This is a genomic window from Phenylobacterium sp. FG114, assembly GCF_057809855.1.
On sequence record NZ_JBMDKU010000013.1, the window covers coordinates 109890 to 167251 of the forward strand.

The window sequence follows — 57362 nt, forward strand, 5'->3', positions numbered from 1 at the left end:
GGTACATGGTCAGCGACCAGAAGGCGTCGACGGGCGGCAGCTGGCCCGCCGCGAAGTGCATCCGGTACGGCCCCGGCCCGTTGAAGGTCCGCCCCTGGTCAGCGACCGGCTGCATGTACATCGCCTCGGCAGGCGGCAAGGCCGCCAGGCCGATCAGCGCCACGGCGGCGCGGAACAGATAGTCCTGATGGAAATAGCCAAGGGTGTGGCGCGGATAGGTCCAGCCCTGGGCCGAGTCGCCAGGCTTCATGGTCCGGATCGCTTCCTTCGCGTCGCCGACCCCAGCCTCCAGTTCGGCGACCGCCGCCGCACCGAACCTCTTGGGATCGAAGGCGCCCTTGGCGGTCAGGCCCAGCGGGCTCACGCGGGCGAACACCGTCCCGTCCGTCGCGGGCGGCGGATCGGAGGCCAGCAGGTCGGCCAGCGAGGCGAAGTACTCCAGCGCGCTCGACCGCCGCGTCGCATAGGCCTTCACCGGGGGCAGGCCGGCTGGCCCTTCCAGCCTGAGCTGATCCTGGATCTTGTGGACCGCCCGCAGGTCCTCCGGGCCATCGACCAGAGTGCGCACCAGCAGCCAGCCGTGCGCGGTTTCGAGCCGCACCACGTTGGGGCCTGACCCCGCCTGTCCCGGCCCGACGATGGTGTAGTGCCCGCCGGCCCCGCCCGTCGTCCGCGTGCCCAGCACGAAGTCGTTGTCGGTCCACATGTTCATGCCCGCCAGCGAGATATAGCGGTCGCCGGTCGGCGGCACGGTCAGGGTGACCGGTCCCTTGGTCAGGTCCAGCCAGGCGCTGGAATAGAGCGTGTCGTTGTTGGGCGAGGTGATCGTGCGGCCCTCGGGCCCGATCAGGTTGCGTGAATGGCCGAAGCTGTTGCGGCCCGCTGGCTGGCCGCCCCGCCCGTTCAGCATCCGGTCGCGCGCAGCCGCCATCTCGATCCACGGCAGGCCGTAGAGCCACGCCTCGCGCGCGGCGCTCCGCAGGTCGCCCGCCGCCGCGAACGCCCGCGCCGCCGGGATCATGCCGAGCGCGGCCACCGCCGCCATGAGTTCACGCCTGTTCACCCGCTACGCCTCCCTGAAGTCGGCGCGACCCTAGCGGGCGGGCGCCGTCAGGCAATCTGGAGCGAAGGCATACGGTAATAGCCCTGAAGCAACTCCGGCTTGGGCAGGTAGGCGCGCATGAAGAGCGCAAACGGGGCGGCCGGCGCCGGCAGCCAGTTGCCCTCGCGCTCGGCGCCCGGGCTTTCATGGCCGATCCAGATGTCGAGTGATCCGTCCGGATTGGCTCGCAGCCCGGGCGTACGGTCGCCGATGGCGTATCGGTTCATGGGGTTGTCCCAGAAGAAGAACTGCCCGTCGTCCGTCGCCTCGTAGAGGCTGAGCGACCAGAACGAGTTCACCGGCAGCGGCTCGTCCGCCGGGAAGTGCAGCCGCCAGCTCTTCGTTCCGTCGAACAGCTTGCCCGGCAGCGAACCCTCGCCCTGCAGGTACATGGCCTCGGCTGGCGGCAGCGCGGCCAGCCCGCCCAGCGCCACCGCGCCGCGCAAGAGGTAGTCCTGCTCGAAGTCGCCCAGGCGCGAGCTTGGGTACGACCAGCCCTGGATGAATTCCGTCCCTGAGAGGCCGCCTCCGCCGCGGACCGCCTTGCGGCCGTCGGCCACCCCAGCCTCGATCTCGGCGGCCTGCGCGGCCGAGAAACGGCTCGGATCGAAGCCATCCAGCAGGCCGAGGGGCGTCAGCGTGCGCAGCAGGCCAAGGTCGGTCACCGGCGGGGGATTGGCGGCCATCAGGGCCGCCGCGCTGGCGAAGTACTCGCGCCAGTCCGCAGAACGCGTCGCGTAGGGCCCGGGCGCCTCGGAGGCCGGGCCCTGCAGCGATATCGCGGCCTGCACCTCGCGCGCGGCCTCCAGGTCCTCGGGGCTCTCGACCAGAACCCGCGCCAGGGCCCAGACGTGATCGGTGGGCGAGCGCACGACGTTCCAGCCCTCCACCGCATCGCGTGGCCCCACCAGGCGGAAGGTCCCGCCGTCCGGTCCGGTGGTGCGGGTGCCGAGGATCGCGAAGTTATTGGTGTAGGCGTCCATCAGGGCCAGCGAGAGATAGCGGTCGCCGGCCGGCGGCAGGGTGATGGTCACCGGCCCGGCCGACAGATCGATCTGGGCCGTGGAGTAAAGGGTGTCGGTGTTTGGCGTGGTCACCGCCCGGTGCTTGTGGTTGGCCAGATGGCGCACGTGGGCGAACACGCCCATCCGGTGCCCCAGGGTCTGGCCGCGGTGGCGTGTCGTCGCCAGTTCGATCAGCGGCAGGGTGTAGATGTAGGCGTCCCTGGCCGCCGTACGCAGATCGGTCACTCGGTCTCCTGTCCTCGCCGGGTCCGGGCGGCGAGGGCGTCGGCGACCTCCGCCGCTTCCGCCCACCACGCCCGGATCATGTCGCCCGCCCGCCCCGGCCGCGCGAGCCGCACCGCCTGGCCGGCCCAGAGCGAGAGCATCTCCGGATCGTCGGCCTTGGCGGCGGCGGCGCGCAGCGGCTGGGTCAGCCGGTTCTGGACAGGATAGGCCGGGACCTCGCCCTCGACCCCATGCATCAGACGCATGAACCTGTTCTCGATTCCGCGGGCGTGGCGGCCCGTGAAGGCCCGCGTCAGCCGCGTCGCGTCGTCGGGCGCCGTCTGGGCGGCCCGCCGCCAGGGCTTCGAGGTGGTCGCCTCTTCGGCCAGGAGGAAGGCGGTGCCCATCTGGACCGCGGCCGCGCCCAGCGCCAGGCCCGCCGCCACGCCTCGCCCGTTCATGATCCCGCCCGCCGCGATCACCGGCAGGTCGACGGCGGCGCGGATCGTGGAGACCAGGGCCATGGTCCCCACCAGGCTGCCGTCGACGTCGCCCAGGAAGTGGCCACGGTGGCCGCCCGCCTCCGAGCCCTGAGCCGCGATCCCGTCGGCCCCCGCCTCGGCCCAGGCGCGGGCCTCCGCAGCGGTGGTCGCAGTCCCGACCACATAGGTTCCGGCCGCCTGCAGGCGCTTCACCTGCGCCGGCTTCAGGATCGAGAAGGTGAAGGAGGCCACCGGCGGCGCGGCGGCGACCAGGGCGTCGAACTGGGCCTCGAAGTCGGGGGCGAACTGGTTCGGCGTCTCGGGCAGCGGCGCGCCCAACTCGGCGTACCAGGGTGCGAGGCGCGCCAGCGCGGCCTCCACCTCCCCGGGCGCCGGATCCGCCTTGGGCGCCATGAGCAAATTCACCCCAAAGGGTTTGGATGTCGCCGCCCTGATCGCTGCGATGGTCGCGCTGAGCTCGGCTGGCGGCAGCGCCCCTGCCCCCAACGTCCCCATGCCGCCCGCCTCGCTCGCCGCCACCGTCAGCGCGTCCAGCGAGGCGCCCACCATCGGGGCCTGGATGATCGGGATCGGCAGGCTGTCCAGCAGGGCGGCGAGGCTCATCCGTCGCTGTCCTTCTTGCGCGCGATCTTCTCCAGCACTTTACCGCGCCCGCGGCTGAGCGCGGTTATCACCCCGCGGAACGTGCGCACTTCCTGGTCCGTGAAGCGCGCCTTGCCCAGGGCGGAGCGAAGGTTCTGGATCATGTTCGGCGTCTTTTCGGGCGGATGGAAGAAGCCGGCGGTGTCCAGCTCCCGCTCCAGGTGCTCGTACAGGCCCAGCATCGCCTCCCCGGAGGCGGTCCCCGGCCCGGGCCGGAAGGCGGGCGGCGCCGCGTCGGCCACCGTCATCCGCCATTCGTAGGCGTTGATCGCGACGGCCTGACCCAGATTGAGCGAGCGGAAGCGCGGATCGATGGGGATCGTCACCACGGCCTGGCAGAGCGCGATGTCGCTGGTCTCCAGTCCGGCCCGCTCGCCGCCGAACAGCAGGCCGCAGCGTTCGCCGCGCGCGGTGGCTTCCGACAGCTCGGCCGCCCCGGTGCGCGGCGTCAGCACCGGCAGGGTGAGCTCACGCGGACGGGCCGTGGTCGCGAACACGACCTGCAGGTCCGCAATCGCTTCGGCGACGCTGTCGTAGACGCGGGCCGCGTTCAGCGGCCATTCGGCGCCGGAGGCCAGCGCCCAGGCGCGCTCCTGGGGCCATCCGTCACGCGGGTTCACGAGCCGAAGATCGGCGAGGCCGAAATTGGCCATGACACGTGCTACGGCGCCGATGTTCTCGGCGAGCTGTGGCGCGTTCAGGATAACGACAGGTGCAGGGAGAGAGGCTTCAGCCATGCCGCGTTTAGAGGATTCCATGCGCCGGAAGGCAACCCTCGACCGTCGTTCCGTGCTGGCGGCCGCGCCCGCGGCCCTGCTCGCCGCCTGCGAGCCGAAGATGCCTGTCACGGTTTCGACGACGCCGGCCATGGACCTCGAAGGCATGACCAAGGCTGTTCGAGGCATCGCGGGCGCGGCGCGTCCGGGCGTGCTGGGCGTGGGCCTGACGAATCTCGAGAGCGGCCAGGTCTTCGTCTTCAACGGCGACCGGCGCTTTCCCATGCAGAGCGTGTTCAAGCTGCCCCTGGCTGCCGCGGTGCTGGCCGAGGCGGACGCCGGCCGCCTCCTGATGACCGAATCGTTCTTCCTGCTGGAGAACCAGCTCTCCGGTGGCTTCTCGCCGATCGCCGAGTCCTGGCCCCAACGGCGTGAGTACTCGCTGAAGGAGCTGTTCGAGGCGATGGTGATCGACAGCGACAACACCGCCGCCGACGTCCTCATGAAGCGGATCGGCGGACCCGGCGCAGTCACCGCCTGGCTCACGGCCCGCCACGTTCCGGAGGTTCGTGTCGATCGCTACGAGCGCGAGCTGCAGCCCGACGTCTATGGCATGCCCTCGTTCCGCCCGGCGTGGCGGGACGGCGCGGCCTTCGATGTGGCGCGCGACGCCGTGCCTGCCGCCGAGCGAATGGCCGCCATGCGCCGCTATATGGCCGACCCGCGCGACACCGCCACCCCGCGCGGCATGCTGGAACTGCTGCAGATGCTCGACCGGCAGGAGCTGATCTCGCCGGCGTCCACCAAGCTGCTGGTACAGCTGATGGGCGGCACATCGCGGGGCAATGCGCGAATCAAGGCCGGCCTGCCCAAGGACGCGTTCCTGGCCCATCGGCCTGGCACTTCGGGCGTCGACCAGGGAATCAGCACGGCCCACAATGACGTGGGGCTGTTCACGCTCGCCGACCGGCGTTCGTACGCCCTCGCCATTTTCCTCGCCGGATCGACGCTCGACGATGCAGGACGCGACCGGATCATCGCCGAAGTGACCCGCGCGGCCGTCAGAGCGGTCGGCTGACCCTTAGGGAGCCTTTGCGTCGGCCTCTGCGGCGGCTATACGGCCCCAAACGAATTTACGCCCGGAGCGCCCGCCCCTCATGGCCAAGATCAAAGTCGCCAACCCCGTCGTCGACATCGATGGGGACGAGATGACCCGCATCATCTGGCAGTGGATCAAGGACAAGCTGATCTTCCCCTTCCTCGATCTGGAGATCGACTACTACGACCTGGGGATGGAGAACCGCGACGCCACCGATGACCAGGTGACGATCGACGCGGCTATGGCGATCAAGAAGCACGGCGTCGGGATCAAGTGCGCCACCATCACGCCGGACGAAGCCCGGGTGAAGGAATTCAACCTCAAGAAGATGTGGAAGTCGCCGAACGGCACGATCCGCAACATCCTGGACGGCGTCGTCTTCCGCGAGCCGATCATCTGCAAGAACGTGCCGCGCCTGATCCCCGGCTGGACCAAGCCGATCATCATCGGCCGCCACGCCTTCGGCGACCAGTATCGCGCCACGGACTTCAAGGTGCCCGGCCCGGGCAAGCTGACGGTCAAGTTCGAAGGCGCCGACGGCCAGGTGATCGAGCACGACGTCTACGACTTCAAGGGCAGCGGCGTGGCCATGGCCATGTACAACGTGGATGACTCGATCCGCGATTTCGCCCGCGCGTCGTTCTCTTACGGCCTGAGCCGGAAGTATCCGGTCTACCTCTCGACCAAGAACACGATCCTCAAGGCCTACGACGGCCGCTTCAAGGATCTGTTCCAGGAGATCTTCGACACCGAGTTCGCCGACCAGTTCAAGGCGGCGGGCCTGACCTACGAGCACCGCCTGATCGACGACATGGTCGCCTCGGCCCTGAAGTGGAACGGCGACTTCATCTGGGCCTGCAAGAACTACGACGGCGACGTCCAGTCCGACCAGGTCGCCCAGGGCTTCGGTTCGCTGGGCCTGATGACCTCGGTGCTGATCACGCCCGACGGCAAGATCATGGAAGCCGAGGCCGCTCACGGCACGGTGACGCGCCACTTCCGCCAGCATCAGAAGGGCGAGAGCACCTCGACCAACTCGATCGCCTCGATCTTCGCCTGGACCCAGGGTCTGAAGCATCGCGCCAAGCTCGACGGCAACGCCGAGCTGGAACGCTTCGCCACCACCCTCGAGCGCGTCTGCGTCGAGACCGTCGAAAGCGGCTCGATGACCAAGGACCTGGCGCTGCTGGTCGGCGACACCCAGGGGTGGCTCACCACCGAGGGCTTCCTCGACAAGGTGGCCGCCAACCTCCAGAAGGCGCTCGCCGCCTAGGCCAGCCGGCCAAAGCTGCGACGAGAATCAGCGCCGCGGGGCCTCCCGCGGCGCTTTTCGTTTCAGCGGCCTTCGACCCAGACGTTCAGCGGCTGCTTCTCCTCGTGTCGAACGAGGACCACGTAGCCCACGATGAACGTGACGATGGCGGCGACGGTGCTGCCGAGGAAACCCGCCGGCGTGGCGAACCACAGCGTGAACCAGAAGATCGAGTTGCCGATCACCAGCATCGACCACCGAACCAGGATGCTGAAGGCGTGATAGGTGCGTTCGTGTTCGACGACGGCCGGCGTCTGAGCGCCGAACTGACTGCGGTCTTCCATGTCGGATCCTCCGAGGAAACCTGTTGTCGACCCAAAGGGAACGCCTGAGCGGGCGAGATGTCAATGTTCTTGCTTTGTTCGCCTGCGAGGATAGGGTGGCCAGGCTGTCAGGAGGATCCGGCATGACCATCGGCTACATCACCATCGGCGCTCACGACGTGGAGGCCGCACTCCCCTTCTTCGACAAGGTGTTCGGCGCGTTCGGGTACGAACGCGGCGATCCCGAGGCCGGCTGGGCGTTCTATGGCCCGAAGGGCGGCGCGCCCTGCGTCGGAATCTGCAGGCCGCACGACGGCCAGCCACCGCAGGCGGGCAACGGGATCATGATCGCCTTCAAGGCCGCGAGTCAGGACGAGGTTCGGGCGGCTCACGCCGCAGCCCTCGCGGCGGGCGGCGCCGACGAAGGCGCGCCGGGCTACCGGCCGCCGGAAGGAACCAGCTTTTACGGCGCCTACTTCCGCGATCCCGTGGGCAACAAATACTGCGTCTACGCCACGAGTTAGGACGCAAACGAAAACGGCCGGGGTTTCCCCCGGCCGTTCGCGTTCTTGGTGTCGGTCGAGCCTAGGCGGCGGCGACCGCGCGGCGGCGACGCAGGGTCGCGCCGGCCAGGCCGAAGCCGCCGATCATCAGCGCCCACGAGGTGGGCTCCGGCACCGCGGCGAAGGTCGGATCGGCATCCCAGTCGAACTTGGCCGTGACGCCCAGGGCCTCGCCCTGCGGCTGGCAGTTCTTGCCCTTCCAGTTGCAGTTCTGGTCGGTCGACCAGAAGCCGCCCTCGTTGAAGCGCCCGCCGCTGACCGTCAGGGTCATCAGGCCGGGGGTCTGCACGCCCGGGGTCGTGTTGCCCCACTCGAGCTGCGCGACACCGCCGTTGTTCCAGACCAGTTGGCCGCCCTGGAAGAAGCCGGCCAGTTCCGCGTAACCGTTGGTGTTGCCGATCACGTCGATCGGGCCCGTGTTGTCGGTCGGGCTCGTGAAGTCGAAGCGGAGCGTGACCTGCGTGTTGTTAAGGTCGTCGGGGTTGACCGAAGCCTCGTTCGTCCAGATCTGGAACAGATCTTCGTACTGCGGATCGGTGACCGCCAGATCCTTGCTGAAGAGCCCGCCGGTCGTGTCGGTGAAGATCTTCAGGTGACCCGGATCGGAGTTGTCCCCGATGGTCAGCGTCCAGTTGCCCGCGAAGACCGTCGCGTTGGCCGCCGAGGCCGAGAGCGCCAGAACTGCCGTGGCCGCAGCCGCCGCGATGAATTTCATTGCCATGGGATAACTCCCCCCCGAAAGGCCAAATGCGATTAACAGGCTGTAAACTGGCACAACCTGGAGGATCCGCATCCCCTTTCACCTCTCCGGGGAATATCAATGTTAATCGGAACTTAATACGCGAGCCGCCGTAGCTGAGGCGTCGCATAGCCGACATTCGGGCGACCCGTCCCGCCCGCCGAATCCGAGGCGCGGATCAGCCCGCCAGGATGGCCTTGACGGCTGCCAGCCCCTCGCTTGCCTTCGTCGCATCCGGCGCCCCGCCCTGGGCGAAGTCGGGCCGACCGCCCGCGCCCTGGCCGCCCATGGCGAGAACCGCGGCCTTCGCGAGATCGGCCGCGTTGAACCTGCCCTGCGCCGCGCCGGTGACCGCCACCGTCGCCGCCGCCTTGCCGTCGGCCGTGCCGATCAGGACGATGACGCCGTCGGGCAGCTGCTTCTTGAACTCCTCGGCGATGGGCCGCAGGTCCTTGCCGCCCACGCCGTCCATGATGCGGGCGAGGACCTGGACGCCGCCGATCTCCTCGGGACCGGCCGCCGCGCCACCGCCGCCCCCGCCCATGGCGAGCTGGCGCTTGGCCTCGGCCAGTTCCTTCTCGAGCTTGCGGCTCTGCGTCTGCAGCGCCTCGATCCTGGCGGTGACCTCCGCCACGGGCACCTTGAACTGCTCGGCCAGGCCCTTGGCCACCGAGGCCTGCTCCAGCAGCCAGCGTCGGGCCGCCTCCCCGGTCAGGGCCTCGATCCGGCGCACGCCCGCGGCCACGCCCTGTTCGGACACCACCTTGAACAGCGCGATATCGCCCGTGCGCGCCACGTGGGTGCCGCCGCAGAGCTCGACGGAATAGGCGCCCTCTCCGCCCAGGGCATGGCCCAGGGTCAGCACGCGCACCGTGTCGCCGTACTTCTCGCCGAACAGCGCCATGGCGCCGGCTTCGATGGCTTCCTGCGGCCGCATGTTCTTCGTCTCGGCGGCCAGGTTCTGGCGCACGACGGCGTTCACCTCGGCCTCGATCCGATCGATTTCGTCCGGGGTCAGCGGCTGGCCATGGCTGAAGTCGAAGCGGATGCGTTCGCCATCGACCATCTGGCCCTTCTGGGTCACATGCGGCCCGAGCACGTTGCGGAGCGCGGCGTGCAGCAGGTGGGTCGCCGAGTGGTTCGAGCGCGTGGCGGCGCGGCGCTCGGGATCGACCGCGAGGCGCACGCGGGCGCCGGGCGCGAGGGCGCCCTCGAGGATCTCCAGGTCGTGGACGTAGAGGTCGCCGGCCTGCTTCTGGACGTCGGTGACGCGCGCGCGACCGCCGTCCCACTCGACCTCGCCCTGGTCGCCCGCCTGACCGCCGCTTTCGGCGTAGAAGGGCGTCCGGTCAAACAGCGCCTGCAGTTTGGCGCCGGCCTGGGCCGTGTCGACCTCCTGGCCGCCCTCGACCAGCGCCAGCAGCTCGGCCGTCGCCTCGGTGTCGTCGTAGCCGGAGAAGACCGTCGGCCCCAGGCGGTCGCGGATCGCGAACCATTCGGCGGCCGCAGCCACCTGTCCCGAGCCCGTCCAGGCCTCGCGCGCCATCTCGCGCTGCCGCTTCATGGCCGCGTCGAACTCGTCGAGGTTCACGGTCAGGCCCTTGGCGCGAACCGCGTCCTGCGTCAGGTCGAGCGGGAAGCCATAGGTATCGTAGAGGCGGAAGGCGGTCTCGCCCGAGAGCACGGCGCCCTCGGCCAGGCCGGCCGTGGCTTCGTCGAGCAGCGTCATGCCGCGGCCCAGGGTGCGGCGGAACCGCTCCTCCTCCTGGCGCAGCGTCTCGACAATGGCGGGCTCGGCCCGGCGCAGTTCGGGATAGGCCTCGCCCATCTCCTTCACCAGGGTCGGCGCCAGGCGGTGCATCAACGGCTCTTCCGCGCCCAGCAGGTGGGCGTGGCGCATGGCGCGACGCATGATCCGCCGCAGGACATAGCCCCGGCCCTCATTCGACGGCAGCACGCCGTCGGCGATCAGGAAGCTGGACGAGCGCAGGTGGTCGGCGATCACCCGGTGCGACGGCTGGGCGTCGCCCTCGGCCTTCACGCCGGTCGCGGATTCACTGGCCGCGATCAGGGTGCGGAACAGGTCGACGTCATAGTTGTCGTGCACGCCTTGCAGCACGGCCGCGACCCGCTCGAGCCCCATGCCCGTGTCGATCGAGGGCTTGGGAAGCGGATTGCGCGCGCCGTCGGCGAACTGCTCGAACTGCATGAAGACCAGGTTCCAGATCTCCACGAACCGGTCGCCGTCCTCATCCGGGCTGCCAGGGGGGCCGCCGAAGATGTGGTCGCCGTGATCGTAGAAGATCTCGGAGCAGGGTCCGCAGGGCCCCGTGTCGCCCATGGACCAGAAGTTGTCGTTGGTCGCGATGCGGATGATCTTGTGGTCGGACAGTCCCGCGATCTTCTTCCACAGGCCGTGGGCCTCGTCGTCGGTGTGGTAGACCGTGACGGTGAGCTTCTCCGCCGGGATGCCGAACTCCTTGGTCAGCAGGTCCCAGGCGTGGGTGATCGCGCGTTCCTTGAAGTAGTCGCCGAACGAGAAATTGCCCAGCATCTCGAAGAACGTGTGGTGGCGCGCGGTGTAGCCGACGTTGTCGAGGTCGTTGTGCTTGCCGCCAGCGCGGACGCACTTCTGCGAGCTGGCGGCTCGGGGCCACGGCGAGGCCTCAGCCCCCGTGAAGTAGTTCTTGAACGGCACCATCCCGGCGTTGACGAACAGGAGCGTCGGATCATTCTGCGGCACCAGCGGAGCCGACGGAACGGCGGCGTGCTCGTTCCGCTGGAAGAAGTCCAGGAAGTGGGTCCGGATCTCGTTCAGGCTCGGCATCGGATCAATTCATCACGCAGTTGGACAGGTTCCCCACCCCCCAGGTGGGAACCGTCGACCCTTTACGAAACCTCGGCCCGGCTTCCAAACGGAAAGGACGCCCGGGGGGCGGCCCCGGGCGTCCAGCCTCTAAAGGATCGCCGGCGGCCACGCTGTGGGTGGCTCGTCGGGACGGACCCGGTTCTGGCGGAGAAGGTCCGCCCCGGGCGTGAGCCGCTCAGGCGCCCCTAGAGGGAGCCGTCCTCCTCGTCGCCCTCGCCTTCGGCGGGACCCACCAGGAGCTGTTCCTCGACCGCGTCCTTGGCGCCGCGGACCTGCTTCTCGATCTGACCGGCGATGTCCGGGTTCTGCTTCAGGAATTCACGGACATTGTCGCGGCCCTGGCCAATGCGCTGGCTGTTCCAGGAGAACCAGGAGCCCGACTTGTCGATCACCCCCGCCTTCACGCCCAGGTCGATGATCTCGCCCAGCTTGGAGATGCCCTCGCCGTACATGATGTCGAACTCGACCTCGCGGAACGGCGGGGCCACCTTGTTCTTCACCACCTTCACGCGAACGTTGTTGCCGACGATCTCGTCGCGCTGCTTCACCGAGCCGGTGCGGCGGATGTCGAGACGCACCGAAGCGTAGAACTTCAGCGCATTGCCGCCCGTGGTCGTCTCGGGCGAGCCGTACATCACGCCGATCTTCATGCGGATCTGGTTGATGAAGATCACCAGGGTCTTGGCCTTGGAGATCGAGGCGGTCAGCTTGCGCAGCGCCTGGCTCATCAGGCGGGCCTGGAGGCCGGGCAGGCTGTCGCCCATCTCGCCCTCGATCTCGGCGCGCGGCGTCAGGGCGGCCACCGAGTCGATCACGATCACGTCCACCGCATTCGAGCGCACCAGGGTGTCGGTGATCTCCAGCGCCTGCTCGCCCGTGTCAGGCTGGGCGACCAGAAGGTCGTCCAGGTTCACGCCCAGCTTGTGGGCGTAGCCGGGATCGAGCGCATGCTCGGCGTCAACGAAGGCCGCGGTTCCGCCCGCCTTCTGAACCTCGGCGACCACGTGCAGGGCGAGCGTCGTCTTGCCCGACGATTCCGGCCCGTAGACCTCCACGATCCGCCCCTTGGGCAGACCGCCGATGCCCAGCGCCAGGTCGAGGCCGAGCGAGCCGGTCGAGTAGGACTCGATCTCGACCTTGCCCTTTTCGCCGAGGCGCATGACCGAGCCCTTGCCAAAGGCCCGGTCGATCTGTGTCAGCGCCGCTTCCAGAGCGCGCTGCTTTTCACCGTCTTCTTTTCCCACGAGCCTCAACGCCGATTGCGACATGAACGAGCCCTTCTATCCCACGATTCCGCCAGAGGACGGGTCCAACCACCGGACTCATCCGATGACTTAGGCGTACCGCTTTCGTTCCGGGTTCGCAATACGTTCTTTTTCGATGCGCGTCCGCATTTGACGTAGATCCACCGGCCGCGCCGCCTCAGAGTTCGCCGGCCACCTCCAGCATGAGGTTGCGGAACCAGGCGACGTGGGGTTCCTGCAGACGATCCCGGCGGAACAGCACGCCGATCTGCACGGGCGGCGACTCGTAGGGCGGCGGGATCAGCTTGAGCAGGCCCGCCGCCGCCCAGGCCGCGGCCAGGCGGCGGGGGACCAGCGCCGCCATTTCGGAGCGGCTGGCGACGGCGAGCGCGGTCGAGGTGTCGGGCACCGTGACGGCGACGCGGCGGTCCAGGCCCGCCTCGGCCAGCGCCCGCCCGAAGGCGCCCTCGTCTTCCCAGCTGGCGCGGGAAACCAGGCCCCGCGCGGCCGCCTCCTCCACCGCCGCCTGCCGCGCGATGGCGATGTGGGCGGTGGCGGCGAGGTCGGCCAGGGTCACGCGCTTCAGTTGGGCCAGCGGCGCGCGAGGGCTCACCGCCCAGGCCAGGTCCTCGACCACCAGCGGATCGAAGCCGAAGCGGTCCGGGGCGGAGATGACGCCGGCCACCGCGAAGTCGGCGCTGCGGGTGTCGAGGAGGTCGAGCAGCCCGCCGGCATAGCCGGTGACCACGAGTTCGGCGCGGGGCGCGAGCTCGGCCAACCGGCCCACCAGCAGCGGAGCCAGCACCGCTGCGCCATAAGCCCCGGCGACGAGGTTGAACCGTCGCTGGCTCACCGCGGGATCGAACCCCGTCGGCGTCAGCGCGGCCTGAAGCTGGGCCAGCGGGCCATGCACGGCCTCCGCCAGCTCGAGGGCGCGCGGCGTCGGGCGCATGCCGGATGGACCCCGGATGAACAGCTCGTCGTTGAGCATGTGCCGAAGCCGGTTCAGCGCGTGGCTGACGGCGGACTGCGACAGGTTCAGCCGCAGGCCGGCGCGTGTGACACTGCGTTCCTCGAGCAGGGCGTCGAAGATGCGCAGCAGGTTCAGATCAGGGGCCGACATGCATTTGATTCATATTGTGCGTGACAACATACCATTTTGCTCATTGCCAGGCGCTCACTATCTGAGCCGCAGACGACGGGAGCCCCCACGGCCGCGGGCCGCGCGCTTCCCGCCCAATCTGGACATCGACACCTAGGGGCCCGGGACGTGAGCGACCCAACGGCGAACGCCGCGCATGATTTGAAACCCGCCAGGCCGTCGGGCCTGCGCCGCTGGCGCTGGCCGCTGATCCTGGGCGGCCCGGCCATCATCCTGGCGATCGTGGCCTATTTCGTCCTGACAGGCGGGCGCACCGAGTCCACCGACAACGCCTATGTGCAGATCGCCAAGACCGCGGTGGCGCCGTCCATCGCCGGGCGGGTGGTCGAGATCTACGTCCACGAGAACCAGGCGGTGAAGAAGGGCCAGGTGCTCTTCCGCCTCGACCCGCGCGACGTCCAGGCGAACCTGTCGGCGGCCCAGGCCGAGGTGGCGGTGGCCGAGCTGAACGTCAGCCAGCAGCGCGCCGCCTATCAGCGCGAGAGCGCCAATGTGGCCGCCGCACAGGAGAGCGTGAGCTACACCGCCCGCGAGGCCCAGCGGCAGCGCGAGCTGGCCGCGGCCGGCGTCGCCTCTCGCCAGCAGGTGGACCAGGCCGTTCACGCCGCCAGCCAGGCGCGGGACCAGCTCAAGGCCGCCAGGGAACAGCAGGCCGTGGCCCTGGCCGCCCTGGGCGGCGACCCGAACATCGGCGCCCGCGCGCCGGCCGTGCAGCAGGCCCGCGCCCAGCTGGAGCGCGCCCGGCTGGACGTGTCCTACACCACCGTGGTCGCTCCGGCGGACGGCGTCGTGGCGCGGGTGGACCAGATGCCGGTCGGCGTCCGGCTCAACGCCTCGCAGACGGCGTTCTGGCTCTTGTCGGGCCAGCCGTGGGTCGAGGCGAACTTCAAGGAAGACCAGCTCGCGCACATGAGGGTTGGCCAGCCGGTGGAGATCGAGGTCGACGCTTATCCCGACGCCAAGCTGAAGGGCCACGTGGCCAGCTTCGCCCCCGGTGCGGGCTCGGCCTTCTCGGCCCTGCCCGCCCAGAACGCCACGGGCAACTGGGTGAAGGTGACCCAGCGCCTGCCGGTGCGCATCACCTTCGACAAGCCCCCGCCCGAGATGGCCGCCCGCGCCGGCCTGTCCGCCAATGTGACCGTCGACGTCCGCGCCGCCGGCCAGGCGCGGTAGGGCCGTCCGGCCGTGAGCGAGAACCCCCAGCACGACGCGGCCAACCGCTGGCCGATCACCATCGCCATCATGCTGGCGACGGTGATGAACTCGCTCGACACGACGATCGCCAACGTGGCCCTGCCGCATATCCAGGGCAGCGTCTCGGCGGGGCCGGAACAGATCGGCTGGGTGCTGACCTCCTACATCGTCTCGGCGGCGATCATGACGCCGCTGACCGGCTGGCTGGCCACTCGGTTCGGCCGCAAGACCCTGTTCCTGATCTCCATCGCCGGCTTCGTCGTGGCCTCGATGCTGTGCGGCATCGCCACGAGCCTCCCCGAGCTGGTGCTGTTCCGACTGCTGCAGGGCGTGTTCGGCGCCTCGCTGATCCCGCTGAGCCAGGCGGTGCTGCTCGACATCAACCCGCCCGAGAAGCACGGCCAGGCCATGGCCATCTGGGGGGCCGGCGCGATCCTCGGGCCGATCCTGGGCCCGGCGCTGGGCGGCTACCTGACGGAGAACTTCTCCTGGCGGTGGTGCTTTTACATCAACCTGCCGATCGGGATCCTGGCCTTCCTGGGCGTGTTCCTCTTCATCTCGAAGGACCGGCTGGAGGCCGCGCGGCGGTTCGACTTCCTGGGCTTCGCGATGCTGACCCTCTTCGTCGGCGCCTTCCAGCTGGTGCTGGACCGGGGCCCGGGCGAGGATTGGTTCTCGTCGCCGGAGATCTGGACCGAGACGGTCCTGGCGATCATCGGCCTGTGGGTGTTCATCGCCCACACCGTCACGGCCGAGCATCCCTTCTTCGACCGCCGACTGCTGGCCGACCGCAACTTCGTCACCGCCAGCGTCTTCGGCTTCTTCATCGGCATCCTGCTGTTCTCGACCATGGCGCTGCTGCCGCCGATGATGCAGGTGCTGCTGGGCTATCCGGTGCTGCTGTCGGGCCTGGTCAGCATGCCGCGCGGCATCGGCTCGTTCGTGGCGATGTTCGCCGTGGGCCAGCTCGTCGGCCGGGTGGACACCCGCCTGATCCTGTTCACCGGCCTGACCATCAGCTGCGTCGCGCTGTGGCAGATGATGCACTTCGACCTGTCGATGTCTCCGACGCCGTTCATCGTGTCCGGGGTCATCCAGGGCCTGGGCATCGGGCTCCTGTTCGTGCCGCTGTCCACCCTCGCCTTCGCCACCGTCCCGGCCGAGCTGCGGGCCGAGGGGTCGGCGGTCTACACCCTGATCCGGAACCTGGGCTCCAGTGTCGGCATCTCGATCATGCAGGCGCTGGTGGTCTCCAACACCCAGACCATGCACGCCTCGCTCGCCGGCAAGGTCATCCCGACCGATCCTGTGGTCCGCGACGGCCTGCCGCCCATGTTCAACCCCGCGACCGAGGCCGGCCTGACCGCCCTCAACGCCGAGATCACCCGCCAGGCGACGATGGTCGCCTATATCGACGACTTCAAACTCATGTTCGTCATCACCATCGCCTGCATGCCGATGCTGCTCCTGATGCGGAAGCCGCGGCGCGCGGGCGGCGGAGCCCCCTCCCATGCCGCTGTCGAATAGACTCCGCCCGCTTCTCGTCGCCGCCGCCTCGGCGCTGACCCTCGCTGCCTGCACCACGGTCGGCCCCGACTTCAAGACGCCCGAGGGGCCGAAGGACGCCGCCGCCCAGGGTTACGCCATGGCTGGCGACGCCGCTGCGCCCGGCGTGCGGCTCGATCCCGAAGCGCGTGTGGCGGGCCCGTGGTGGCAGGCGTTCGGCTCGCCGGAACTGGACCAGACCATCCGGCTCGCCCTCAGCGACAGCCCGTCGGTCGCCGAGGCCAAGGCGACCCTCGAGCGCTACCAGGCCGAGACCCGCGCCGCGCGCGGCGCGCAGCTGCCGCAGGTGGACGGCACGGCCAGCGCCCAGCGCGAGCGGATCAACACCCAGGCCTTCGGCTTCACAGGCTTCCCCAGCCCGACGATCAGCCTCTATTCGGTGGGTGCGACCGTCAGCTACGACCTGGACCTGTTCGGCGGCGCGCGGCGGCGCACGGAGCAGGCGCAGGCCCGCGCCGAGCAGGCGGCCCGCGACGCCGACGCCGCCTACCTCAGCCTCTCGGGCAACGTCGCCCTGCAGGCCATGAAGGTCGCCGGGCTGCGCGCTCAGCTCGCGGCGGTGCAGGCGGTGATCGACAGCGATCGGCAGACGGTCGAGATGGTGCGCAAGGCGCATGCGGCCGGCGGCGAGGCGCGATCGGCCACCACCGGCGCCCAGGCTCAGCTCGCCGAGGACGAGGCCTTGCTGCCGCCCCTGCAGCGACAACTCGACCAGGCGCGCCACCAGTTGGCCCTGCTGGCCGGCAAGTCGCCCGCCGCGTGGGCGCCGCCCGACTTCGACCTGGCCGCCCTCACCGCGCCGGCCGAGATCCCGGTGGCCCTGCCCTCGACCCTTATCCGCCGCCGACCCGACATCCTGGCGGCGGAGGCCGAGCTGCACGCGGCGACCGCCGCCGTCGGGGTCGCGGCGGCGGCGCAGTATCCGGACATCAAGCTCTCGGCCAACCTGACCCAGAGCGCGATCAAGCCCGGCAACCTGTTCAACTACAGCTCCAGCGGCTGGAACCTGCTGTCCGGGGTAACGGCGCCGATCTTCAGCGGCGGGACCTTGAAGGCCGAGCGCCAGGCGGCCGAGGCCGAGGCGCGGGCGTCGCTGGCCCGCTACGAGCAGACCGTCCTGCGTGCGTTCGTCCAGGTGTCGGATGCGCTGGCCGCCCTGGCCACGGACCAGCAGGCCATCGACGCCCTGACCCGCTCGGGGGCCGCCGCGGAGTCCAACGTCAAGGATGCCGAGAATGCCTACCGCCTGGGCGGTGGGGCGATGATCCAGGTCGTGGACGCGCGTCGCCAGCTCAGCCGCGCCCGTCGCGCGCTCGCCGAGGCTCAGGGACAACGGTTCTCCGACATGGTCGAGCTCTACGCCGCCACGGCGGCCGACTGGCGCACGGCTCAGCCGGCCGTGGCTTCCAGCTCGCCGTAGAATTCCGCGTCCGAGATGCTGCCGCGCGCGATCAGCAGGCTGCATTTCAGGTGATCCGACAGATAGGCGCCCGTCTGGCCGGACCACCAACGCTCGAGCAGGCCCTTCTTCCGATGGCCGACGACGACCAGGTCGGCCCGCACGGCGCGCGCATAGTCGGCGATCTCCGGCGCGGGCTCTCCGGTGACCACCTTGCCTTCGGGCTCGAAGCCCAGGGCGGTCAGGCGCTCCATCGCCTCGTCGAACAGGCTGGAATAGGTGTCCTGCGAACGGGCCACGGCGCCGGCGTAGGCCGCTTCCCCAATCCGCACGCCGGGGCTTTCGGCCACCACACACAGCAGGAAGACCTTCGCCCCGAACCGCCGCGCCGCCAGGGCGCCTTCGCGGAGCGCCGTGCGGCCCTCCCGCGATCCGTCGTAGGCCAGCAGGATGCGCTGATACACGGGACGTTCCTCCTCCCAGCGCGCCACGCGCGGGCCGGGCCTCGATGCTGGCGCCGAATGGGATGGAGCGGAAGCGTTCCGCCTCGATCGCCGCCCCGCGCCCTTCACACCTTCGTCTCATGCCTGCCGCGTTTCGGATGTGCGATGATCCCGTGTGAGGTCGGATTCCCCCGGCCGGAGGAGCGCGGGATGGCGTCGATCGAAGACCTCCAGAGCCATTCACGGGGCGGCCTTCAATGGCGGGCCGACGGCGCCCAGCGGATCCAGCGCGAAACACCGAGCGAAGCCGCCATCGGCCTGTCCTTCGACGGCCGGCCGCACACGGTGCTGATGGCCACGCCGACCGACCTCGAGGATCTGGCGGTGGGCTTCTCCATCACCGAGGGCATCGCGAGCCCCGCCGAGATCATCGACGTCGACATCGAGGCGTCGGAGCAAGGCTGGCTGGTGAACGTGAGCCTGCTTCCCGGCCGCCGCCGCGTCGCCCGGCCGCGCACGTTGGAAGGCCGATCCAGTTGCGGGCTCTGCGGCGTCCAGCGGCTGGCGGACGCCGTGCGGCCCCTGCCGCGCGTCACCTCAGCCGCCGCCTTCAATCACGTCACGATCCAGCGGGCCGTCCAGGCGCTGGAGGACGTTCAGCCGCTGGGCCGCCGCACGCGGGCGACCCATGCGGCGGCCTTCGCCGACGCCCGCGGCGTGCTGGAACTCGTGCGCGAGGACGTGGGGCGGCACAATGCGCTGGACAAGCTGGCCGGGTCCCTGGTCCGCCAGAGCCTGGACGCGAGCGAGGGCTTCGTCGTCGTCACCAGCCGCTGCTCGTTCGAGATGGTCGAGAAGACCGCGCGGCTCGGGGCGCCGATGATCGTGGCGGTCTCCGCGCCGACCGACCTGGCGATCCGCAAGGCCGAGGAAGCGGGCGTCACCCTGGTGGCCCTGGCCCGCGCCGATGGCCACACCGTCTTCAGCCACGCGCAGCGCCTGGGCTGCGCGCTACAGCCCGCGTGAGGCGCGCATGAGCAAGGCGAAGATCCCGGGCGTGCGGCCTTACAGGGCGCCGGCGGGCGGCTGGGGCGCCCTGAAGGCCGTGGGCCAGGCGCTCGCCGACCAGCACACCGTCGTCGAGGGCGGCGCCAGCCTGATGCACGCCAACCAGCCGGACGGCTTCGACTGTCCCGGTTGCGCCTGGCCGGACCCCAAGCACACCTCGTCGTTCGAATTCTGCGAGAACGGAGCCAAGGCCGTGGCCTGGGAAGCCACCTCCAAGCGCGCAACGCCGGACCTGTTCGCGACGACGACCGTCGGCGAACTGTGGGCCTGGAGCGATCATGCCCTGGAGGACACCGGGCGGCTGACCCATCCCCTCGCCTACGACGCGGCGAGCGACCGCTACCTGCCGGTGAGCTGGGACGAGGCCTTCGCGCGCATCGGCTCGGCGCTGAACGCCCTGGGTGATCCGAACCGCGCCGAGTTCTACGCCTCCGGACGAGCCTCCAACGAGGCGGCGTTCCTGTACCAGCTGCTGGGCCGCAAGTTCGGGACCAACAACTTCCCCGACTGCTCGAACATGTGCCACGAGCCGACCAGCGTGGGCCTCCCGGACTCCATCGGCGTCGGCAAGGGCTCGGTGACCCTGGAGGACTTCGACCACGCCGACCTGATCCTGAGCTTCGGACACAACCCCGGCACCAACCATCCGCGCATGATGGCGACGCTGCGGGACGTCTCCCGCCGCGGCGCGCCGATCCTGGTGTTCAACCCGCTGAAGGAGCGCGCGCTGGAGCGCTTCGCCTCGCCGCAGGATCCGGTGGAGATGGCGACGCTCAGCGCCACGCCCATCGCGTCTCGCTACTACCAACTCCGGGTCGGCGGCGACGCGGCCCTCGTGCAGGGGATGATGAAGGCCCTGGTCGCCTGGGACCGCGCCGGCGAACCCGTCCTCGACCACGCCTTCATCGCCGAGCACACGCGCGGCTTCGAGGCGCTGGCGGCGCATCTGGCGGCGCTGAGCTGGGACGAGATCGAGGCCGGCTGCGGCCTGCCGCGCGCCCAGATCGAGGAGGCCGCGCGGATCTACGCCGGCGCCAAGGCGACGATCCTCTGCTACGGCATGGGCCTGACCCAGCACCGAGACTCGTCCTCGACGGTGCAGCAGCTGGTCAACCTGCTGCTCCTGAAGGGCAACATCGGGCGGGCCGGCGCCGGCGTCTGTCCGCTGCGGGGCCACTCCAACGTGCAGGGCGACCGCACGGTGGGGATCTGGGAGAAGCCGTCCGAGGCGTTTCTGTCCGCGATGGACCGGGTGTTCGGCTTCCACGCGCCGCGCGCCCACGGCCATACGGTGGTCGAGGCGATCGCGGCGATGGAGCGCGGCGAGGCCAAGGCGTTCGTCGGCCTGGGCGGCAACTTCGCGGTGGCGGCGCCCGACCCGGTGCGCACCTTCGAGGCCATGCTGATGCTGGACCTGACCGTCCACGTCGCCACCAAGCTCAACCGCACTCACCTGTTGCCGGGCCGCGAGAGCTTCCTGCTGCCCTGCCTGGGCCGCACCGAGATCGACCAGCAGGCGGGCGGGCGACAGTCGGTGACGGTCGAGGACTCTATGTCGATGGTCCATGCTTCGCGCGGCCTGAATCTGCCGGCGGGGCCGGAGCTGAGGTCCGAGGTCGCCATCGTCGCCGGGATCGCCCGCGCCACGTTCGGTCCGGACGATCCGGTGGACTGGGAGGGACTGACCGCCGACTACGACCGCATCCGCGACCTGATCGAGGCCGTGCAGCCCGAGCTGTTCGCCGACTACAACGCCAGGATCCGCGTCCCTGGCGGGTTCCGCCTGCCGGTCGCGCCCTCAGAGCGGGTCTGGAAGACCGCCAGCGGCAAGGCGAACTTCCTGGTCCACCACGCCGAGACGGGCGACCTCCGGCGCGGGGACCCGGACGTCCTGGTGCTGACCACGCTGCGCAGCCACGACCAGTACAACACGACGATCTATGGCGAGAACGACCGCTATCGCGGGGTGTTCGGCCGGCGAGACGTGGTGTTCGTCCACCCCGACGACCTGGCGGCGCGCGGGCTGGCCGAGGGCGATCGCATCGACCTCGCAGCCGCCTTCGACGCCAGCGGCCAGCGCGTGGCGCGCGGCTTCACGGCCGTGGCGCGCGACCTGCCGCGCGGCTGCGTCGCGGCCTACTATCCCGAGGCCAATGTGCTGGTGACGCTGGAGGACCACGACAGGCGCAGCGGCACCCCGGCCTACAAGTCGGCGCCCGTCCGCCTCACGGCGGCGCGCCGGGAACCCTGACCCTGCGGAGCGCTTCTCCCCGAATGCACAAGCTTGCCCTCACCGCCTGCGCCGCCCTGGCGGCGCTATCCGCGTGCTCGCCCCGCCCAGCGGAAAAGGCGGCCCCCGCGGCCGGCCCGATCCAGCCGCCATCCATCGCCACGCCCGCGGGCGGCGCGCCGGACTCCTTCGCGCCGATCGTGAAGCGGGTCTCGCCCGCCGTGGTGTCGATCGACACCCTCAGCGTCGCCGAGGCACAGAACCCGTTCGGCCAACTGCTGCCCCCCGGCCTCACCGGACCGGTGCCGGTGCGGCGGGGCGCGGGCTCGGGCTTTCTGATCAGCCCCGACGGCTATGTCGTGACCAACAACCACGTGGTCGAAGGCGCGAGCGAGGTGGTGGTCAGCCTGGCCGACGGCCGCCAGCTGCCGGCCCGGGTCGTGGGTCGTGACCCGCCCACCGACCTGGCGGTGGTCAAGGTGGACGCCGCCAACCTGCCCTACGTGGCCTTCGCTCGCGACGCCCTGCCCGAGGTGGGCGACTGGGTGGTGGCGGTAGGCAACCCGTTCGGCCTGGGCGGCACCGCGACGGCTGGCATCGTCTCCGCGCGCGGCCGCGAGATCGGCGACACCTACGTCGGCTACCTGCAGATCGACGCGCCGATCAACAGCGGCAATTCGGGCGGGCCGTCGTTCGACCTGCAGGGCCGGGTGGTGGGCGTCAACTCCGCGATCTTCTCGCCCAGCGGCGGTTCGGTGGGCATCGGCTTCGCGATCCCGTCTGACCTTGCCGAGCGGGTGACGCAGCAGCTGATCAAGAATGGCGAGGTGACTCGCGGCTACGTGGGCGTCGGCGTCGGCGACCTCACGCCGGCCCTGGCCTCGCGGCTCGGCGCGCGGGGCCGCCGGGGCGCGGTCGTGGGCGAGGTCGACCCGGGCGGGCCCGCGGCCGGCCGCCTGCGCGTGGGCGACATCGTCACCGCCGTGAACGGCACGGCCGTCACCGGCGCGGGCAGCGTGCTTCGCGCGGTGGGCGATGCGCCCCCGGGCACGCAGGTGAGCCTGGACGTGCTGCGCGAGGGCCGGGTCGAGACGGTGACGATCCGGACGGCGCGGCGGCCGCGCTAGCGGGCCGCCACCTCCGTGGCGGCGGGCGCTTCCCAGCCGCCGCCGAGCGCCTTGTACAACGCGACCACCTGGGTGTTCAGGGCCGTCTGGGCGGCGCTCTCGGCGTCCTCGGCCTCCAGAAGCGTGCGCTCGGCGTCCAGCAGGGTCAGGAAGTCCGTCGCGCCCTCTCGGTAGCGCACGCGAGCCAGTTCGGCGGCGCGGCGCGAGGCGGCCGACCGCTGGGCCAGGCTGGCGACGCGCTGCTGGGTCTGGGCGTATGCGACGAGGGCGTTCTCCACGTCCTCCAGCGCCAGCAGCACGGTCTGTTCGTAGGTCGCCAGCGCCGCGTCGCTGCGCGCCTCCTGCACGCGCAGGCGCGCCTTCGCCCCGCCGAAGTCCAGGGCCGGCCAGCTCACCGTCGGGGCGACGCTCCACATCCGGCTGGCGTCGCCGCCCAGGGACGAGAGATCGCCCGAGAGAAAGCCGACGAAGCCGGTGATGGTCACGCGTGGGAACAGGTCGGCGGTGGCGACGCCCACCCGCGCCGTCTGGGCGGCGAGGCGCCGCTCGGCGGCGGCCACGTCCGGCCGGCGGCGCAGCAGGGCCGAGGCGTCCCCGATCGGCAGGGCCCTGGCCAGCACGCGGCGCGGCCGCTCCGGCGCGAGCTGAGCGTCCAGCGCCCCAGGGCGTTCGCCGACCAGCACCGCCAACCGGTGCGCCGCCTGGGTGGCCTGAATGGTGAAGGTGGGGACACTGGCCTCGGTGGCGGCCAACGCGGACTGGGCCGAGGCCACGCCGACGGCGTCGCCGAGGCCGACGTCGAAGCGGGACTTGGTCAGCCGCACCGTGTCGCGCTGGGTCTCCAGGTTGCGGCGGGCCACCGAGAGTCGGTCGCGGGCGCCAAGGTATTCGAAGTAGGTGCGCGCGGTCTCGGCGGCGATCAGCACCTGGGCGTCGCGCAGGTCGGCCTCGGCGGCGCCGACGTCGGCGCGGGCGGCCTCCACCTGACGACGCACGCGGCCGAACAGGTCGAGCTCCCAGCCGGCGTCGAAGCCCGCCTGCCAGGTGCTGTCGGTGAGCGGCGCGGCGCCCGGCTGGGGCGTGCGGCCATCGATGTAGCCGCCCGAGGCCGTGACGCGCGGGAGCTGGTCCAGGCGCGTGTCGCGGAACAGGGCGCGGGCCGCGCGGACGCGGGCGACCGCCACCTTCAGGTCGAGGTTGCCCGCCAGAGCGCGGCGCTCCAGGTCGTCGAGGGTGGGGTCCTCGAAGGCCTTCCACCACTCGGCCTCGAAGGGCTGGGCGGCGAAGGCGGGCTGGCCGGCGGCGGCCGAGAGGGTCGCCGGCGGGGTCTTCGGGGCCTCGTAGCGCGGGCCCACGGCGCAGGCGGACAGCAGCAGAGCCGCCGCCAGCGAAGGGATGAGCTTGGTCATCGCAGGATTCCTACTCGGCCGCTTGGGGCAGTTCGGCGGGGACCAGCTTCGGTCCGCGCCGCCCGACCGTCTTGCGGATCAGGAGGTAGAAGACGGGGGTGAGCATCAGGCCGAACAGGGTGACGCCCAGCATGCCGGAGAATACCGCCACGCCCATGGCGCGCCGCATCTCCGAGCCCGCGCCGGTCGAGTAGACCAGCGGCGCCACGCCCATGATGAAGGCCAGCGAGGTCATCAGGATCGGGCGCAGGCGCAGGCGGCAGGCCTCCAGCACCGCATCCCAGGTCGGGACCCCGTGCGCTTCCCTTTCGCGAGCGAATTCAACGATCAGGATGGCGTTCTTGCAAGCCAGGCCCACCAGCACGATCAGCCCGATCTGGGTGAAGATGTTGTTGTCCCCGCCGACCAGCCGCACGCCGACCAGAGCGCAGAGCAGGCACATCGGCACGATCAGGATCACCACCAGCGGCAGGGTCCAGCTCTCGTACTGGGCGGCCAGCACCAGGAAGGCCAGCAGTACGCAGAGCGGGAAGATGTAGATGGCCGTGTTGCCCGCCAGGATCTGCTGGTAGGTCAGCTCGGTCCATTCGTAGCCCATGCCGTTGGGCAGGGTCTTCTGGACGATCCGCTCCATGGCCGCCTCGGCCTGGCCCGAACTGTAGCCGGGCGCGGGGCCGCCGTTGATCTCGGCCGACAGGAAGCCGTTGTAGTGCGGCACGCGGTCGGGGCCGGTGGTGTGGCGGAGCGTCACGAAGGCGCCCAGCGGGACCATCTCGCCGGTGGCGTTGCGGGTCTGCAGGCGCAGGACGTCCTCGGGCTCGAGGCGGAACTTCTGGTCGGCCTGGACGTCGACTTCATAAGTCCGTCCAAAACGGTTGAAATCGTTGACGTAGAGCGAGCCCAGATAGACCTGCATCGTCTCGAAGAGGTCGGTCAGGGACATGCCCTGGGCGCGGGCCTTCTCGCGGTCGATGTCGGCGTTCACCTGGGGCACGTTGATCTGGAAGCCGGAGAAGACGCCGGCGAGCGCCGGCTCCTTCTGGGCAGCCTCCACGACGGCCTGGGTCTGCTTGTAGAGCTCCTCGGCGCCAACGCCCGCGCGGTCCTCGATCTGGATCTTGAACCCGCCGATCTGGCCCAGGCCCATGACGGGCGGCGGGGCGAAGACGGCGACGTTGGCGTCCTGGATCGCGCCGAACTTCTTGTTGAGCTGTTCGGACAGCGCATTTCCCGACAGGGCCTTGCCCTTGCGCTCCTCGAACGGCTTGAGCGTCACGAAGACGATCCCGGCGTTGGGGGCGTTGGTGAAGCCGTTGATCGACAGGCCGGGGAAGGCCACGGCGCCTTCGACGCCGGGCGTCTTGAGGGCGATGTCGCTCATCTGGCGGATCACCGCCTCGGTGCGGTCCAGCGAGGCCGCGTCCGGAAGCTGGGCGGCGGCGACCAGATACTGCTTGTCCTGCGGCGGCACGAACCCCGAAGGCGTGGTGGCGAACATCACGCCGGTCAGCCCCACCAGCACGACATAGACCGCGACCGCCGCCTTCGAACGGCCCAGCAGCCGCCCTACCCCGCCGACGTAGCCGTGGCTGGCGCGGGCGAAGAAGCGGTTGAACGGCCCGAACAGCCAGCCCAGCGCCCGATCGATCAGCTTCTGGAAGCGATCCTTCGGCGCGCCGTGCGGCTGCAGCAGGACGGCGGCCAGGGCCGGCGACAGGGTCAGCGAGTTGAACGCCGAGATCAGGGTGCTGATCGCGATGGTCAGGGCGAACTGGCGGTAGAACTGGCCGGTCAGGCCGCTGATGAAGGCGGTCGGGATGAAGACGGCGCAGAGCACCAGGGCCGTGGAGATGATCGGGCCGGTGACCTCGGTCATCGCCTTGCGGGCGGCCTCGGCGGGGCGGAGGCCCAACTCGATGTTCCGCTCGACGTTCTCGACTACGACGATGGCGTCGTCGACGACCACCCCGATGGCCAGCACCATGCCGAACAGGGTCAGCGTGTTGAGACCGAAGCCCATCATGTGCATGACGGCGAAGGCGCCCACCAGCGACACCGGCACGGCGATCAGCGGGATGACCGAGGCGCGCCAGCTCTGCAGGAACAGCACCACCACCAGGACCACCAGCAGGATGGCCTCGGCCAGGGTGTGGGTGACCGCGTCGATCGACCCGCGCACGAAGACCGTGGGGTCGTAGGCGATGCGGTAGTCGACGCCCTCGGGGAAGTCCTTCTTGAGGGTCTCCATGGTCTTGCGGACCTCGGTGGAGATGTCGAGCGCGTTGGAGCCGGGGCGCTGGAAGATGGGCAGGGCGATGGCCGGCTTGTTGTTGAGCAGCGAGCGCAGGGCGTAGCTGTTCGAGCCCAGTTCCACCCGGGCCACGTCGCCCAGGCGGGTGATCTCGCCGTTGGCGCCCGTGCGGATGATGATGTTGCGGAAGTCGTCCTCGTCGGTCAGGCGGCCCTGGGCGTTGATCGCCACCTGGAAGTCGGCGGCGCCCGGCGCGGGCGGCGCGCCGAGCTGGCCGGCGGCGATCTGTACGTTCTGCTCGCGGATGGCGCGGATCACATCGCCGGCCGAGAGGCTGCGAGCGGCGACCTTCTCGGGGTCGAGCCAGACGCGCATGGCGTAGGGGCCGGAGCCGAACATCTGCACGTCGCCCACGCCTTCCAGCCGCGCGAGCTGGTCGCGCACCCGGAGCTGGGCGTAGTTCGACAGGTACAGCATGTCGTAGCGCTGGTCGGGCGAGATCAGGTGCACGACCATGGTCAGGTCGGGCGAGGCCTTGTTGGTGATCACGCCCGCCCGCTGCACCTCCTGGGGTAGCTTGGGCAGCACCTGGGCCACGCGGTTCTGCACCTGGACCTGGGCCTTATCCAGATCGACGCCCAGCGCGAAGGTGACCGTCAGCGTCATGACGCCGTCGGCGGTGGTCTGGGATGACTGGTAGAGCATCCCCTCCACGCCGTTGATCGCCTGTTCCAGCGGCGAGGCCACGGTGTCGGCGATGACGGCGGGGTTCGCCCCCGGATAGACGGTGCGCACCACCACGGTGGGCGGCACGACCTCGGGATATTCGCTGATCGGCAGGCGCGGCAGCGCCAGCAGGCCGACCACGAAGATGATGATCGAGAGCACCGCCGCGAAGCGCGGGCGGGCCACGAAGAACTGCGAGACGTTCATTGGACGGAGTCCGTCATTCGAGCCTCCCTTCCTCCTCGATGGAGGAAGGGTTGGGGATGGTGGTGTGCGCAGGGCGGCGACGTGGCGGCTCAGGTCGGCGCCGACCTATGGCCAACGCGGACTCGGCAGACCCACCACCACCCTGGCCCTCCTCCATCAAGGAGGAGGGAATGCGTTCCTTCGATCGGCCTAGTTGGCGCGGACCGCGGGTCGGTCGTTTTGGGCGACGCGGACCGGACGGCCCTCCACCTGCGCAAGCTCGGCCTCGGGCAGCTTGATGGTGGTGGCCGTCGGCTTGACCTTCTGGCCCGGCTTCACCCGCTGGCCGCCGCCGACGATGATCACCTCGCCGGCCTTCAGGCCGCTGCGGACGATACGCAGGTCGCCGACGCGGGGGCCGACTTCGACCGGCCGGTACTGGGCGACGTTGCCGGGGCCGATGGCCAGGACGAAGCGCTTGCCCAGGTCGGCGGCGATGGCGCGGTCCGGGACCAGCGCGGTCGGCTCGGCCGTCTCGCCCACCAGCTTGATGCGGGCGAAGAGGCCGGGCGTGAACTTGCCGTCGGCGTTCTGGAACAGGGCGCGGCCCTGGATGGTGCCGCTCTGGGCGTTGAGCTGGTTGTCCACGAAGACCAGCCGGCCCTCGTGCGGATAGCCCTCGTCGGTCATCAGCCCCAGATAGACCGGACCCGGCCGGCTGCGCGCCGATTCCGCGTACTTGAGATAGGTCTGCTCGTCGGCGTTGAAGGTAGCGTAGATCGGGGTGTCCGAGACCACCGTCGTCAGGACGTCGGCGCTGGTGACCAGGTTGCCGGGAGTGATGATCGCTCGCGACACCCGGCCGCTGATCGGGGCCGTGATGCGGGTGAACTCCAGGTTCAGGCGGGCCGACTGGAGGGCGGCGGCCGCGGCCTCGAGGGCGGCCTTCTGCGCCTTCTCCTCCGAGACCAGGCGGTCGTATTCGCTGCGCGACAAAGCCTCTTCCTGCACGAGGCGCTCGGCGCGCTGGCGGTTGGCGGCGGCCAGCTCCAGCTTGGCGCGGTTGGCGGAGACCTCGGCGGTCAGACGCGACACCTCGGCCTGGAAGGGCCTGGGGTCGATCTGGAACAACACCTGGCCCTCGCGGACCACGGCGCCCTCGGTGAAGCGGACGCTGTCGACATAGCCGCCGACACGCGGGCGCACCTGCACCGTGTCGACGGCCTCGAGGCGGCCGGTGAACTCGTCCCAGGGCCGCAGCGGGCGGGTGACGACCGCGGCGGTGGTCACCTCGGGCGGAGGCGGTTCGTTCGATTTGTCCTGAGCCTGGGCGCCGCAGCTCGCGACGAACAGGGAGAGGGCCAGAAGGGCGCCCGTACGCGCCAGGGTCCACACACGCATGACCTACTCCGGGAGTGATTTTCCGCCGCAGGGAGCCGGCGCTTGAAAACCGGACCGCCTAGGCGCACATTGAAAATGTGACGAGACCGTTCGGTATCATCTCGCTCAGATAGATACTGACCGGTCACTCGCACGTCAAGGAAAGGACCCGAAGAAAATGGGCATGGAGGCGGATCGCGCCCGGACGGCTGGGGAGGCCGCCGAGGTGCGCAAGTCGGCGCGGGATCGGATTTTCGACACCGCCCGGGAGCTGTTCTACGAGCGCGGCATCCGCGCCGTGGGCGTCGAGACCATCGCCGCCGAAGCCGGCGCGACCAAGATGACGCTCTACCGGAACTTCCCGTCGAAGGACGAGCTGGTGGCCGAGTGCCTGCGCGAGCAGTCGCGCGACGGCCTGGCCTGGTGGGACGAGGTGATCGCCCCCTACGAAGGCGACCCCCGCCGCCAGCTGGAGGCCCTGTTCACCGGCTTCGCCGACAAGACCTGCGAGGAAAGCCACGGCTGCGCGCTGTCGAATGCGGCGCTGGAGCTGCATGAGCCCGACCACCCTGCCCGCGTGGTCGCCGTCGCGCACAAGCGCGAGATGCACCGGCGGCTGAAGGAAATGTCGGCCGCGGCCGGCGCCAGGGACAATGGCCTGGCCGACGCCCTGATGATGCTGCTGGAAGGCGGCCACGTCGCGCGCGTCACCCTGGAGGAGTCCGGGCCGGTGCGAGCGATGGAGACCACCGCCAAGGCGCTGATTCGCGCGTTCCTGGACTGATCGACGCGCCAAGGCGGCGCTTCGCCTGGCGAGACACGCCGGTTCCCCCGGACCGGGCCCTGACGCGCGCCGGGCTCGGCGTCTCCGCGCGCCCCTTTTCCCCCTGCAGCAGGCTGATCCGCTCCGGTTCGACACCGCCGAAAAGATATTCACTCTCATCTGAGTGAGCATTGACTCGAACGCGGATATCCGACAGCGTCGCCTTAGTCGTCGAAGAACGAGCGCCCTTGGGGGGAACAGGCTTTCGGGACCGGGTCACCGGACGTGCGACCGTCTCACGGTCGCGGCGGCCAGCGACGCGGACCCACCCCTCATGACGAACGCCTTCGGCAGGACCGGGCCCGCCGACGACCGCCAGAAGCGTGGCATGGCCCTTGAGGGAGGGATCCAGTGAAGCAGGTCTTCTTGTGCGGCGCCTCCGCCGCCGCCGTCGCCATTTCAGCCGGCCTGTGGGCCACCCCGGCCAGCGCGGCCGCCGCGGACGCCGAAGCGCCGCCTCCGACCGAGATCGGCGAGGTGGTGGTCACCGGCTCCTACATCGCCGGCACCCCGCTCAACAGCGCCCTGCCCGTCTCGGTGCTGAGCGCTCAGGAACTGGCGAAGCAGGGCTCGCCCACGATCGTGAACATCGTGAAGAGCCTGCCCGCCGCGGCCGGCTCGATCGGCGAAGCGAACCGCCTGATGGGCGCCACGGCGGGCGTCGCCACCGTCAACCTGCGCGGCTTCGGCGCCGCCCGGACCCTCGTGCTCTTCAACGGAAGGCGCCTCGCGCCGTCGGTTTCCGGCGCCGCCGCCGGCGCCGTGGACGTCAACCTCATTCCGACGGGCACCATCGGCCGGATCGAGGTGCTGAAGGACGGGGCGGCCGCCACCTACGGCTCGGATGCGGTGGGCGGCGTCGTCAACTTCATCAGCCGCACCAACCTGGACGGCCTCGAGCTCACCGGGGACTACGCCTACATCGACGGGGCCAAGGGCGACTACAACCTGGCCGCCGCCTGGGGCCGCAAGTTCGACCGCGGCAACGTGCTGCTGACAGCCGGCTACCGCCGCCGCAGCGAGCTGCGCCTCACCGATCGCGACTGGGCCGTCCGTCCCTTCGCCGAGAACCCGTTCGGCGGTTGGTCGGGATCGTCGAATCCCGGCGGCTACACGACGGGCAACGGCGGCGCGATCCTGCCGAACGGTTCGTTGGCCCAGCCGTTCGCGGCGCCGATCAATTTCCAGGACGACGGCTGCACCGAACTGGGCGGCGAGATCGTCGCCGGCACCTGCCGCTTCCAGTTCAGCCGCTTCGACAACCTGGGCAACGACGAGTACCACTATCAGGTCTATGGCGACGTCAACTTCGACCTGACCGACGACGCGCGGTTCCACGGCGAGGTCATGTGGGCGCGCCACGACGTGCCCGAAGAACGGGTCTCGCCCTACCAGTCCACGGTGCAGTTCCCGACACCGCTCGCGGCGTCCGGCGGCTCTCCCGGCGGCGGAACCTCGCCCTACCCGGCCACCGGACTGAACCAGCAGTCGCGGTTCTACATCCCCTTCGCCAATCCGGGCCTGACGCAGCTGTTCAACCGGCACTGCGGCCCCGGCGCGGCGACGCCCTATTCCGCCGCGCAGTGCTCGGGCATCCAGTCCTTCGGCGTGATCACCTCGCAGACCCAGTGGCGGCCGGGCGGCTATGGCGGCCAACCGCTGTTCGCGGACGGCGCCGACCACAACCACCGCAAGGCCGACGCCTTCCGCATCTCGGGCGGGTTGGTCGGCAAGCTGCCGGTTGGCGGCTGGAAGTACGACGTGGCGGTCACCTACATGGAATCCGAGGGCGTCAACGCCGTGCCGGACGAGGTGGTCAACCGGGTGCAGCTGGGCCTGCGCGGCCTGGGCGGCCCGAACTGCAACACGGCCGCAAATACGCCCGGCCAGAACGGCTGCTTCTGGTTCAACCCCTTCTCCAACGCCGTCGCGGCCGACGCGGTCTATGGCCGGACCAACCCGTTCTTCACCTCCGCGGCCGTGCCCTCGAACACCAACACCCGCGAACTTTACGAGTGGATGCACCAGTACCTGAGCGCCACGACGACCAGCCGCATCCTGGTGGGCGACGCGGTGTTCAGCGGCGAGCTGCCGGTGACGCTGCCGGGCGGGACCGTGGCCATGGCGGTCGGCGCCCAGTGGCGCTACGACGAGTACAAGCTCGTGCCGGACGACGCGCTGTCGGACATCCAGGCGACCCGTTGCGTGGACGACGTGGACGACCGCACGCCCCAGTGCACCGGCGGGGTCGGGCCCTTCAACCTCTCGCCCGGCTTCCAGCGCTTCTCAGCCGACCGCACGGTGAAGGCGGTGTTCGCCGAGGTGAGGCTGCCGCTGCTCGAGACCCTCAGCGTCTCGGGCGCCATCCGCTATGAATCGTACGGCGGGTCGGTGGGCTCCACCACCAATCCCAAGGCCGACGCCAAGTGGCAGGTCGTGCCGTGGTTCGCGCTTCGCGGGTCAGTGGGCACGACGTTCCGCGCGCCGCCGCAGACCTCGGTGACGCCGGGCTTCACCCGCACCCTGCAGCAGTTCGTGGACCCCGTGAGCGGGGCGGCGCTCTACCGGGCGGTGGACACGTTCGCGAACCCGGATCTCGATCCCGAGACCGCCACGAACTATTCGGTGGGCGGCATCTTCGAGCTCGGAGACTTCACCGCCACGCTCGACTGGTGGACCTTCAAGTTCAAGAAGGAGCTGACGGTCGAGACGGCGGCGGCGGTCTATTCGACCATGTTCCCGAACGCGACGCCGGCGAACTGGCAATGCACCAACGCCGCCCTCGCCTCGCGCTTCAGCTTCTCCGGCGGGGCGGGCACGGCGGTCAACCCGGTGACCGGCACCAACTGCCACCCCTCCAACTTCCAGGGCGTACGGACCAACCTGATCAACGGTCCGAGCGTCGACACCTCGGGCGTCGACTTCACCGCCACCTACCGGCTGCGCGAGCTGTTCTCGCCGGACGGCGACCTCACGGTCGGCGTCGACGGCGCCTATGTGTCGGAATACGACCGCGGCCCCCTGGTCAGCCTGGACGGGATCACCATAGCCCCCGGCGTGGACCGCGCCGGCAAGGCCGAGCTGCTGAGCGCGTTCTATTCGCAGCCCCGCTGGAAGGGGAACCTGTTCCTGAACTACAGCCTGGGACGGCATAACTTCCGGGCCACGCTGCGCTACGTGGGCTCGATGCGCGACCTGAACCACGACATCGACGCGGCGCCGGGCGTCCAGCCGGCCAAGATCAAGGCCTGGACGCCCCTCGACCTCGTCTACCGGGTCGAGCTGCCGTGGGACACCACCTTCACGGCGACGGTGCAGAACCTGTTCGATAAGGATCCGCCCTTCGCCTACAGCCCGTTCAACTACGACTACGAGCACGGCAGCCCGCTGGGCCGAGTGCTGCAGGTGAACGTGGTCAAGCGCTTCTGATCCCTCCTCCTCGACTTCGCGGGTTTCGCAGGGGCGGCCGGGCCAACTGGCCGCCCTTTCTTCTGGCCCTTCTCCTCGTCGGCGCGGCTGTCCTGCCGCAGGAATACTCAATGTCCAGCTGAGCTCGCCGAAGTTGCGAGCTGTTAGAATCCCTGAGGGCCGCCACAGACTTTTCGCGCGGCGGGCTTTCGCGCTCGCGCCTACATAGGTGTGATGGCGAGAGACAAGACCAGCCGGTTTGTCAGCGGTTTCGGCATGCAGGTCCTGGCGGCGATGGTCGTCGGGCTGGCGCTTGGATTCCTGGCGCGCCAGCTGGGCGTGGACGCCGGCCAGCCGGGCCACGGCCTGGCCGAGACGCTGCGGATCCTGGGCTCGTCGTTCGTCACCCTGCTGAAGGCGCTGGTGCCGCCGCTGGTGTTCACGGCCATCGTGGCCAGCATCGCCAACCTGGCCCAGCTGCAGAACGCCGCCGGCCTGGTCTGGCGGACCCTCCTGTGGTTTGCGATCACCGCCCTGATCGCCGTCGGCATCGGCATCGCCCTGGGCGTCATCCTGCAGCCCGGCGTGCATACGGCCGTGGCCGCGACCGCAGCCAAGGCCCCGACCACGAACGGCGCCTGGCTCGATTTCCTGACGGGCCTGATCCCGCAGAACTTCCTCGGCCTCACCGCCTCCACCAAGCTCGACGACGGCGCGGCGACGACGAGCGTGTCGTTCAACGTACTCCAGATCCTGGTGATCTCGCTGGTGGTCGGCGCCGCGGCGCTGAAGGCCGGCGAGGCGGGTAAGCCGTTCCTGGCGTTCAACGCCTCGGCCCTGGTGGTGATCCGCAAGGTGCTGTGGTGGGTGATCCGCCTGACGCCGATCGGCACGATCGGCCTGTTGGGCACGGCGGTGGCCAAGTACGGCTGGGACGCCCTGGGCCAGCTCGGCCAGTTCGCCCTGGCGATCTACATCGGCCTCTTCCTGGTGCTGCTGGTGGTCTATCCGGCGCTGCTGGCGGCGCACGGGCTGAACCCGATCAGGTTCTTCCGGGCCGCATGGCCGGCGATCCAGCTGGGCTTCGTGTCGCGCTCGTCGATCGGAACCCTGCCCGTGACCGAGGCGATCACCGAGACCGGCCTTGGCGTGCCGCGCGCCTATTCCGCCTTCGCCGTGCCGTTGGGCGCGACCACCAAGATGGACGGCTGCGCCGCGATCTACCCCGCCGTCTCGGCCATCTTCGTGGCCCAGTTCTACGGCGTGCCGCTGCAGGCGGTCGACTACCTGCTGATCGTCTTCGTCTCGGTGCTCGGTTCGGCCGCGACGGCGGGGCTGACGGGCGCGACGGTCATGCTGACGCTCACCCTCTCGACGCTGGGCCTGCCGCTGGAGGGCGTAGGCCTGCTGCTCGCCATCGACCCCATCCTCGACATGGGGCGGACCGCGGTGAACGTGGCCGGCCAGGCGCTGGTGCCCACGCTGGTCGCCAAGCAGCAGGGTTTGCTGGACCGGGAGGTCTACGATGGCCGGCGCGAGGCTGCCGGCATCGCCGCGGCCGAGCCCTTGCTGGGCCAACCCTGAAGCGCGGCGGCGCCACCCCATGGCGAGCCGTCGTCATGGACGGAGCGTTCATGTCGCTATAGCGTCACCGTTACGTGAACGAACGGCGAGGCGGGTGCGCGTGCGGGATTTGACGCTTGGGGGGCGGTCTTCGATCTGCACGCGGCCGGGCTTGATTGCGGGCGAGGCGGCGTGAGCTTGCCTCCAACGCCTGAGAAGAGGGCCGCCTCGGTGCGCGCCGCCCTGGCGCGCGGCGACCTACTGGGCGCCTACGACGAGGTCGTGCGCCGCGGCGACACCTCGCATCCCGAGCTGAACTATCTCGAGGTGCTGACCCTCGCCCGGCTGGGCGACACCGAGCGCGGCCTCAAGCTCTACGACGACTATGGCCTGGAGCAGATGGGCGGCGTCGACCCTCTGTCGCTGAAGGCCCGCCTGCTGAAGGACCAGGCGTTCGACACCGGCGGCGAACCGAACCGCGACAAGCTGCTGGAGGCCTGCCTGCTGTACGCGGCGGTCTACCGGCGCACGAAGTCCAGCTATCCCGCGATCAACGCCGCCACCCTGGCCCGGATCGCGGGCCGGCCGCGCCTCGCGAGCTTCCTGGCGCGGCACGTGGCCAACGAGACGGCGGCCGAGCGGCGCAGCGGCTATTTCTCGCTGGCGACGCTGGCCGAGGCGCTGGCGGTGCTGGGCGACGTGGACGGCGCGCGCGATGCGTTGGAGCGGGCCATGCAGGCGCCCGACGCCGACGTCGGCGCCCGCTCGACGACGGTCCTGCAGCTGAAGCGGCTGATCGCGGCGCGGGGCGAAGGCCATGGCATGGACAGCCTGCTGGAGCTCATCGAGCCGCCGAAGGTGGCCATGTTCTGCGGCAATATCTTCGTGGGCACGCCCGGGCTGGAGGCCGACCTGGCCACGCGGATGCGCGAGGTGATCGAGCGCGAGGACGTGGGCTTCGGCTACGGCGCCCTGGCCGCCGGCAGCGACATCCTGATCGCCGAACTCCTGCTGGAGCGGGGCGCGGAGGTGCACGTGGTGCTGCCCTTCGCCGAGGCGGATTTCCTGGAACAGTCGGTGGCGCCGGCGGGCGAGAGCTGGGTGGCGCGCTACCACGCGATCACGGCGAAGGCGGCCTCGATGACCTTCGCCAGCAACATGAGCTACGTGGGCGAGATGGAGCAGTTCGCCTACGGCTCCAAGGTGACCATGGGCATGGCCCGGCTGCGCGCTCGGCAGCTGCATTCCGAGGCGATCCAGCTGGTGATCGTGGAGGAGCGCGGCGACCGCACGCTGAGCGGCTCGGACGTCAGCGCGTGGCGCGCCACGGGCGGGCGGGCCGAGGTGGTGATCGCCCCGGCGCTGACCCGGCCCGTGATGCCGCCGCCGCCGCCGAAGTCCGAGGTGGAGCGGGGCGTCTACGGCCTGATGTTCACGGACTATCCCGGCTTCTCGAAGCTGGACGAACGCGCCCTGCCCCTCTTCTGGGAAGACGTGATGGTCCGCGCCGCCCGTTCGCTTGAGCAGCACGGCGACGTGATCCGGCAGGGCAACACCTGGGGCGACGCCATCTTCGCGGTGTTCCAGGACGCGCCGGCGGCCGCCACCGCGGCGCTCGACCTGTGCGAGGAGCTGAAGAAGGTCGACTGCAAGGCGCTGGGCGTGCGCGACGGCACGGCGATGCGGATCGCGCTGCACTACGGCCCGACCTACTCGGGCTACGACCCCGTGACCCAGCGGACCACCTACTACGGCAGCGAGGTCTCGCGCGCGGCGCGGATCGAGCCGGTCACCCCGTCGGGCGCGGTGTATGTGACCGAGCCGTTCGCGGCCGTGCTGGAGATGCAGCAGAACCACCCGTTCGAGTGCAATTACGTCGGCAAGATCGCCCTGCCCAAGGGCTACGGCGTCTATCCGCTGTACCGACTGAGCCGCGTCGGCGCCTAGGGCGGAGCGGCCGCTAGCGCCCCGCCACGCGCGTCTGGCGCGGGCCGCCCAGGGCCGCGCACTCGCCCGCCATCTGCTTGGTGAAGCTGGCCTCGGCGCCGAGCGTCTCATTCAGGATCTTCATGCCCGCCGCGCAGTCGGTGCGCGCCTCGCCCAGCCGGCCGGCCCGGGCCAGCACCTTGGCCCGGTTCACCAGCAGGTCGCCGTGGTTGGGGTGGGTCTTGCCGTAGCTGGCGTCGTAGTTGCGCTTGGCGTCGTCGAGAGTGGCGAGCGCCGCGCTGGTCGCGCCGCGCTGGGACTCGATCAGGCCCAGGTAAACCTCGGCGATGCCGATCAGATAGTGCGGGCCGTCGAACGCCTCGCGGTAGATGGCGACCGCTTCGCGCAGCGAGCGCTCGGCCTCGGCGAGCTGTCCCAGGCCCTGGTAGATCTGGCCCTGCATCGACAGCGTGTCGGCGAGGATGGGGTTGTCGCGGTCGAGCACGCCGCGCTCGATGCGGAGCGCATTGGCGATCTGCGTGCGCGCCTTGGGCAAGTCGCCCGCGTTGAACGAGTTCTGCGCCAGGGCGAACCAGGCCTTGCCGGTGTAGAGGTGACCGGGTCCCAGTTCCTTCTGGAACAGCTCGAGCGACTCCTGCAGCGAGGCCTCGGCGGCGGCGAACTGGCCGTCGTCGGACAGCAGGAGGCCGCGGTTGTTAAGGACCGTCGCCAGCGCCCCTTCGGGCGCCTCGACGCCGGCCGCCCGGTAGTGGGCCAGGGCGCGGTCGAACGCGGCCACACCCTCCTTGACCTTCGAGGCCGAGGTGAGGATGCGCCCCTCGGTCGTCGCCGCCTGGGCCCGAAGATTGGCGTTGGCCTTCGGATCGGGGCCCAGCAGACCCTCGGCCTGGCGGACGGTCTCCAGCCCCTTCTCCAGCAGACCCTGCTTCTCGTAGGTGGTCGCAAGCACCAGCATCGCCTCGGCGCCGTCGGGGCCGGACTTGTTGATCATCGGCAGCGCCTGCTCGAACGAGGAGCGCGCTTCGTTCAGCAGGCCGAGGTTGTTGTAGGCCCGGCCCAGGGTGGCGAGCAGCCGCGCCTGGATCGCCGGCTGGTCGGCCAGTTCGCGGCGCGCCCGCTCGGCGCTGCGGCCCAGGATGGTCAAGGCGGTGATGGTGCGGGGGTTTTCGGTGGCCGGGTTCGACAGCTCGAAGGTGCCGACCAGATAGTCCGAGGCGGCCCGCGCGGCCGCCGCCTCGTGCTGGGCGATCGTGCGCTGGGCGTTCGCCTCGAGGCGCAGCGAGTTGGCGTAGAACGCCAGGCCGCCGGTGATCACCATGCCGACCATCGCGCCGGCGGCGATCACCGTCATCTGGGCGATGCGCCGCTGGGTCTCGCGCTGGACCAGTTCGTCGAGCTTCAGTCCGGTGAGGCCCGCGATCAGCTTCTGCGTGGCGAGCCGCGGCCCGTCGGCCTCACGCCGGACGTCGGCCGCGATCGGCTCGGCCGGCACGTCCGACAGCTGGCCGTCGGCGCCCATCCGGTAGCGCAGGGCGTGCGGGAAGCATTCCCGGTGATCCATGCCGGGGATGTTGGAGGCGTTGGGCTCGCCGTCGGCGACGATGGCCAGGACGCGGCCGTCCCCATGGACCCGCTTGAACTGGAGGATCTCCTCGTTGACCCAGCGCGACCTGGCCGCGGCCGGCGAACAGATCACCACCAGGAACATCGACTGGCGCAGCGCCGCGCTCAGCTCGGCCGAGAGGTCTCCCGAGGCGGGCAGCTCCTCGCGGTCGCGGAAGATCGGACGCAGGCGGCGCGGCACGAGGCCGACGCCGGTGACCTTGCCCACGAGCTTCGACGGGATGCGGTAGGACTCGACCTCGCGGTGCAGGCGCTGGGCGAGGTCCTTGTCCTGGTGGCTATAGCTGATGAACGCCTTGTACGCGTAGGCTCCGTCCTGTCGGTCGTGAGGTTCCGCGTCGTCTGGCGTCATGCCTTAGCTGTACGACAGCACACGCCGGCGCCGCAACGCCGCTCCGAGCAGGCCGAAGCCCATCACCAGCATCGCCCAGGTGGACGGCTCGGGCACTGCGTCGGTGATCGCCGAGATGGTCGGGCGGAAGGGGTCGATCAGCTGGGGATCGAACTTCAGGTAGTCGATGCTGTCCAGCGATTGCGTGCCGAAGCCGCGCGCTGCCGCAAGCGACACGCCGCCGCCGCGGCCGATGGGATCGCCGAAGCCGGAATAGGCCACGATGCAGGTAAGCGACTCGCCCACGCAGCCCACCGTCGTGTCGGCGTAGGCCGTGGTGCGGTAGTAGAGGTTCGTGGACTCGCCACCCTGCATGATCTTGTTCAGGATCACGTCGATGTCCGTCTGGCCCCAGTTGTAGGCCAGGGCGAAGTCGTTATCGAACTCGGTGTTGAAGCCGTCGAGGAACAGGCCGACGTCCTCGAAATTCTCACTGTAGAAGTCGGGCCCGTTGACGCTGCCGCCACGGACGACGCCGCCGTACTGGTCGAAGCTGAGGGTCAGCTCACCGGACAGCGTGTAGAGCGGGATAGCCTCGAGATTGATGTTGTTCTCGCCGTAGATGTAGTCGTCGCCATAGATGTCGAACGTGAACCCGGCCCTCGCGAAGGTCGTGTTGGCGAGATCGTTGGTGAACAGGGCGCCGAACGAGGATGCGCCGTCCTGGCCGTAGCCCGTGAAGATGTTGTTCCCGACCAGGTTGCCGGTGCGATCCTGCATGTAGAAGCCGAGGCCCGCCGGGATGATCGTCGAACCGACGCTGTCGAGCGAGATCGCCTCTTCCGCCGTGTTGATGATCTGGACGTTGAGGCCCGAATTCGACTGCGCGGCCGCCTGCGGCCCGGAGACCGCGACGCCGCTTTCGAAGCTCGCGTAGGCGGGCGTCACCTTGACCTTGGTCTCGGTGCTGCCCCCGTAGCCGGGGCCTTCACCGCTAGGGCCGAAGTCGGCGACCATGCCGTTGGCCATCGGGAAGCTTTGGTTTCCCAGACTGATGTCGCCGGACGCCTTGCCGACGATATCCAGGTTCACCGCGTGAGCCGACGTCCCCGCGAGGAGGGCGCCACACGCGATCACATACGCTAGGCTGCGCATCAGCCCCCCTTGGATTGGTCACGGCGGTCCTGCGTTAGGCAGGCCGCCTTCATTCATTTTTCACCCTATCATAGCGCCGCTTGCGGGCGACCGGGTTCTTCTGTGAGTTGAAAAGCGGAACCGGCGTTACCCGCAGAACGGGTCGTGGCGCCCGCGACGAGGGGTCGGCCCAGACCGCCTTCGCCCCTGACGCGAGCCGGTTCGCCGCCTTCCGAACACAGCGGGCCCCGCGCCGGCGGGCGCCCACGGGCCAACTCGCCTCACGGGCGAATTCGGACGACCCAAATTGGGCAACAGGAGACCGGCGTTCGCGTGTCGCGTTATGTGAATCACATTAGACTCGCGTGCACCAGGCAAGGGGGAATCGACGCCATGCGGTCCCGGATGTCAGACCGGACCGGCGCAGCGATACGCAAGCTTCGACTGTCGCGCGGCTGGAGCCTGGCCGCCCTCAGTGAGCAGAGCGGCGTGCCGATCTCGACGCTATCGAGAGTCGAACTCGGCCAGAACGCCCTGAACTACGAGAAGCTGATGCGCCTGTGCCGGGCGCTGGAAGTGGACCTGGAAGGCCTCGTCACGCGCGAGGCCGAAACGGCCCCGGCCGCATCCGGCCGCCGTTCGGTCGTCCGCTCCGGGGAAGGTCCGCCCACCCGGCTGGCGGGCAACACCGGCCGCCGCGCCGCCGCGGACCTGCTCTCGAAGAGCCTTTCGCCGATCATCCTCGACGTCACCGCCCGCAGCCTCGACGTCCATGGCCCGCTGGCGACCCACGGCGGGGAAGCCTATGCGCTGGTCCTGGACGGCGACGTCGAGTTCCACAGCCACCTCTACGCGCCCCTGCCAATGCGCACGGGCGACGGCGTGTATTTCGACGCCGCGGCCGGCTATGCCTTCGTCGCGCCCAGCCTGCCGGGCCGCGTGTTGCTTGTCGCATTGGGCGAAACGGCCTTCGACGCCTAGGTCTGAGCAGACCAAGACCTGAGCCAATCCAGCATTCGTAAGGTGTTGCGACCTCTTGCCGCACAAGTTCCGGGCCGCTGCGGCTCCGGTTCCTTCGAAGCCATTCCCACAATTTACCAATAATCAAACCGACCTTGGGATTGTCGCTCTCGGCGGGGCCTGACCGGCGTCGTCCAGCCTCATGGCTGTTGCCCGCCCAACAAAAACCGCCCGTCCCCGAGAAGCCCGATGACCTTCCTGAACAACCTCAACATCTCCAAGAAGCTCATGGTGGGCTTCGCGGTCGTGGTGACCGTCGTCGGCGTGATGTGCGCCGCCGTGTTCGTTAGCCTGATGAGCATCAAGTCGGCCGTGGCCGACAACGATGCGAGCGTCACGCAGCTCAAGCTCGCCGACGATATCCTGATGGCGCGCGTCGAACGCCAGAACGCCATCCGCGGCCTGGTGGCCAGCGGCGACCCGGTGTTCCTGAAGAAAATCAACAGCTCCGAGGCGGAGTACAAGACCGCCATCGATGCGCTGGAGAAGGGGGCTCCCGAGGATGCGGACGACATCAAGGCGATCCGCGACGCCATCGCCAAGGTCGAGGCCGAGGAAGCGCCGCTGATCGCCGCAGGCCAGGACCCGACCCAACAGGCCACGGCCATGATGGAGCTGGGCACGAAGGGCCGTCTCGAGCAGTTCCGCGCCGCCCTCAAGACCTTCCGGGACCAGGAAGGCGTCCTGCTGGCGCAGCGCGCCAAGGCGCAGGAAGCCGCCCAGGCGTTCGCCGTCACCCTGCTGGCCGTCGGCAGCCTGCTGGCCGTCGCGCTGTCCGTGGTGATGGGCGCGATCCTGTCGGCCGCCATCGGCAAGCCGGTGAACGCCATGACCGCCGCCATGGGCAAGCTGGCTTCCGGCGACAACAACGTCGACGTCCCCGCCCAGGGCCGCAAGGACGAGGTGGGCCGCATGGCCGCCGCGGTCCAGCACTTCAAGGACGCCGCCATCGAGAAGGTCCGCCTCGAAGGCGAGACCGTCGAGAGCCGCCGCGCGGCCGACGAGGCCCGCGCCACCGCCGAAGCCGAGCGCGCCGCGACGGCCGCCGAGCAGACCAAGGTGGTCGAGGGCCTGGCCAAGGGCCTGGAGCGCCTGGCCGGCGGAGGGCTGACGTTCCGCCTGACCGAGGCCTTCCCGCCGCACTACGAAGGGCTGCGCGCCGACTTCAACCGCGCCATGGACGTCCTGCAGGACACCATGCGCGAGGTGGCGACCAACGCCACGGCCGTCCGCTCGGGCGCCGGCGAGATCAGCCAGGCCTCGGACGACCTGTCGCGCCGGACCGAACAGCAGGCCGCCAGCCTGGAAGAGACGGCCGCCGCCCTCGACCAGATCACCGCCACCGTGCGCAAGACCGCCGAAGGCGCCGCGCAGAGCCGCGAGTCCGTCGGGGTCGCCAAGGCCGACGCCGAACGTTCGGGCGTGGTGGTCCGCGACGCCGTGTCGGCCATGAGCGAGATCGAGAACTCGGCCCAGCAGATCGGCAACATCATCGGCGTGATCGACGAGATCGCCTTCCAGACCAACCTGCTGGCCCTGAACGCCGGGGTCGAAGCGGCCCGCGCCGGCGACGCGGGCAAGGGCTTCGCGGTCGTCGCCTCGGAAGTCCGGGCCCTGGCCCAGCGCTCTGCCGAAGCGGCCAAGGAGATCAAGGCCCTGATCTCGGCCTCCTCGCAGCAGGTGGAACGCGGCGTCGGCCTGGTCGGGGAGACCGGCAAGGTGCTGGAGCGCATCCTGACCCAGGTCACCTCGATCAACGGCGCGGTCACCGAGATCGCCGCCTCCGCCCAGGAGCAGGCCACCGGCCTTCAGCAGGTCAACACCGCCATCAACCAGATGGACCAGGTGACCCAGCAGAACGCCGCCATGGTTGAGCAGGCCACCGCGGCCAGCCACGCCCTGTCGGCCGAGAGCGAGGCCCTGTCGCGCCTGATCAGCCGCTTCGAACTGGGCGCGGGTGCGGCGACGGCCGCCGCGCCGGTCCAGCACCGTGCGCCGGCTCCGGCGCCCATCCCGAGCGCCCCGACCGCGGTGGCCATGAAGACCACGGGCCGCGGCGGCGCCGCTCCGAAGCCCGCCTTCGAAACCGATGAAGACGCCTGGGACGAGTTCTGAACATGACCGAACCGCTGACCTTGGGCGACAGCCTGGACATGAACGCGGCCGCGCCGCTCCACAAGGAGCTGCTGGCCCGCCGCGGGAAGCCGGTCACGCTGGATGCGTCGCAGGTGCGCCGCGTCGGCGGCCAGTGCCTGCAGGTGCTGCTGTCGGCCCAGGCCACCTGGGCCGCCGACGGCGCGCCCTTCGAGATCGTAGAACCTTCGCCCGAGTTCGCCGACGGCCTGGCCCTGATGGGCGCCGCCCACCTGGCCCCGCCGGCCGCCCTTTCCACTGTTCAGGACTGACCCCATGAGCATGACTGTCCTCACCGTCGACGACTCCCGGACGATGCGTGAAATGCTTCGCCTGGCCCTGGCCGACGCTGGCTTCCGCGTCGTCCAGGCCGAAGACGGTATCCACGGCCTCGAGGTCCTGCAGGCCGAGCGCCCGCAGGTCATCGTCACCGACATCAACATGCCGCGGATGGACGGTTTCGGGTTCATCGAGGAGGTCCGGGGCGATCCGAACCACCGTGCGATCCCGATCCTGGTGCTCACCACCGAGAGCGATGCGGAAAAGAAGAACCGCGCGCGCATGGCCGGGGCCACCGGCTGGATCGTGAAGCCTTTCAATCCGGTCAAGCTGGTGGACGCGATCCGCCGCGTCGCCGCCTGACGAACCGCCCTCCAAGAGTAGGAAACCACAGCCCGTGGACCCCCTAGCCGCCATCCGCGAGACGTTCTTCCAGGAATGCGAAGAGCAGCTCGCCGAGCTCGAGTCCGGTCTGCTCGCCATGGAAGGCGGAGACCAGGATCCCGAGACCATCAACGCCGTCTTCCGGGCGGTGCACTCGATCAAGGGTGGCGCCGGCGCGTTCCAGCTGGAGGCGCTGATCCGCTTCGCGCACGTCTTCGAGACGGCGCTGGACGAGATGCGTTCGGGCCGCCTGGCCGCGACGGACGCCGTCCTGAAGACCATGCTGCGGGCTGCCGACGTCCTGGCCGACCTGGTGCGCAAGGCGCACAGCGGCGACGACACCGAGCATCCCCTGGCCCAGCAGCTCTCGGATGAGCTGAAGGCCATGAGCGGCGCGACCGGCGCCGAAGAGGAGTCCGAGGAGGACTGGGGCGACTTCGAGTTCCAGCCGATGAGCGTCGCGGTCGACGCGCCGGCCGAGAGCGCGGGCCCCACCGGCTTCGTCGTGAAGTTCAAGCCGCGCGCCGACCTGTACGCCAAGGCCAACGAAGCCGCCCTGCTGCTGCGCGAACTGACGCGCCTGGGCCCGGCCGAGGTCGAGCTGGACGCGCACGATGTGCCGCCGCTCGCGGACCTGGATCCCGAGGCTGCTTACCTGGCCTGGAAGGTGACCCTGACGGGCGAGACCGATGAGGCCTCGATCCGCGAAGTGTTCGAATTCGTCGACGGCGACTGCGAGCTGGAAGTGACCCCGCTGGCCGGCGCTTCGGAAGACGAAGCCGCCGCGGGCGGCGAGGCGGCGGCCTTCGACCTGTCGGCCCTGCTGGCCCGGGTCCAGGAGGACGCGCCCGCCCCGATCGCCGTGGCCGACGATCCGATCATCGAGCCTGAGGCTCCCGCGCCGGCCGCGCCAGTCGTGGCTCTGACGCCCCCCACCCCGCCGGTGGCGGCGAACGAAGCCGCGCCCGAAGCCCAGGCGGCGGGCGGCCCGCGCAAGACCGAGGCCGGCGCCACCATCCGCGTCGACCTGGATCGCGTCGATCGCCTCATCGACCTGGTCGGCGAGCTGGTCATCAACCAGGCCGTGCTGGCCCAGCGGGTGATGGAGGCGGGCCTGGCCCGCGCCAGCGCCGTCGCCATGGGGCTGGACGAACTGGAGCAGCTGACCCGCGAGATCCAGGACAGCGTCATGGCCATCCGGGCCCAGCCCGTGAAGTCCGTCTTCCAGCGCATGCCGCGCCTGGTGCGCGAAGTGGCCGCCATGACCGGCAAGCCGGTGCGTCTGGTGACCGAGGGCGAAGGCACCGAGGTCGACAAGACCGTGATCGAGCGCCTGGCCGACCCGCTGACGCACATGATCCGCAACGCGATCGACCACGGGCTGGAAAGCCCCGAGAAGCGCGCCGCCGCCGGCAAGCCGGCCGAGGGCGTCGTGAAGCTGGCCGCGTTCCACCGCTCGGGCCGGATCGTGATCGAGGTCTCGGACGACGGCGGCGGGATCAACCGCGAGCGCGTCAAAGGCATCGCCATCGAGAAGGGCCTGATCTCGGCCGAGGCGACACTCTCGGACGAGGAGATCGACAACCTGATCTTCATGCCGGGCTTCTCCACGGCCGCCGAGGTAAGCGACATCTCGGGCCGCGGCGTCGGCATGGATGTGGTCCGCCGTTCGATCCAGGCCCTGGGCGGCCGGATCACCATCGCCTCGCGCCCCGGCAAGGGCTCGACCTTCACCATGAGCCTGCCGCTCACCCTGGCGGTGCTGGACGGCATGGTGGTGTCGGTGCAGAACCAGACGCTGGTGGCCCCGATCACCGCGATCGTCGAGACGCTGCAGCCCAAGGCCGAGGACGTCCACAGCCTGGGCGGCCACGCCCGGGTGATCTCCATCCGCGGCGGCTTCGTTCCCCTGATCGACGTGGGCATGGCCCTGGGCTACCGCCGCGAGCCGCTGCCGGCGACGCAAGGGGTGGCCCTGCTGATCGAAGGCGAGGGCGGCGCGCGCGCGGCCCTGCTCTGCGACGCGATCCAGGGCCAGCGCCAGGTGGTCATCAAGTCTCTCGAAGCGAACTACCGGCAGGTCCCGGGCGTCGCCGCCGCCACCATCCTCGGCGACGGCCGCGTGGCGCTCATCCTCGACATCGACACCATCGTCACCGTTTCCCGCGGCGACATGCGCAAGGCGAGCTGAACATGAACCAAGTCGTTTCCCAGAACGGGCAGAACCAGGTCGGCGGCATGAAGGAACTGATCTCCTTCCGCATCGGCGCCCAGGAATTCTGCGTCGACATCATGGCCATCCGCGAGATCCGCGGCTGGACCGCGGCCACGGCCCTGCCGCAGTCGCCGTCCTTCGTGAAGGGCGTCATCAACCTGCGCGGCGCCGTGCTGCCGATCGTGGACCTGGCCTCGCGCCTGGGCTTCGAGAGCACCGAGGCCAGCGACCGGAACGTCATCATCGTCGCCCAGATCGGCGAGCAGGTCGTGGGCCTGCTGGTCGACGCGGTGAGCGACATCCTGACCGTCACCGACGACGTGATCCAGCCCACGCCGGACGTCGCGTCCGAGACCGCCAAGAGCTTCATCCGCGGCCTGATCGCCATGGACGGCCGCATGATCAGCCTGATCGGCCTCGACCGCGTCCTGCCGGACATGGAGCTGGAAGCCGCCTGATGACCGCGAGCGCGCCGACATCTACGCGCCCGGGCGCGAATATGGTCGATGGCGAGTTCGCCTTCACCGAAGCCGATTTCCGCAAGATCTCGGCGATGGTGCATGGCGACGCCGGCATCCACCTACCCGATGCGAAGGCGACGCTGGTCTACTCCAGGCTGGCGAAGCGCCTGCGCGCGCTCGGCCTGACGAGCTTCAAGGACTACTGCGCCCTGGTGTCCGCCTCGGAAGGCGTGGACGAGCGCCAGAAGATGCTGGCGGCGCTGACCACCAATGTGACGCGCTTCTTCCGCGAGCCGCACCACTTCGATCACCTGCGCGACAAGGTGCTGCCCCCGCTGCTGGACGCCGCGCGGCGCGGCGGCAAGGTGCGGATCTGGTCGGCGGCCTGTTCGAGCGGTCAGGAGCCGTTCTCGATCGCCATGACCATCCTGTCGCTGATGCCGGAAGCCGCCGACCGCGACGTGAAGGTGCTGGCCACCGACATCGATCCCAACATGGTCGCCGAGGGCCGCGGCGGCGCCTACGCCCCGCACCTGCTCGAAGGCATCCCCGACAACTATCGCAAGCGCTGGACGTCGCCGATGGCGGACGGTCGCGTGAAGATGGCCGACGACCTACGCGAACTGATCACCTTCAACGAGCTGAACCTCATCGGCGACTGGCCGATGAAGGGGAAGTTCGACGCGATCTTCTGCCGTAACGTCGCGATCTACTTCGAAGACGACACCCAGGCCCGCCTGTGGAGCCGGTTCGCCCCGCTGAACGCCGTGGGCGGCGCGCTCTACATCGGCCATTCCGAACGCATCCAGGGCCCGGCGGTCGCCGCCTACAAGCCGGATGGCGTCACCACCTATCGCCGCATCGAGGCTGCCCGATGACCCGCGTACTCGTCGTCGACGACTCGAGCACCATGCGCCGCCTGATCAGCGCATCGCTCTCGGCCGATCCCGAACTTGAGGTCGTGGGCGAGGCCGGCGATCCGTTGCAGGCCCGCGAGGCCATCAAGGCGCTGAACCCGGACGTCATCACCCTGGACGTCGAGATGCCGAACATGAACGGCCTCGACTTCCTGGAGCGGATCATGCGGCTGCGGCCCATGCCCGTGGTGATGGTTTCGACCCTCACCAGCCGCGGCGCCGATGCGACCCTGGCCGCCCTCGAACTGGGCGCCGTGGAATGCGTCGAGAAGCCCGGCGGCGCCGATCCCATCGGCTTCAGCCGCCTGGCCGAGAAGGTCAAGATCGCCGCCCGCGCCCGCGTCCGCTCGCGCGTCGCGCGGACGGAGCCCGTCCCCACCGACGCCTTTGCGCCGTCCGACCACGTCGTGGCCATCGGCTCGTCGACCGGCGGCGTCGAGGCGCTGTTGAACATCATCGAGCGGCTGCCGGCCAACTGCGCGCCGACGGTCATCGCCCAGCACATGCCGGCGAGCTTCACCAAGAGCTTCGCCGAACGCCTGAACCGCGCCTCGGCCGCCACGGTCTCCGAAGCGCGCGACGGCGATCCCCTGGTTCCCGGTCGGGTCTATGTGGCCCCCGGCGGCGACTTCCACCTCGAGGTCGAAGGCACGCGCCACCTGCGCTGCCGGGTCACCCACGGCGACCCCGTGAGCGGCCACTGCCCGTCGGTGGACGTCCTCTTCTCTTCCGTCGCCCGGACCGCGAAGGACCGCGCCCTCGGCGTGATCCTGACCGGGATGGGCCGCGATGGAGCCCGCGGCCTGCTCGCCATGCGGCAGGCCGGAGCCCGGACGCTGGGTCAGGACGAGGCGACGTGCGTCGTCTACGGCATGCCCCGGGCGGCCTTTGAACTCGGCGCGGTCGAACGCCAGCTCCCCCTCGAAAAGCTGGGGCCCGCCATCCGCAACCTCACGAACAAAGAAACGGAACGCTGAAATGCCGGCGCCCTCCTCAATCCCCTGCCTCGTCGTCGATGACCAGCAGACCATGCGGTCGCTGGTGCGGACCGGTCTTCAACAGCTCGGGTTCCGGACGATCCACGAAGCCGCCGATGGCGAAGACGGCCTGCGACACATGCTATCCCGCCCCGTGCAGCTCGTGATTTCGGACTACAACATGCCGAAGCTGGACGGCCTGGGCCTGCTGCGGGCGATCCGCTCGCACCCGCCGATCCAGAAGACGGCCTTCATCATGCTCACCGGCCGGGCCGACAAGGAGCTGGTGCAGCGCGCCGTGCAGTTCGGCGTGAACAACTACCTGGTGAAGCCCTTCACCGTCGGGACCCTGAAGGAAAAGATCGAAGCGATCTTCGGCGTTCTCGCGTGACGACAGGCGCGGCCCGACACAGCCACGCCTACGACGCGGAGCCCCGCAAGATCCACGTGATCCAGGGGCAGTACCACGTCGCCGAGGGCGATGATGCGGTGCTGACCACGATCCTCGGATCGTGCGTGGCCGCCTGCATCCGCGACCCGATGACGGGGTACGGGGGCATGAACCACTTCCTGCTGCCCGGCGAAGCCGGCGACGAGGGCCTGAGGTACGGCGTGCAGTCGATGGAACTGCTGCTGAACGACCTGCTCCGGCGCGGTTGCCGGCGCGACCGGCTGGAAGTGAAGCTGTTCGGCGGAGCGCATCTTTTCGACGGCCTTTCGGACGTCGGCGCGCAGAATTCGGCCTTCGCCGAGCGGTTCATCCGCGACGAAGGCCTGCGGTTCGTGGGCGGCTCCCTGCGCGGCGATCGCGCGCGCCGCATCCAATACTGGCCCGGCAGCGGCCGCGCGCGGCAGATCCTGCTGGCGCCGACCGAGGCCAAGGTCTTCGTTTCCGAGCGCCGCCAGCCGGTCGCGCCCGCCCAGGATTCCGGCGCGCTGGAGCTCTTCTGATGACCGAACCCGCCGCTGCCCGCCCCCTGGCGGAGTCCCTGGACCTGGTGGCCCGCGAGGTCACCGACCTGGTCGCCGTCGGCGATCAGTTGCAGGAGCTCATCTCGCGCCTGGCGATCGCGGCGGGCCAGGTGGACCCGGCCGCCATGATGGAGGCCCAGGCGGTCGACCTGCTCAGCCAACGCCTGTCGGGCCTCGCGGCCTTCCTGCGCGCGCTCGCCGACGCCGCGCCGGCCGACGTGGCCGCCGACATCGACAAGGCGCTGCGCGTCCTGACCCTGACCGGACAGGCGCAACGCCTGTCCAACACCTCGTCCGCCCCGGCCGACGCCGGGGATCCGATGACCTTCTGGGACTAGCCCCGCATGGCCCCCGGCAAGAACGACCGCGTCAACCTCTCGACCGCCGAGATCCTGCTGGCGTGCGGCGACCTGCAGGGCCTGACCGTCATGTCGGAGATGTTCGCCGGCTTCGGGTGCCATGCCCCGCGGAAGGTGCAGACGATGGCCGACGCCAAGGCCGTGGTGCAGGAGCGTGTCGTCAACCTCGTGGTCGTGGACAGCGCGCTGAACGACGCCGAGGGCTATGAGTTCATCAGCTGGCTCCGCCGCGCCGAACTCGATCCGAACAGCTTCGTCCCGGTGATCCTGGTGACCGGCCACACCAAGCCGTCGCAGGTGTTCCGGGGCCGAGATTCCGGCGCCAGCTTCGTGGTCGCCAAGCCCGCCTCCCCCGTCGTCATGATGCAGCGCATCGTCTGGCTGCTGAGCGACACCCGCAAGTTCGTGAACTCGCCCGGCTACTGCGGCCCCGACCGCCGCGTGAAGGCGCTGGGCCCGCCCGTCGGCATGAAGGGCCGCCGCCACGACGACCTGTCGGCGGACGTCGGCCTCGCCAAGACCCCCAACCTGGATCAGGACGAAATCGACGCCCTGTTCAACCCGAAAGCCGTCGCCTGATGTCCAGCAAGCCCCGCATCTTCGCCGTCGAGAACAAGCTCGCCCAGATCGCGAGCCAGCCCGGCGGCCGTCGGCCCGAGGAGGCCATTCGCGCGGCCAACGCCAAGATCGAAGGCGTTCGCGGCGCTTCGCTCAACGCGCTGGGCGAGAAGGTCGAGCAGATGGTGGTCCTGGCGGCCGAAGGCCGCGCAGCCAACGACATCTCGGCGTTTGGCCGCATCTACGACCTCAGCAACGCGATCTACGGCCTGGCCGGGCAGTACAACCTGACGGCCCTCGCCGAAGCCTCGTTCAGCCTGTGCGACCTGGCCGACTGCTTCCGCGGCGGAGAGCCTGCCAACTGGCCGGCGATCGAGGTGCATGTGGACGGGATCCGCCTGCTGGCGAGCCAGGGCGAGAAGATTTCGCCGGCCGGCTCGGAGCCGATCCTGGAAGGCCTGCGCCGCGTGCGGGCGCGCGTCATGCCCGCGGCCTGAGCGGGGCCGCTCCGCGACGCTGAACGAAGGGGCCCTCAGGCCTCGTGGCGGACCCGAAGTTCCGGCAGGGCGTCGGCGGCCGCGACTAGCGCGAGCTCAAGGCCCGTCATCAGGTCGGCGTCAGCTGAGCCGTCCTGCAGGCGTTCCCGCGCATCCTCGATCAGTTCGACCGCATAGGAGGAGGCGCCCGCCTGGCGCGCGAGCTGCAGCTCCTCGTCCAGCGCGCGTTCGGCCACGGCGGCCATGGCGGGGGACAGGGTAGCGAGCGTCTGCAACACGGCCCGGTTGAGCGCGAGCGAGGCCTGGACCTCGGCGCGCAAATCCGCGAGCGCGGAATCCTGGGCGTCGACGGCGAAGGCGGCGGTGGGGTGCAAGGTGGGGATCCCTCGGCTGTGCTGTGGCCAAGCCTTAGGGACCGACGGTTAATGCTGCGATAACATTGTGCATTTGCACATATTGCAAATGCACGCAAATCGCGCTCTGCTTCGGGCCTGGACAGAAAGGCGAAGGGAGCGGCGGCGCGCCGTGCGGAAACCTCACCCCCAAGACTATTCCTCTGATCCGACAGGGGAATTTCCTCTCGCCCCCGGCGAATACCTGTTTTACTTAGTGTCCCAGACGGCGCGTCAGCGCGACCTGCGGTTCGAGCGTGCCGTAGGCGCCAGCGACCTCAGCCTGACACGCCTGCGCACGCTTGCGGTAATTCGCCGCATCGAAAACTGCTCGATGAGCGATCTCGCCCTGTTCACGGGCGTGGACCGCACCACCCTGACCCGCGCGATCGATCAACTTGTGCGCGACGGCCTGGTCGAGCGCTGGTCGCCGGCGGGCGACCGGCGGCGAGTGAACGTGGCCCTGAGCGCGAAGGGCGAAGCGCTGCACACGGACGCCTTCAAGCGCCTTGTCGCCGGCAACGGCACGACCCTCGCGAAGCTGGGTGAAGACCAGGTTCGTCAGGCGGCGCGGGTCCTCCAACAGGTGCTGCGCGCGGTGATGGACGACCCGCTCGAGGCGGAAAAGCTGCTGGACTATGGGCGGCCGCCAGCCTCGTCCACCTAGGCGGAAATTGGCGCCGGCCGGAACCCGCAGGTTCCGGCCGGCACGCACGCGCCGCCTCGTTGGGGGGCTCGACGGCGGGTGCGGGGTCGACCGGCTCCGCAGGGGTGAGGCGGAAGCGGCCGATCAGGCTCGGGAAGCTCTCGGCCTCACGCGCCAGGCTGTCGTTCTCAACGGCGGTCTTTTCGACGAAACGCCGTTGGGGATTTGAGGTTCTTGCGCCTCCCCGTTGTCGAGAACGACAATGCCGGAAATGTATTGCGCGGCCGTAAACCCAATTCTCCGAATGAGTACCGCCTCGAGGACTTCACAAGATGAACTCGGAGCGTGCGCTTCCCATTTTGCATTGCAGTTCCCACATGAGGCATAGGGTCGCAGGCGCACCATTGCTGCCCTCGACTATGATTTACGATCAGTAAAATCCACACAATGACTTATAGCTCAGCGATCATTCCCAGTTTTAACCGTGAATTAGTGTGGATCTTGCAAGTTCTCGGCTTGAGAATTGCCACGAGACTGTCGAGATGCCCCTCCAACCCCGGGCTGCAGGGATGGCCGCCGTGTCGGCGATGGCCCTTGCGGCGACCGGCCCGGCCCTGGCCCACGAAGCCCCGACGGCGCTGCGCCTGGACGCGATCTACACCGCCGACATCAGCGGGGTGACGAGCGGAGTCCGCCCACGCGCGGGCCGCTACCTGGACAATCTGGACCTGACCGCCGACCTCGACCTGGAGCGAGCCGTGGGCTGGCGCGGAGCGGTGCTGCACGCCTACGCGCTCAACAACTCCGGTGGCGCGCCCAACGACGTCGCCGGCACCCTACAGGGCGTCGACAACATCGAGGTCGCCAGGCCGCGCCTGCGTCTGTTCGAGCTCTGGCTTGAGCAGGCCGTCGGGCCGGCCAACGTCCGCGCCGGCCTCTACAACATCAACAGCGAGTTCTACGCCAACGAGTCGGCGGCGCTGCTGCTGAACCCGTCGTTCGGAATCGGCTCTGAGCTGGCGGCCACGGGTCCCAACGGCCCATCGATCTTCCCCTCCACCGCGCTGGGTCTTCGCGTGAACGTGGACCTGGGCCGGGGCCGCTACGCGCGCGCCGCAGTGCTCAACGCGGAGTCGGGCGTGCTGGGCGATCCCGGCGGGATCGACACCCGCTTCGACAACGGCGTCCTGACCATCGCCGAGGTGGGCTTCGAAGGGCCCACCCGCATCTCGGCCGGGGCATGGCGCTACACCAAGCGCCAGGAGGACATCCGCGACGTCACACCGAATGGGGATCCCGAGCATCGTCTCGCCCAGGGCGCCTATGTGCTGGGCGAGCAGCGGCTGTTCGGTTCGGACGACACGGCCCAGGGCCACGCGTTCCTGCGGATCGGCGTCTCGGACGGGGCGACCACCGCGTTCAAGGGCGGTTGGCAGGCCGGGGTGCTGATCGCGCGGCCGCTGGCGGGCCGACCCGACAGCCAGATGTCGCTCGGCGTCCAGCAAGGCGTGTTGAACCGCCGGTTCCGCGACAACCTGCGCGACGCCGGCGGCCGCCCGGCCCGGGCCGAATCCGGCCTTGAGCTCACCTATTCCGACAAGGTCGCCCCGCGCGTGACGCTACAGCCCGACCTGCAATGGATTCGCCACGCCGGCGGCGATCGAGGGGCAAAGGACCGGATCGTCGCCGCCCTGCGCCTCAAGATCGACCTCAACCCCTCTCCCGAATGATCGGATTTCCGCCCATGCGCGAAGCGCAGGACGCAGAAGACAACCGGTTCGCCCGGGTTCTCCGGGGACGTGCAAAAGCGCGGAATAGCCGGGTCATCGAGGCGGCGGTCATCGCCGTGCTCGCCTGGTTCGCCACGCACAGCCCCCTGGTCGGGCCGTGGTTCGCCGCGACTCTGCTCAGCGGCGTGCTGGAGGGCGCCTTGGGCCGGCGTGCGCTGGCCCACCCCGGCGCGGCCGGGCGGCGCGCCCAGGCGGCATTCGCCCTGGCCCTCAGCGCCGCCACCTACGCCTCGATCGCCGCCATCGTGATCGCGCCCGCCGTGACGCCGGTCGGGCTGGCCGGCGCCGCGGTCGTGCTCTGCGCCGTGGCGCTCAACAACGCGATGCGCGCCGCGGGCTCCAACCTGGCGACCGCCGCCATGGTGACGCCGCCTGCCTGCCTGCTCATCCTCTGCCCGATCTACGCCGCCTTCGCCGGCTCGGGCTTCAGCCTGGCCGAGACCCTGTTGCTGGCGCTCGGCGGGGTCGCCTATCTGATCTTCATCATGCGGCTGTCGACCTCGATCGGGTCGGAACGCGATGCGCTGCAACGCGCCGGCGACGCCGCCGCGGCGGGGCAGCAGCGGTGGGGCATGGTGTTCGACAACAGCCCCGTCGCGCTCGTCTGCTTCGACGCCAGCGCCCTGCACGACCGGCTTCACGCCGGGATCGGACCTGGCCTGGGTCTGGGCGACGTCGCCCGCCAGGAATACGCGACCACCGCGGAGCTCTACGCCGACACCCAACCCATCGATGCGAACGCCACCGCCCGCGCCCTCTTCAGCTGGTACGGCGGCCTGGGCGCGTTCGGCCCCGATCTCCTGGACGCGCTGTGCGACGCCCTCAACGCCCTCGACGCCGAGGGCAACACGCCGCCGTTCGAGGCCGAGATGACCTCGGAGCGCGGCGAGACGCGCCGGATCCGCCTGCAGTACCGCCTGACGTCCGGATTGGGGGCGCCCTGGAGCCTCTGCCTCGTCAGCTACCTGGACGTGACCGAGACCCATCGCCTCGCCAAGGCGCAGGACGACGCGCGCCTGGCTGCGGAGGAGGCCAGCCGCGCCAAGAGCGACTTCCTGGCGGTGATGAGCCATGAAATCCGCACGCCGCTCAACGGCGTGCTTGGCATGGCGCAGGCGATGGACATGGATCCCCTGCCCGCCCTGCAGCGCGACCGGCTGCGCGTGATCCGCGACAGCGGCGAGGCGCTCATGGACCTGTTGGACGACCTACTCGACATCTCGCGGATCGAAGGCGGGCGGTTGACCCTCGACCCGCAGGACTTCGACCTGCGCGCCATCGCCGAGAGCGCCCACGCGGCCTTCGCGGCCGAGGCGCGCGCGAAGGCGCTGGCCTTCACGCTGGAGATCGAACCGGCCGTCCACGGCCTTTGGCGCGGAGACCCCCCGCGTGTGCGCCAGATCCTGTCGAACCTGATCTCGAACGCGGTCAAGTTCACCCATGAGGGCGAGGTCGCCGTGCGCCTCACGCGCAGCGCGGGCGGCGTCCGGTTCGAGGTGTCCGACACCGGAATCGGCATCCCGTCCGACCGCGTGACCCGCCTGTTCGAGAAGTTCACCCAGGCCGACGTCTCGCCGACGCGCGAATACGGCGGCACGGGCCTTGGCCTCGCCATCTGCCAGGAGCTGTGCCGGGCCATGGGCGGGGCGATCACCGTGGGCAGCGCGCCCGGGCAGGGCAGCACCTTCGCCGTGGACCTGCCGCTTCGGCCGGCCGAACGGGCCGGGCGGCCCGCGCCCCGCGCCGACCTCGCCGCCAGCCTGGCGGAGGGTTCGACCCGCGTCCTGGCCGCGGAGGACAACCCGGTCAACCAGCTGGTCCTCAAGGCGCTGCTGGCACAGCTGGGCGTCGAACCCACCATCGTGGAGAACGGAGCCGAGGCCGTTCGCGCCTGGGAGTCGGCGCACTGGGACCTGATCCTCATGGACGTGCAGATGCCGGTGATGGACGGGCCCACGGCCGCCATGACCATCCGCGCCCGCGAAGCGGTGCTGAACCGGCCGCGGACGCCCATCCTGGCGGTCACCGCCAACACCATGGCCCACCAGCTCGCCAGCTATCGCGCCGCCGGGATGGACGACGTCGTGCCCAAGCCGCTGAACGTCGCCGAGCTGTTCACCGCCATGTCCGCGGCGATCGAGGCCGAGGCGCCGGTGGTCGGCCAGACGCGCGCCGCGAGCTAGGCCGGCTCGGGCGTCAGCTCTGCGAGCTTCCGCGCCAGCTCCGCGCGCCGGTAGGGCTTGGCGAGGAAGGCCGCGCGCGGGTCGTGCCCCACCGAGCGCAGCACCGGATCCTCGGTGTGGCCCGAGGTGAACAGGATCGGCAGCGCCGGCGCGAGCAGCCGCGCGTGGTCGGCGAGTTGGCGGCCGTTCAGCCCGCCCGGCATGTTGATGTCGGTCATCAGCAGGTCGACGCCCGCGCCGGCGGCGATCACATCCAGTGCGTCGTAGCCGCCCGCGCACGCGCGCACCTCGCAGCCCAGCGCCGCGAGCTGGCGCAGCACCTGGCCGCGGACAAGATCGTCGTCCTCGACCAGCAGCACCCTCAGGCCCGGCGCCAGCGACCGGACCGGCGCCGGCCCGTCCATGACCGGGTCGCACGGGCTGGTGGCGGGCAGGCAGAGCACGACGCGCGTGCCGGCGCCCTCCTCGCTCTCGATCTCCAGCCGCCCGCCCGATTGGGCGGCGAAGCCGTAGACCATGCTCAGGCCGAGACCCGAGCCGCTCCCCTCGGCCTTGGTGGTGAAGAATGGCTCCAGCGCCCGCGCGCGGGTCTGGGGCGACATGCCCTCGCCCGTGTCCTCCACCGAGAGGACCACCGCGTCATCCGCCCTGGCAGCCCCCAGGGTGAGGCGTCCGCCGCCCGGCATGGCGTCGCGGGCATTGATGCAGAGGTTCAGCACGGCGGAGGTGAGCTGGGTCAGGTCGGCGCGGCAGCAGACCTCGCCGGGCGCCACCTGCATCCGCACGTCGATGTCCTTGCCCAGGGTCCGCTGCAGGATCGGGAGCAGCCCTTCCACGAAGCGGTGGCAATCGACCGCCTGCGGCGCGAGCGGCTGGGTTCGCGAGACGGCCATGAGCTGGCTGACGAGCTCGGCGCCGCGCTCCGCCGCCTCCAGCGCGACGCGGGCCGTCTCGCCCAGTTCGCGATGCCCGGCCAGCGCATCGGCAAGGCCCTCCGCGGCGCCGATCACGACGGTCAGGAGGTTGTTGAAGTCGTGGGCGATCCCGCCCGTCAGGCGGCCGATGGCCTCCATCTTCTGCGCCTGGCGCAGCTTCTCTTCGGCCGCGAAATGGTCTCGCATGTCGCGGCCGACGGCGAAGGTGGTCTTGTCGGTCTCCGACCAGACCGATGACCACATCACCGGCACCTCGGATCCGTCGCGATGCAGGTAGCGGTTCATGAAGCCGTTTCGCGGCGTGCCCTGCGCGAGGATCTCGGCGTGGGCGATCGTCGTGTCGCGGTCCGCCGGGTGGACGAAATCGAGGTACGAGCGGCCGACCACCTCCTCGGGCGCATAGCCCCACATCCGCTCCGCATGGCGGCTGACTTGCAGGAACACGCCTTGCCGGTCGAGGGTGCAGATCACGTCGTGCGAGTTGTCGAGGATCTTCTGGTTGGCGGCCAATGCAGCGGCGAGCTTCTCGCGGCTTTCCATCAGTTCCTGCTCGGCCAGCTTCTCCTTGGTCACCTCATGGGCCTGAGAGAAGATCCCGCACACGGCGCCGTCGGCGTCGCGCACGGGCTGCAACACGAAGTTGATGTAGGCCTCGCGGACCAGCGAGCCGTCCGCCCGCCAGACGTAGGTCTTCGCCCCGCGCACCACCTCGCTCTCGCCGGTCATGTAGACCCGGTCCAGGCGTTCGAGCAGCCCGCGTTCGACCAGGTTGGGGAAGGCCTCGCGCGCCGTCAGGCCCACGACGTCGCGATGGTCGATCCAGGCGCGGTAGGCGTCGTTCAGCATCACCACCACATGGTCCGGGCCGTCGGTGACGATCATTCCGCCCGGTGCGTCGGCGAACAGCTCGAGCACGCGCCGCATGTCGCTGGCGAGGCCCGTGGCGTCGCCTTGCGCGAGGTTCTGCTTGATTTCACGGGACAACGGGTTGCTCATGGCAGGGTCCATTCGGGGGGATGGCATGTCGCAGCTCGGCCGGTCCGCTGGCCTGACCGGTTTCCTGGAACTCTCGCGCAAGGTCGGCGTCGACGCCTATGCGCTGGCCGCGGCGGTCGGATTGCCGGCCGCGGTGCTGACCGATCCGGACCTGCGGGTGTCGGTCGAACTCATGGCCCGGATGGTCGAGATGGCGGCCGAGCAGTCGGGCGCCGAGGACTTCGCGCTGCGCCTGGCCGAGGGTCGCCGGATATCCAACATGGGGGCCGTGGGCCTGGTCATCCGGGAACAGCCGACGGTGCGTCAGGCCATCGCCGCCTACGCGCGCTACCAATGGCTCCAGAACGACGCCTACAGCCTGGCCCTGGAGGAGTTCGACGACCAGGCGGTGCTGAAG

47 protein-coding genes (2 of these 47 cut by a window edge) are annotated in these 57362 nt (G+C 69.9%); 30 read left to right on the top strand and 17 right to left on the bottom strand.

Annotated features, from left to right (window positions below; genetic code table 11):
• The 4 genes in view from ACODSY_RS20210 to ACODSY_RS20225 are tightly spaced (at most 47 nt apart) and all read right to left on the bottom strand, a layout consistent with a single transcriptional unit that may run on beyond the window.
• A protein-coding gene (locus tag ACODSY_RS20210; RefSeq protein WP_488953686.1) for a DUF1254 domain-containing protein crosses the window boundary here: on the bottom strand, positions 1 to 1063 show its 5' portion. It extends 263 nt beyond the left edge of the window; 1063 of the gene's 1326 nt are visible here — the first part of the coding sequence; it begins with the start codon at positions 1061 to 1063; the stop codon falls past the left edge of the window.
• Positions 1064 to 1110: 47 nt separating this feature from the next.
• Complete coding sequence (locus tag ACODSY_RS20215; protein ID WP_488953687.1) at positions 1111 to 2352, bottom strand: DUF1254 domain-containing protein; 1242 nt, start codon at positions 2350 to 2352, stop codon at positions 1111 to 1113.
• A complete protein-coding gene (locus tag ACODSY_RS20220) occupies positions 2349 to 3437 on the bottom strand; it encodes an NAD(P)H-dependent flavin oxidoreductase (RefSeq protein ID WP_488953688.1) in 1089 nt (362 codons plus the stop codon). Before ACODSY_RS20220 ends, ACODSY_RS20215 begins: the two co-directional genes overlap by 4 nt.
• A complete protein-coding gene (locus tag ACODSY_RS20225) occupies positions 3434 to 4213 on the bottom strand; it encodes an RNA methyltransferase (protein ID WP_488953749.1) in 780 nt (259 codons plus the stop codon). Before ACODSY_RS20225 ends, ACODSY_RS20220 begins: the two co-directional genes overlap by 4 nt.
• Positions 4214 to 4313: 100 nt before the next feature.
• On the opposite strand from ACODSY_RS20225, the gene bla reads away from it, so the two are divergent.
• Together bla and ACODSY_RS20235 are read left to right on the top strand one after the other, a co-directional pair.
• Positions 4314 to 5270, top strand: a complete 957-nt coding sequence (gene bla / locus ACODSY_RS20230; RefSeq protein WP_488953689.1) for a class A beta-lactamase — start codon at positions 4314 to 4316, stop codon at positions 5268 to 5270.
• A gap of 79 nt (positions 5271 to 5349) precedes the next feature.
• Complete coding sequence (locus ACODSY_RS20235) at positions 5350 to 6564, top strand: NADP-dependent isocitrate dehydrogenase (protein ID WP_488953690.1); 1215 nt, start codon at positions 5350 to 5352, stop codon at positions 6562 to 6564.
• A gap of 62 nt (positions 6565 to 6626) precedes the next feature.
• Here the strand turns inward: ACODSY_RS20235 and ACODSY_RS20240 are convergent, their stop codons facing one another.
• Positions 6627 to 6887, bottom strand: a complete 261-nt coding sequence (locus ACODSY_RS20240; RefSeq protein ID WP_488953691.1) for a hypothetical protein — start codon at positions 6885 to 6887, stop codon at positions 6627 to 6629.
• Positions 6888 to 7009: 122 nt separating this feature from the next.
• Here ACODSY_RS20240 and ACODSY_RS20245 point away from each other — a divergent pair, with 122 nt between their 5' ends.
• Complete coding sequence (locus ACODSY_RS20245; RefSeq protein WP_488953692.1) at positions 7010 to 7390, top strand: VOC family protein; 381 nt, start codon at positions 7010 to 7012, stop codon at positions 7388 to 7390.
• 61 nt (positions 7391 to 7451) lie between these two features.
• Here ACODSY_RS20245 and ACODSY_RS20250 read toward each other — a convergent pair whose 3' ends face one another.
• From ACODSY_RS20250 to ACODSY_RS20265, 4 genes are all read right to left on the bottom strand, one after another.
• On the bottom strand, positions 7452 to 8150 hold the full coding sequence (locus tag ACODSY_RS20250) for a PEPxxWA-CTERM sorting domain-containing protein (protein WP_488953693.1): 699 nt from the start codon (positions 8148 to 8150) through the stop codon (positions 7452 to 7454).
• Between the two features lie 196 nt (positions 8151 to 8346).
• Entirely contained in the window at positions 8347 to 10995 is a 2649-nt protein-coding gene (alaS, locus tag ACODSY_RS20255) for an alanine--tRNA ligase (RefSeq protein WP_488953694.1), read from the bottom strand.
• A gap of 227 nt (positions 10996 to 11222) precedes the next feature.
• Positions 11223 to 12305, bottom strand: a complete 1083-nt coding sequence (recA, locus tag ACODSY_RS20260) for a recombinase RecA (RefSeq protein ID WP_488953695.1) — start codon at positions 12303 to 12305, stop codon at positions 11223 to 11225.
• A gap of 154 nt (positions 12306 to 12459) precedes the next feature.
• Positions 12460 to 13404 (bottom strand): LysR family transcriptional regulator, encoded by a 945-nt coding sequence (locus ACODSY_RS20265; RefSeq protein ID WP_488953696.1) that lies wholly within the window; start codon positions 13402 to 13404, stop codon positions 12460 to 12462.
• Between the two features lie 147 nt (positions 13405 to 13551).
• Between ACODSY_RS20265 and ACODSY_RS20270 the strand changes: the two genes are divergently transcribed.
• From ACODSY_RS20270 to ACODSY_RS20280, 3 genes are read left to right on the top strand one after another with little or no spacing between them, the layout of a single operon-like run.
• Positions 13552 to 14616 (top strand): HlyD family secretion protein, encoded by a 1065-nt coding sequence (locus tag ACODSY_RS20270; RefSeq protein WP_488953697.1) that lies wholly within the window; start codon positions 13552 to 13554, stop codon positions 14614 to 14616.
• Positions 14617 to 14628: 12 nt separating this feature from the next.
• Entirely contained in the window at positions 14629 to 16164 is a 1536-nt protein-coding gene (locus ACODSY_RS20275; RefSeq protein ID WP_488953698.1) for a DHA2 family efflux MFS transporter permease subunit, read from the top strand.
• Positions 16148 to 17623, top strand: coding sequence for an efflux transporter outer membrane subunit (locus tag ACODSY_RS20280; RefSeq protein ID WP_488953699.1), 1476 nt, complete (start codon positions 16148 to 16150; stop codon positions 17621 to 17623). Before ACODSY_RS20275 ends, ACODSY_RS20280 begins: the two co-directional genes overlap by 17 nt.
• Here ACODSY_RS20280 and ACODSY_RS20285 read toward each other — a convergent pair.
• A complete protein-coding gene (locus ACODSY_RS20285; protein ID WP_488953700.1) occupies positions 17593 to 18066 on the bottom strand; it encodes a universal stress protein in 474 nt (157 codons plus the stop codon). The genes ACODSY_RS20280 and ACODSY_RS20285 overlap by 31 nt on opposite strands.
• Before the next feature lie 189 nt (positions 18067 to 18255).
• Here ACODSY_RS20285 and fdhD point away from each other — a divergent pair, with 189 nt between their 5' ends.
• Genes fdhD through ACODSY_RS20300 form a run of 3 tightly spaced genes read left to right on the top strand, consistent with a single transcriptional unit; the run spans position 18256 to position 22470 of the window.
• Entirely contained in the window at positions 18256 to 19071 is an 816-nt protein-coding gene (fdhD, locus tag ACODSY_RS20290; protein WP_488953701.1) for a formate dehydrogenase accessory sulfurtransferase FdhD, read from the top strand.
• A gap of 7 nt (positions 19072 to 19078) precedes the next feature.
• Positions 19079 to 21364, top strand: a complete 2286-nt coding sequence (locus ACODSY_RS20295; RefSeq protein WP_488953702.1) for an FdhF/YdeP family oxidoreductase — start codon at positions 19079 to 19081, stop codon at positions 21362 to 21364.
• 23 nt (positions 21365 to 21387) lie between these two features.
• Complete coding sequence (locus ACODSY_RS20300; protein WP_488953703.1) at positions 21388 to 22470, top strand: S1C family serine protease; 1083 nt, start codon at positions 21388 to 21390, stop codon at positions 22468 to 22470.
• Here the strand turns inward: ACODSY_RS20300 and ACODSY_RS20305 are convergent.
• From ACODSY_RS20305 to ACODSY_RS20315, 3 genes are all read right to left on the bottom strand, one after another.
• Complete coding sequence (locus ACODSY_RS20305) at positions 22467 to 23879, bottom strand: efflux transporter outer membrane subunit (protein WP_488953704.1); 1413 nt, start codon at positions 23877 to 23879, stop codon at positions 22467 to 22469. The two genes, ACODSY_RS20300 and ACODSY_RS20305, sit on opposite strands and share 4 nt — an antisense overlap.
• 10 nt (positions 23880 to 23889) lie before the next feature.
• The gene (locus ACODSY_RS20310; RefSeq protein ID WP_488953705.1) at positions 23890 to 27063 is read right to left on the bottom strand and encodes an efflux RND transporter permease subunit; all 3174 of its coding nucleotides are present in this window, start codon (positions 27061 to 27063) and stop codon (positions 23890 to 23892) included.
• A gap of 189 nt (positions 27064 to 27252) precedes the next feature.
• Complete coding sequence (locus ACODSY_RS20315; protein WP_488953706.1) at positions 27253 to 28443, bottom strand: efflux RND transporter periplasmic adaptor subunit; 1191 nt, start codon at positions 28441 to 28443, stop codon at positions 27253 to 27255.
• A 163-nt stretch (positions 28444 to 28606) separates the two neighbouring features.
• Here ACODSY_RS20315 and ACODSY_RS20320 point away from each other — a divergent pair, with 163 nt between their 5' ends.
• The 4 genes from ACODSY_RS20320 (at position 28607) to ACODSY_RS20335 (ending at position 36163) form a co-directional block, all read left to right on the top strand.
• Complete coding sequence (locus ACODSY_RS20320) at positions 28607 to 29206, top strand: TetR/AcrR family transcriptional regulator (protein WP_488953707.1); 600 nt, start codon at positions 28607 to 28609, stop codon at positions 29204 to 29206.
• 390 nt (positions 29207 to 29596) lie between these two features.
• Positions 29597 to 32674, top strand: a complete 3078-nt coding sequence (locus ACODSY_RS20325) for a TonB-dependent receptor domain-containing protein (RefSeq protein WP_488953708.1) — start codon at positions 29597 to 29599, stop codon at positions 32672 to 32674.
• A gap of 213 nt (positions 32675 to 32887) precedes the next feature.
• Complete coding sequence (locus ACODSY_RS20330) at positions 32888 to 34237, top strand: dicarboxylate/amino acid:cation symporter (RefSeq protein ID WP_488953709.1); 1350 nt, start codon at positions 32888 to 32890, stop codon at positions 34235 to 34237.
• 171 nt (positions 34238 to 34408) lie between these two features.
• Positions 34409 to 36163 carry a tetratricopeptide repeat-containing protein gene (locus ACODSY_RS20335; RefSeq protein ID WP_488953710.1) on the top strand — a complete coding sequence of 585 codons (1755 nt, stop codon included), beginning with the start codon at positions 34409 to 34411 and terminating at the stop codon, positions 36161 to 36163.
• Between the two features lie 13 nt (positions 36164 to 36176).
• On the opposite strand, the gene ACODSY_RS20340 is transcribed toward ACODSY_RS20335, so the two are convergent.
• Both ACODSY_RS20340 and ACODSY_RS20345 read right to left on the bottom strand, forming a co-directional pair.
• Complete coding sequence (locus ACODSY_RS20340) at positions 36177 to 38138, bottom strand: tetratricopeptide repeat protein (protein ID WP_488953711.1); 1962 nt, start codon at positions 38136 to 38138, stop codon at positions 36177 to 36179.
• Positions 38139 to 38141: 3 nt separating this feature from the next.
• Positions 38142 to 39272: a PEPxxWA-CTERM sorting domain-containing protein gene (locus ACODSY_RS20345; protein WP_488953712.1), complete on the bottom strand. Its 1131-nt coding sequence runs from the start codon at positions 39270 to 39272 to the stop codon at positions 38142 to 38144.
• A 372-nt stretch (positions 39273 to 39644) separates the two neighbouring features.
• Between ACODSY_RS20345 and ACODSY_RS20350 the strand changes: the two genes are divergently transcribed.
• From ACODSY_RS20350 to ACODSY_RS20410, 13 genes are all read left to right on the top strand, one after another.
• Positions 39645 to 40232 (top strand): helix-turn-helix domain-containing protein, encoded by a 588-nt coding sequence (locus ACODSY_RS20350; protein WP_488953713.1) that lies wholly within the window; start codon positions 39645 to 39647, stop codon positions 40230 to 40232.
• Between the two features lie 228 nt (positions 40233 to 40460).
• Positions 40461 to 42386: a methyl-accepting chemotaxis protein gene (locus ACODSY_RS20355; protein WP_488953714.1), complete on the top strand. Its 1926-nt coding sequence runs from the start codon at positions 40461 to 40463 to the stop codon at positions 42384 to 42386.
• A gap of 2 nt (positions 42387 to 42388) precedes the next feature.
• Positions 42389 to 42676 carry an STAS domain-containing protein gene (locus tag ACODSY_RS20360; protein ID WP_488953715.1) on the top strand — a complete coding sequence of 96 codons (288 nt, stop codon included), beginning with the start codon at positions 42389 to 42391 and terminating at the stop codon, positions 42674 to 42676.
• Between the two features lie 4 nt (positions 42677 to 42680).
• The gene (locus ACODSY_RS20365; protein ID WP_488953716.1) at positions 42681 to 43046 is read left to right on the top strand and encodes a response regulator; all 366 of its coding nucleotides are present in this window, start codon (positions 42681 to 42683) and stop codon (positions 43044 to 43046) included.
• 34 nt (positions 43047 to 43080) lie between these two features.
• Positions 43081 to 45258 (top strand): chemotaxis protein CheA, encoded by a 2178-nt coding sequence (locus tag ACODSY_RS20370; protein ID WP_488953717.1) that lies wholly within the window; start codon positions 43081 to 43083, stop codon positions 45256 to 45258.
• 47 nt (positions 45259 to 45305) lie between these two features.
• The gene (locus tag ACODSY_RS20375; protein ID WP_197422620.1) at positions 45306 to 45740 is read left to right on the top strand and encodes a chemotaxis protein CheW; all 435 of its coding nucleotides are present in this window, start codon (positions 45306 to 45308) and stop codon (positions 45738 to 45740) included.
• Positions 45740 to 46621 (top strand): CheR family methyltransferase, encoded by an 882-nt coding sequence (locus ACODSY_RS20380; protein ID WP_488953718.1) that lies wholly within the window; start codon positions 45740 to 45742, stop codon positions 46619 to 46621. The genes ACODSY_RS20375 and ACODSY_RS20380 overlap by 1 nt, the downstream gene beginning before the upstream one ends.
• Positions 46618 to 47637: a protein-glutamate methylesterase/protein-glutamine glutaminase gene (locus tag ACODSY_RS20385; protein WP_488953719.1), complete on the top strand. Its 1020-nt coding sequence runs from the start codon at positions 46618 to 46620 to the stop codon at positions 47635 to 47637. Before ACODSY_RS20380 ends, ACODSY_RS20385 begins: the two co-directional genes overlap by 4 nt.
• Position 47638: 1 nt before the next feature.
• The gene (locus ACODSY_RS20390; protein ID WP_068877188.1) at positions 47639 to 48028 is read left to right on the top strand and encodes a response regulator; all 390 of its coding nucleotides are present in this window, start codon (positions 47639 to 47641) and stop codon (positions 48026 to 48028) included.
• Positions 48025 to 48588, top strand: a complete 564-nt coding sequence (locus tag ACODSY_RS20395; protein ID WP_488953720.1) for a chemotaxis protein CheD — start codon at positions 48025 to 48027, stop codon at positions 48586 to 48588. The genes ACODSY_RS20390 and ACODSY_RS20395 overlap by 4 nt, the downstream gene beginning before the upstream one ends.
• The gene (locus ACODSY_RS20400) at positions 48588 to 48947 is read left to right on the top strand and encodes a DUF8776 family protein (RefSeq protein WP_488953721.1); all 360 of its coding nucleotides are present in this window, start codon (positions 48588 to 48590) and stop codon (positions 48945 to 48947) included. Before ACODSY_RS20395 ends, ACODSY_RS20400 begins: the two co-directional genes overlap by 1 nt.
• Before the next feature lie 6 nt (positions 48948 to 48953).
• Positions 48954 to 49547 (top strand): response regulator, encoded by a 594-nt coding sequence (locus ACODSY_RS20405; RefSeq protein ID WP_488953722.1) that lies wholly within the window; start codon positions 48954 to 48956, stop codon positions 49545 to 49547.
• Positions 49547 to 50023: a hypothetical protein gene (locus ACODSY_RS20410; protein WP_488953723.1), complete on the top strand. Its 477-nt coding sequence runs from the start codon at positions 49547 to 49549 to the stop codon at positions 50021 to 50023. Before ACODSY_RS20405 ends, ACODSY_RS20410 begins: the two co-directional genes overlap by 1 nt.
• A gap of 35 nt (positions 50024 to 50058) precedes the next feature.
• On the opposite strand, the gene ACODSY_RS20415 is transcribed toward ACODSY_RS20410, so the two are convergent.
• The gene (locus tag ACODSY_RS20415) at positions 50059 to 50397 is read right to left on the bottom strand and encodes a hypothetical protein (RefSeq protein WP_488953724.1); all 339 of its coding nucleotides are present in this window, start codon (positions 50395 to 50397) and stop codon (positions 50059 to 50061) included.
• A gap of 88 nt (positions 50398 to 50485) precedes the next feature.
• Between ACODSY_RS20415 and ACODSY_RS20420 the strand changes: the two genes are divergently transcribed.
• The 3 genes from ACODSY_RS20420 (at position 50486) to ACODSY_RS20430 (ending at position 55034) form a co-directional block, all read left to right on the top strand.
• On the top strand, positions 50486 to 51082 hold the full coding sequence (locus tag ACODSY_RS20420; protein ID WP_488953725.1) for a MarR family winged helix-turn-helix transcriptional regulator: 597 nt from the start codon (positions 50486 to 50488) through the stop codon (positions 51080 to 51082).
• Between the two features lie 521 nt (positions 51083 to 51603).
• The gene (locus ACODSY_RS20425) at positions 51604 to 52791 is read left to right on the top strand and encodes a carbohydrate porin (RefSeq protein ID WP_488953726.1); all 1188 of its coding nucleotides are present in this window, start codon (positions 51604 to 51606) and stop codon (positions 52789 to 52791) included.
• 14 nt (positions 52792 to 52805) lie between these two features.
• A complete protein-coding gene (locus ACODSY_RS20430) occupies positions 52806 to 55034 on the top strand; it encodes an ATP-binding protein (RefSeq protein ID WP_488953727.1) in 2229 nt (742 codons plus the stop codon).
• Here the strand turns inward: ACODSY_RS20430 and ACODSY_RS20435 are convergent.
• Complete coding sequence (locus ACODSY_RS20435) at positions 55031 to 56965, bottom strand: hybrid sensor histidine kinase/response regulator (protein WP_488953728.1); 1935 nt, start codon at positions 56963 to 56965, stop codon at positions 55031 to 55033. The genes ACODSY_RS20430 and ACODSY_RS20435 overlap by 4 nt on opposite strands.
• Before the next feature lie 25 nt (positions 56966 to 56990).
• Between ACODSY_RS20435 and ACODSY_RS20440 the strand changes: the two genes are divergently transcribed.
• A protein-coding gene (locus tag ACODSY_RS20440; protein WP_488953729.1) for an AraC family transcriptional regulator crosses the window boundary here: on the top strand, positions 56991 to 57362 show its 5' end (the start). The gene runs 660 nt beyond the window's last position; the window shows 372 of its 1032 coding nt (coding positions 1-372); its start codon is at positions 56991 to 56993; its stop codon lies beyond the right edge, outside the window.

What these genes read in the sequence shown, in the direction of transcription:
- ACODSY_RS20365 (WP_488953716.1), top strand. Translation starts at nt 42,681, where the DNA reads ATGAGCATGACTGTCCTCACCGTCGACGACTCCCGGACGATGCGTGAA.
- bla (WP_488953689.1), top strand. Translation starts at nt 4,314, where the DNA reads ATGCCTGTCACGGTTTCGACGACGCCGGCCATGGACCTCGAAGGCATG.
- ACODSY_RS20425 (WP_488953726.1), top strand. Translation starts at nt 51,604, where the DNA reads ATGCCCCTCCAACCCCGGGCTGCAGGGATGGCCGCCGTGTCGGCGATG.
- ACODSY_RS20420 (WP_488953725.1), top strand. Translation starts at nt 50,486, where the DNA reads ATGCACGCAAATCGCGCTCTGCTTCGGGCCTGGACAGAAAGGCGAAGG.
- ACODSY_RS20435 (WP_488953728.1), bottom strand. Translation starts at nt 56,965, where the DNA reads ATGAGCAACCCGTTGTCCCGTGAAATCAAGCAGAACCTCGCGCAAGGC.
- ACODSY_RS20320 (WP_488953707.1), top strand. Translation starts at nt 28,607, where the DNA reads ATGGAGGCGGATCGCGCCCGGACGGCTGGGGAGGCCGCCGAGGTGCGC.
- alaS (WP_488953694.1), bottom strand. Translation starts at nt 10,995, where the DNA reads ATGCCGAGCCTGAACGAGATCCGGACCCACTTCCTGGACTTCTTCCAG.
- ACODSY_RS20385 (WP_488953719.1), top strand. Translation starts at nt 46,618, where the DNA reads ATGACCCGCGTACTCGTCGTCGACGACTCGAGCACCATGCGCCGCCTG.
- ACODSY_RS20360 (WP_488953715.1), top strand. Translation starts at nt 42,389, where the DNA reads ATGACCGAACCGCTGACCTTGGGCGACAGCCTGGACATGAACGCGGCC.
- ACODSY_RS20265 (WP_488953696.1), bottom strand. Translation starts at nt 13,404, where the DNA reads ATGTCGGCCCCTGATCTGAACCTGCTGCGCATCTTCGACGCCCTGCTC.
- ACODSY_RS20375 (WP_197422620.1), top strand. Translation starts at nt 45,306, where the DNA reads ATGAAGGAACTGATCTCCTTCCGCATCGGCGCCCAGGAATTCTGCGTC.
- ACODSY_RS20220 (WP_488953688.1), bottom strand. Translation starts at nt 3,437, where the DNA reads ATGAGCCTCGCCGCCCTGCTGGACAGCCTGCCGATCCCGATCATCCAG.
- ACODSY_RS20380 (WP_488953718.1), top strand. Translation starts at nt 45,740, where the DNA reads ATGACCGCGAGCGCGCCGACATCTACGCGCCCGGGCGCGAATATGGTC.
- ACODSY_RS20410 (WP_488953723.1), top strand. Translation starts at nt 49,547, where the DNA reads ATGTCCAGCAAGCCCCGCATCTTCGCCGTCGAGAACAAGCTCGCCCAG.
- fdhD (WP_488953701.1), top strand. Translation starts at nt 18,256, where the DNA reads ATGGCGTCGATCGAAGACCTCCAGAGCCATTCACGGGGCGGCCTTCAA.
- ACODSY_RS20280 (WP_488953699.1), top strand. Translation starts at nt 16,148, where the DNA reads ATGCCGCTGTCGAATAGACTCCGCCCGCTTCTCGTCGCCGCCGCCTCG.
- recA (WP_488953695.1), bottom strand. Translation starts at nt 12,305, where the DNA reads ATGTCGCAATCGGCGTTGAGGCTCGTGGGAAAAGAAGACGGTGAAAAG.
- ACODSY_RS20430 (WP_488953727.1), top strand. Translation starts at nt 52,806, where the DNA reads ATGCGCGAAGCGCAGGACGCAGAAGACAACCGGTTCGCCCGGGTTCTC.
- ACODSY_RS20315 (WP_488953706.1), bottom strand. Translation starts at nt 28,443, where the DNA reads ATGCGTGTGTGGACCCTGGCGCGTACGGGCGCCCTTCTGGCCCTCTCC.
- ACODSY_RS20225 (WP_488953749.1), bottom strand. Translation starts at nt 4,213, where the DNA reads ATGGCTGAAGCCTCTCTCCCTGCACCTGTCGTTATCCTGAACGCGCCA.
- ACODSY_RS20305 (WP_488953704.1), bottom strand. Translation starts at nt 23,879, where the DNA reads ATGACCAAGCTCATCCCTTCGCTGGCGGCGGCTCTGCTGCTGTCCGCC.
- ACODSY_RS20330 (WP_488953709.1), top strand. Translation starts at nt 32,888, where the DNA reads ATGGCGAGAGACAAGACCAGCCGGTTTGTCAGCGGTTTCGGCATGCAG.
- ACODSY_RS20340 (WP_488953711.1), bottom strand. Translation starts at nt 38,138, where the DNA reads ATGACGCCAGACGACGCGGAACCTCACGACCGACAGGACGGAGCCTAC.
- ACODSY_RS20350 (WP_488953713.1), top strand. Translation starts at nt 39,645, where the DNA reads ATGCGGTCCCGGATGTCAGACCGGACCGGCGCAGCGATACGCAAGCTT.
- ACODSY_RS20240 (WP_488953691.1), bottom strand. Translation starts at nt 6,887, where the DNA reads ATGGAAGACCGCAGTCAGTTCGGCGCTCAGACGCCGGCCGTCGTCGAA.
- ACODSY_RS20345 (WP_488953712.1), bottom strand. Translation starts at nt 39,272, where the DNA reads ATGCGCAGCCTAGCGTATGTGATCGCGTGTGGCGCCCTCCTCGCGGGG.
- ACODSY_RS20355 (WP_488953714.1), top strand. Translation starts at nt 40,461, where the DNA reads ATGACCTTCCTGAACAACCTCAACATCTCCAAGAAGCTCATGGTGGGC.
- ACODSY_RS20405 (WP_488953722.1), top strand. Translation starts at nt 48,954, where the DNA reads ATGGCCCCCGGCAAGAACGACCGCGTCAACCTCTCGACCGCCGAGATC.
- ACODSY_RS20310 (WP_488953705.1), bottom strand. Translation starts at nt 27,063, where the DNA reads ATGAACGTCTCGCAGTTCTTCGTGGCCCGCCCGCGCTTCGCGGCGGTG.
- ACODSY_RS20295 (WP_488953702.1), top strand. Translation starts at nt 19,079, where the DNA reads ATGAGCAAGGCGAAGATCCCGGGCGTGCGGCCTTACAGGGCGCCGGCG.
- ACODSY_RS20300 (WP_488953703.1), top strand. Translation starts at nt 21,388, where the DNA reads ATGCACAAGCTTGCCCTCACCGCCTGCGCCGCCCTGGCGGCGCTATCC.
- ACODSY_RS20235 (WP_488953690.1), top strand. Translation starts at nt 5,350, where the DNA reads ATGGCCAAGATCAAAGTCGCCAACCCCGTCGTCGACATCGATGGGGAC.
- ACODSY_RS20250 (WP_488953693.1), bottom strand. Translation starts at nt 8,150, where the DNA reads ATGGCAATGAAATTCATCGCGGCGGCTGCGGCCACGGCAGTTCTGGCG.
- ACODSY_RS20245 (WP_488953692.1), top strand. Translation starts at nt 7,010, where the DNA reads ATGACCATCGGCTACATCACCATCGGCGCTCACGACGTGGAGGCCGCA.
- ACODSY_RS20400 (WP_488953721.1), top strand. Translation starts at nt 48,588, where the DNA reads ATGACCGAACCCGCCGCTGCCCGCCCCCTGGCGGAGTCCCTGGACCTG.
- ACODSY_RS20390 (WP_068877188.1), top strand. Translation starts at nt 47,639, where the DNA reads ATGCCGGCGCCCTCCTCAATCCCCTGCCTCGTCGTCGATGACCAGCAG.